This window comes from Arthrobacter silviterrae, from assembly GCF_011045165.1.
GTDB lineage: Bacteria > Actinomycetota > Actinomycetes > Actinomycetales > Micrococcaceae > Specibacter > Specibacter silviterrae.
This window is the reverse complement of sequence record NZ_JAAKZI010000014.1, coordinates 57,672-101,186: the sequence shown is the minus strand read 5'-3', so window position 1 is coordinate 101,186 and position 43,515 is coordinate 57,672. Positions and strand designations below refer to the sequence as shown.

The 43,515-nt window shown below is 68.9% G+C and carries 40 protein-coding genes and 1 pseudogene (1 of these 41 cut by a window edge); 27 read left to right on the top strand and 14 right to left on the bottom strand.

Going from position 1 to position 43,515, the window contains the following annotated elements; genetic code table 11:
- The first annotated feature begins 55 nt into the window (after positions 1–55).
- The 6 genes and pseudogenes from relB to G6N77_RS09910 all read left to right on the top strand — a co-directional run.
- A complete protein-coding gene (relB, locus tag G6N77_RS09935; protein WP_165181996.1) occupies positions 56–274 on the top strand; it encodes a type II toxin-antitoxin system RelB family antitoxin in 219 nt (72 codons plus the stop codon).
- A complete protein-coding gene (locus tag G6N77_RS09930) occupies positions 271–537 on the top strand; it encodes a type II toxin-antitoxin system RelE family toxin (protein ID WP_165181995.1) in 267 nt (88 codons plus the stop codon). The genes relB and G6N77_RS09930 overlap by 4 nt, the downstream gene beginning before the upstream one ends.
- 25 nt (positions 538–562) lie before the next feature.
- Complete coding sequence (locus tag G6N77_RS09925) at positions 563–970, top strand: ribosomal maturation YjgA family protein (RefSeq protein ID WP_165181994.1); 408 nt, start codon at positions 563–565, stop codon at positions 968–970.
- A 49-nt stretch (positions 971–1,019) separates the two neighbouring features.
- On the top strand, positions 1,020–2,111 hold the full coding sequence (locus G6N77_RS09920) for an FAD-dependent oxidoreductase (RefSeq protein ID WP_165181993.1): 1,092 nt from the start codon (positions 1,020–1,022) through the stop codon (positions 2,109–2,111).
- An 88-nt stretch (positions 2,112–2,199) separates the two neighbouring features.
- Positions 2,200–3,177, top strand: a complete 978-nt coding sequence (locus tag G6N77_RS09915; RefSeq protein ID WP_165181992.1) for an LLM class flavin-dependent oxidoreductase — start codon at positions 2,200–2,202, stop codon at positions 3,175–3,177.
- 118 nt (positions 3,178–3,295) lie between these two features.
- Positions 3,296–3,472 (top strand): annotated as a pseudogene (locus tag G6N77_RS09910) (VOC family protein); the annotation flags it as partial.
- A gap of 30 nt (positions 3,473–3,502) precedes the next feature.
- Here the strand turns inward: G6N77_RS09910 and G6N77_RS09905 are convergent.
- Positions 3,503–4,963, bottom strand: a complete 1,461-nt coding sequence (locus tag G6N77_RS09905; RefSeq protein ID WP_165181990.1) for an FUSC family protein — start codon at positions 4,961–4,963, stop codon at positions 3,503–3,505.
- Positions 4,964–5,036: 73 nt separating this feature from the next.
- On the opposite strand from G6N77_RS09905, the gene G6N77_RS09900 reads away from it, so the two are divergent.
- The gene (locus G6N77_RS09900) at positions 5,037–5,540 is read left to right on the top strand and encodes a MarR family winged helix-turn-helix transcriptional regulator (RefSeq protein WP_165181989.1); all 504 of its coding nucleotides are present in this window, start codon (positions 5,037–5,039) and stop codon (positions 5,538–5,540) included.
- Here the strand turns inward: G6N77_RS09900 and G6N77_RS09895 are convergent.
- Positions 5,537–6,466: an NAD-dependent epimerase/dehydratase family protein gene (locus tag G6N77_RS09895; protein ID WP_165181988.1), complete on the bottom strand. Its 930-nt coding sequence runs from the start codon at positions 6,464–6,466 to the stop codon at positions 5,537–5,539. The two genes, G6N77_RS09900 and G6N77_RS09895, sit on opposite strands and share 4 nt — an antisense overlap.
- 142 nt (positions 6,467–6,608) lie before the next feature.
- Between G6N77_RS09895 and G6N77_RS09890 the strand changes: the two genes are divergently transcribed.
- Positions 6,609–7,352, top strand: a complete 744-nt coding sequence (locus tag G6N77_RS09890) for a TetR/AcrR family transcriptional regulator (protein WP_165181987.1) — start codon at positions 6,609–6,611, stop codon at positions 7,350–7,352.
- Positions 7,353–7,369: 17 nt separating this feature from the next.
- On the opposite strand, the gene thiE is transcribed toward G6N77_RS09890, so the two are convergent.
- The gene (gene thiE, locus G6N77_RS09885) at positions 7,370–8,044 is read right to left on the bottom strand and encodes a thiamine phosphate synthase (protein ID WP_165181986.1); all 675 of its coding nucleotides are present in this window, start codon (positions 8,042–8,044) and stop codon (positions 7,370–7,372) included.
- A 165-nt stretch (positions 8,045–8,209) separates the two neighbouring features.
- Here thiE and thiO point away from each other — a divergent pair, with 165 nt between their 5' ends.
- The 4 genes from thiO to G6N77_RS09865 are packed head-to-tail and all read left to right on the top strand — an operon-like array spanning position 8,210 to position 11,219.
- Complete coding sequence (gene thiO / locus G6N77_RS09880) at positions 8,210–9,457, top strand: glycine oxidase ThiO (protein WP_165181985.1); 1,248 nt, start codon at positions 8,210–8,212, stop codon at positions 9,455–9,457.
- Positions 9,454–9,693 carry a sulfur carrier protein ThiS gene (thiS, locus tag G6N77_RS09875; RefSeq protein ID WP_165181984.1) on the top strand — a complete coding sequence of 80 codons (240 nt, stop codon included), beginning with the start codon at positions 9,454–9,456 and terminating at the stop codon, positions 9,691–9,693. The genes thiO and thiS overlap by 4 nt, the downstream gene beginning before the upstream one ends.
- 44 nt (positions 9,694–9,737) lie before the next feature.
- Positions 9,738–10,538: a thiazole synthase gene (locus G6N77_RS09870; protein ID WP_165181983.1), complete on the top strand. Its 801-nt coding sequence runs from the start codon at positions 9,738–9,740 to the stop codon at positions 10,536–10,538.
- A 24-nt stretch (positions 10,539–10,562) separates the two neighbouring features.
- The gene (locus tag G6N77_RS09865; protein ID WP_165181982.1) at positions 10,563–11,219 is read left to right on the top strand and encodes a 4a-hydroxytetrahydrobiopterin dehydratase; all 657 of its coding nucleotides are present in this window, start codon (positions 10,563–10,565) and stop codon (positions 11,217–11,219) included.
- Positions 11,220–11,231: 12 nt separating this feature from the next.
- Here G6N77_RS09865 and G6N77_RS09860 read toward each other — a convergent pair whose 3' ends face one another.
- Genes G6N77_RS09860 through G6N77_RS09850 form a run of 3 tightly spaced genes read right to left on the bottom strand, consistent with a single transcriptional unit; the run spans position 11,232 to position 12,505 of the window.
- Positions 11,232–11,537: a hypothetical protein gene (locus tag G6N77_RS09860; protein ID WP_165181981.1), complete on the bottom strand. Its 306-nt coding sequence runs from the start codon at positions 11,535–11,537 to the stop codon at positions 11,232–11,234.
- Positions 11,538–11,579: 42 nt separating this feature from the next.
- Complete coding sequence (locus tag G6N77_RS09855; RefSeq protein WP_165181980.1) at positions 11,580–11,804, bottom strand: DUF3107 domain-containing protein; 225 nt, start codon at positions 11,802–11,804, stop codon at positions 11,580–11,582.
- Between the two features lie 47 nt (positions 11,805–11,851).
- Positions 11,852–12,505 (bottom strand): TetR/AcrR family transcriptional regulator, encoded by a 654-nt coding sequence (locus tag G6N77_RS09850; protein WP_165181979.1) that lies wholly within the window; start codon positions 12,503–12,505, stop codon positions 11,852–11,854.
- A 111-nt stretch (positions 12,506–12,616) separates the two neighbouring features.
- On the opposite strand from G6N77_RS09850, the gene moeB reads away from it, so the two are divergent.
- Both moeB and G6N77_RS09840 read left to right on the top strand, forming a co-directional pair.
- On the top strand, positions 12,617–13,822 hold the full coding sequence (gene moeB, locus G6N77_RS09845) for a molybdopterin-synthase adenylyltransferase MoeB (protein ID WP_165181978.1): 1,206 nt from the start codon (positions 12,617–12,619) through the stop codon (positions 13,820–13,822).
- A 34-nt stretch (positions 13,823–13,856) separates the two neighbouring features.
- Complete coding sequence (locus G6N77_RS09840; RefSeq protein WP_165181977.1) at positions 13,857–14,843, top strand: SDR family NAD(P)-dependent oxidoreductase; 987 nt, start codon at positions 13,857–13,859, stop codon at positions 14,841–14,843.
- A gap of 1,117 nt (positions 14,844–15,960) precedes the next feature.
- Here G6N77_RS09840 and G6N77_RS09835 read toward each other — a convergent pair.
- Complete coding sequence (locus tag G6N77_RS09835; protein WP_165181976.1) at positions 15,961–17,286, bottom strand: glutamyl-tRNA reductase; 1,326 nt, start codon at positions 17,284–17,286, stop codon at positions 15,961–15,963.
- A 173-nt stretch (positions 17,287–17,459) separates the two neighbouring features.
- On the opposite strand from G6N77_RS09835, the gene hemE reads away from it, so the two are divergent.
- The 8 genes from hemE to hemL all read left to right on the top strand — a co-directional run bounded on the left by hemE (position 17,460) and on the right by hemL (position 26,282).
- Positions 17,460–18,521 (top strand): uroporphyrinogen decarboxylase, encoded by a 1,062-nt coding sequence (hemE, locus tag G6N77_RS09830; protein WP_165181975.1) that lies wholly within the window; start codon positions 17,460–17,462, stop codon positions 18,519–18,521.
- Positions 18,522–18,543: 22 nt separating this feature from the next.
- Complete coding sequence (locus tag G6N77_RS09825) at positions 18,544–20,040, top strand: protoporphyrinogen/coproporphyrinogen oxidase (protein ID WP_165181974.1); 1,497 nt, start codon at positions 18,544–18,546, stop codon at positions 20,038–20,040.
- A gap of 74 nt (positions 20,041–20,114) precedes the next feature.
- Entirely contained in the window at positions 20,115–20,825 is a 711-nt protein-coding gene (hemQ, locus tag G6N77_RS09820; protein ID WP_165181973.1) for a hydrogen peroxide-dependent heme synthase, read from the top strand.
- Complete coding sequence (locus G6N77_RS09815; protein WP_165181972.1) at positions 20,822–22,069, top strand: ferrochelatase; 1,248 nt, start codon at positions 20,822–20,824, stop codon at positions 22,067–22,069. Before hemQ ends, G6N77_RS09815 begins: the two co-directional genes overlap by 4 nt.
- Positions 22,070–22,073: 4 nt before the next feature.
- Positions 22,074–23,057, top strand: coding sequence for a hydroxymethylbilane synthase (gene hemC, locus G6N77_RS09810; protein ID WP_165181970.1), 984 nt, complete (start codon positions 22,074–22,076; stop codon positions 23,055–23,057).
- Positions 23,054–23,959 (top strand): uroporphyrinogen-III synthase, encoded by a 906-nt coding sequence (locus G6N77_RS09805; RefSeq protein WP_165181968.1) that lies wholly within the window; start codon positions 23,054–23,056, stop codon positions 23,957–23,959. Before hemC ends, G6N77_RS09805 begins: the two co-directional genes overlap by 4 nt.
- Complete coding sequence (hemB, locus tag G6N77_RS09800; protein ID WP_165181966.1) at positions 23,956–24,936, top strand: porphobilinogen synthase; 981 nt, start codon at positions 23,956–23,958, stop codon at positions 24,934–24,936. Before G6N77_RS09805 ends, hemB begins: the two co-directional genes overlap by 4 nt.
- A gap of 38 nt (positions 24,937–24,974) precedes the next feature.
- Complete coding sequence (gene hemL, locus G6N77_RS09795; RefSeq protein WP_165181964.1) at positions 24,975–26,282, top strand: glutamate-1-semialdehyde 2,1-aminomutase; 1,308 nt, start codon at positions 24,975–24,977, stop codon at positions 26,280–26,282.
- Positions 26,283–26,354: 72 nt separating this feature from the next.
- On the opposite strand, the gene G6N77_RS09790 is transcribed toward hemL, so the two are convergent.
- The 6 genes from G6N77_RS09790 to G6N77_RS09765 form a co-directional block, all read right to left on the bottom strand.
- Positions 26,355–26,903, bottom strand: a complete 549-nt coding sequence (locus G6N77_RS09790; protein ID WP_165181962.1) for an MOSC domain-containing protein — start codon at positions 26,901–26,903, stop codon at positions 26,355–26,357.
- Between the two features lie 9 nt (positions 26,904–26,912).
- Entirely contained in the window at positions 26,913–28,091 is a 1,179-nt protein-coding gene (locus tag G6N77_RS09785) for a glycoside hydrolase family 3 N-terminal domain-containing protein (protein WP_240901843.1), read from the bottom strand.
- A gap of 160 nt (positions 28,092–28,251) precedes the next feature.
- Complete coding sequence (locus G6N77_RS09780) at positions 28,252–28,989, bottom strand: amino acid ABC transporter ATP-binding protein (RefSeq protein WP_165181960.1); 738 nt, start codon at positions 28,987–28,989, stop codon at positions 28,252–28,254.
- Entirely contained in the window at positions 28,986–29,747 is a 762-nt protein-coding gene (locus G6N77_RS09775) for an amino acid ABC transporter permease (protein WP_165181958.1), read from the bottom strand. Before G6N77_RS09775 ends, G6N77_RS09780 begins: the two co-directional genes overlap by 4 nt.
- A 30-nt stretch (positions 29,748–29,777) precedes the next feature.
- Entirely contained in the window at positions 29,778–30,731 is a 954-nt protein-coding gene (locus G6N77_RS09770; protein WP_165182007.1) for an ABC transporter substrate-binding protein, read from the bottom strand.
- Positions 30,732–31,064: 333 nt separating this feature from the next.
- The gene (locus G6N77_RS09765) at positions 31,065–31,751 is read right to left on the bottom strand and encodes a 3'-5' exonuclease (protein ID WP_165181956.1); all 687 of its coding nucleotides are present in this window, start codon (positions 31,749–31,751) and stop codon (positions 31,065–31,067) included.
- Positions 31,752–31,834: 83 nt separating this feature from the next.
- On the opposite strand from G6N77_RS09765, the gene G6N77_RS09760 reads away from it, so the two are divergent.
- From G6N77_RS09760 to G6N77_RS09750, 3 genes are read left to right on the top strand one after another with little or no spacing between them, the layout of a single operon-like run.
- A complete protein-coding gene (locus G6N77_RS09760; protein WP_165181954.1) occupies positions 31,835–32,272 on the top strand; it encodes an MGMT family protein in 438 nt (145 codons plus the stop codon).
- Positions 32,269–35,586: an ATP-dependent helicase gene (locus tag G6N77_RS09755; protein ID WP_165181952.1), complete on the top strand. Its 3,318-nt coding sequence runs from the start codon at positions 32,269–32,271 to the stop codon at positions 35,584–35,586. Before G6N77_RS09760 ends, G6N77_RS09755 begins: the two co-directional genes overlap by 4 nt.
- Positions 35,583–39,086, top strand: a complete 3,504-nt coding sequence (locus tag G6N77_RS09750) for an ATP-dependent helicase (protein WP_165181950.1) — start codon at positions 35,583–35,585, stop codon at positions 39,084–39,086. The genes G6N77_RS09755 and G6N77_RS09750 overlap by 4 nt, the downstream gene beginning before the upstream one ends.
- Positions 39,087–39,132: 46 nt before the next feature.
- Here G6N77_RS09750 and G6N77_RS09745 read toward each other — a convergent pair whose 3' ends face one another.
- The gene (locus tag G6N77_RS09745; RefSeq protein WP_165181948.1) at positions 39,133–40,413 is read right to left on the bottom strand and encodes a phosphotransferase; all 1,281 of its coding nucleotides are present in this window, start codon (positions 40,411–40,413) and stop codon (positions 39,133–39,135) included.
- A gap of 156 nt (positions 40,414–40,569) precedes the next feature.
- Here G6N77_RS09745 and nudC point away from each other — a divergent pair, with 156 nt between their 5' ends.
- Both nudC and G6N77_RS09735 read left to right on the top strand, forming a co-directional pair.
- Entirely contained in the window at positions 40,570–41,577 is a 1,008-nt protein-coding gene (nudC, locus tag G6N77_RS09740) for an NAD(+) diphosphatase (protein WP_165181946.1), read from the top strand.
- Positions 41,574–43,515, top strand: partial view of an ATP-dependent DNA helicase UvrD2 gene (locus G6N77_RS09735; protein WP_276609789.1) — the 5' portion only. Its footprint extends 206 nt past the window's final position; only the first 1,942 of its 2,148 coding nucleotides appear in the window; it begins with the start codon at positions 41,574–41,576; its stop codon lies off the right edge, out of view. The genes nudC and G6N77_RS09735 overlap by 4 nt, the downstream gene beginning before the upstream one ends.

Genomic DNA, 43,515 nt, shown 5'->3' with positions numbered 1-43,515 from the left:
TGGATTAGGCCGGCCTTCCGCATCTATACTTGTATACATACGGAAGGAGAGCGGCATGTCGCAGCTGAATGTTCGCCTGGACACCGAAACCAAGGCCCGGTTGGAGGCGCTTGCCCGGCGGACCGGCAGGTCGAGGACGTTCTACGCCACCGAAGCGATAGTTCTCTTTTTGGACGAGTATGAGGATTATTTCCTTGCCAAGGACGCCCTCGAGGAATTCACGCAGTCGAACGACGAATCTGTCGACCTTGCGGATGTCGAGTGGCCGGTGTGAGTTATTCGATTCGCCTGACGCCGAAAGCCCAAAAATCCGTCAAGAAGCTGGACCCGGTCGTTGCGCGGAGAATCCGCCGGTTTCTTGAGGAAAGGCTTGCCGTTGCGGATGACCCGCGACAGCTCGGCCGGAAGTTGGTGAGCGAAGAGTTTTGGCGCTACCGGGTTGGCGACTACAGGATATTGGTCACCATCGACGATGAACAGATATTGGTCCTTGTTATCGACATCGCACACCGCCGGGACATCTACTCCGATCTCTGATGACGGCCTTTGTAGACTCGTACCCATGGCCACCGCAAAAGCACCCCTGTCCCGGCGCGCCGCGCTGATTGTTGCCGCCGTCGGCGTTGTCATTCTTGGCCTGGCGCTGCACTACCTCTCCCTGGGCGGGCCGGCCGGCCTGGCCGCCGACGCCCTGTACACCGTGCTGGTCTACCTGGTGCTGGCCGCGATCGCGCCGCGGACCCCGCGGCACTGGCTGGCGCTGGCGGCTTTCGGGTTCAGCGCCGCCGTTGAATTCTCCCAGCTGACGGGCATCCCCGCGCAGCTGGCCGAGAGCTTCCCGCCGTCGCGCCTTGTCTTCGGCACCACCTTTTCCAGCTGGGACCTGGCGGCGTACGCCGTCGGTGCCGTGGCGGTGTGGGCAGCGGACCGGGCCGCGTCCCGGCAGTGGCTTCCCTCACGTTTGGAATAGCCGCCCGGGGCCGCCCGTTCAAGCCATAAAAGGGCAACGGAGGGTGGAAATGCTGGACGTGGTGATCATTGGGGCGGGGCAGGCGGGGCTTTCCGCCGCCTACTACCTGGCCCGGCACGGGCTCGCCGCGGGGCGGGACTTTGTGGTCCTGGACGCCAACCCGGGACCCGGCGGCGCATGGCGCCACCGCTGGCCGTCCCTGACCCTGGGAGCTGCCCACGCCATCCACGACCTCCCCGGCATGAAGCTGGGCCCGGCCGATCCCGCGGAGCCCGCGTCCGCCGTCGTCGAGCGTTACTACGGACGGTACGAGGCGGCCTTTGAGCTGCCCGTCCGGCGGCCGGTCAAGGTCCTGGCCGTCCGGCCGGAGGCCAAGAACGACGGCGGCGTCCCCGCCGACACTTCCGGCCCGCCCCTGGCGGTGGAGACGGACGGCGGCGTGTTCACGGCCAGGCTGGTCATCAACGCCACGGGGACCTGGGACAAGCCGCACTGGCCGCACTATCCGGGAGTGGAATCGTTTGCCGGCCGGCAGCTGCACACCCATGACTTCCGCTCCGTGGCCGAGTTTGCGGGGCAGCGCGTGCTGGTGGTGGGCGCCGGCACCTCGGCAGTGCAGTTCCTGCTCCAGCTGGCGGATGCCGGAGTGGAAACGGCGTGGTCCACGCGCCGCCCGCCGGAATTCACCACCCGCGAATTCAACCCCGACTGGGGGCGTGACGTGGAACGCCGCGTCAATGAGCGCACCGCAGCCGGACTGCCGCCGCTCAGCGTGGTCGGCGTGACGGGACTGCCATTAACACAGCAGTACCAAAACGGCATTGCCGCCGGAACGCTGGTGTCGCGGGGCCCCTTGAGCAGGCTGACGCCCACGGGTGCCGTTTTTTCGGACGGCTCGGTGTTTGAGGCGGATGCAGTTCTCTGGGCCACCGGTTTCCGTGCGGCCCTGGACCACCTGGCGCCGCTCAAATTGCGCGAGCCGGGTGGCGGCATCGTCATGGACGGTGTGAAGGTGGCGCGCGAGCCCCGGCTGCTCCTGGTGGGGTATGGCGCGTCCGCATCAACCCTGGGCGCCACCCGCGCGGGGCGGGCGGCCGCCCTGGCCGCCATCGAGCGGCTGAGCGTTCCGGCTGTCGTTTGAGGATGCGGCGCCCCGGCGTCGGCCCGGCGGAAATATCCCGGCCCGTTCCGGGGTTGGCGCTAAAGAGACCACCTGAAAGGCACCACCCATGACGCTTCCCCTTTCCATCCTTGACCTTGCCCACATTGGCGAGTCCGGCATTGCGGAGAGTTTCCGGGCCTCCGTGGAACTGGCACAAAAGGCCGAAGGGTGGGGGTATAAGCGGATCTGGTTTGCCGAGCACCACAACATGCCCTCGATCGCCTCCTCGGCCACCAGCGTGTTGATCGCCCACGTTGCTGCGAATACGTCCACCATCAGGCTCGGCGCCGGCGGGATCATGCTGCCCAACCACTCGCCGCTGCAGATTGCGGAGCAGTTCGGCACGCTGGAGACCCTGCACCCGGGAGGCATTGACCTGGGGCTGGGACGGGCGCCGGGCAGCGACCAAAATACCATGCGGGCGCTGCGCCGGGACCCGTCCGCCGCAGACACCTTTCCCTCCGACGTGCAGGAACTGCAGGCCTACTTTGACGGCCAGACCCGCATTTCCGGAGTGAATGCCTACCCGGGCAAGGACACCCACGTGCCACTGTACATCCTGGGCTCATCCCTCTTTGGGGCACGGCTGGCGGCGGCCCTGGGGCTGCCGTATTCCTTCGCCTCGCACTTTGCCCCGCAGGCCCTCGAAGACGCGGTGCGCATTTACCGCCGCGATTTCCAGCCTTCGGCGGCCATGGCGGAGCCTTACGTCATTGCCGGCGTCAACGCGATTGTGGCCGACACGCAGGAAGCCGCCGACTCCCTGTTCCTGACGGCCAAGCGCCGCCGGGTGGCCTCGATGGTGGGCCGCGGCCAGACGTTCACCGAGGCGGAGATGGACCTGCTGCTCGATTCCCCGGCCGGCCAACAGGTGTTGAACATGATGCGCTACTCCGCCGTCGGGACCCCCGACGCCGCCCGCGCCTACCTGGAGGACTTCGCCGCCAAGGCTGACGCCGACGAGCTCATCGTGGCCACACAGGTCACCGACCGCACGGCCTGGATCCGCAGCTTTGAACTGCTGGCACAGGCCATGCACCTCTGAGACCCTTCTTTTGGCCCCCACGCTGCGGCCGAACAGGCACATAACGTGGATGTTTGCAGCAAACATCCACGTTATGTGCCCGTTGGGCCGGAAGTGGGGGAGGGGCTTTCACGCGGGCTGGCCGGGGCAGGAATCACTGCGGCAGATGAACCTGGACGTGGTGGTGGACGATCTGGACGCCGGTGGGTCCGCGGTGATTCAACTGGGCGCCACGAAAGCGGCACACCAGCCCGGCGCCACGGTCCGCATCTTTTTGGACCCGGCCGGGCACCCCTTCTGCCTCTGCCCGTCCTGAACGCCCTGCTTGTCCTGAACTGGCGTGGAGTCAGCCTTCGGGCGCAACATGCGCCCTGTCCGTGCGCGAAATGCTCACGGCCGCGACCAGCACGCCAGCCACCACCCCCGCCAGCGTGTCTGCCACGCGGCTGAACGCGGCCTCAGGGCCCAGGTGCGAGCCGAGCCCCGTCATGAGCAACGCCATCGGCGTGACCGCAATGGTCGTCAGCGTGTAATTCTTGAGTACCAGCAGCTCAGCCAGCACCTGGAACGCCACCACCAGCGCCACGGACGGCCAGAACCCCAGCGGCACCGACAGCAGCGCCACGGCCAGGGCCGCGCCGGCCACATTTCCCAGCAGGCGCTGGATGCTGCGCTGGACGGTGGTGCTGTAGTCCAGCCCCTGCAGGGCAGCCACGGCGCCCATCGACGCCCACAGCGGGTGCCCCAGCCCAAGCCCGACGGCGGCCCAGCCGGCCAGTGCTGACGCCGCGGCCATCCGCACGGCCCAGCCGGCGCTGGCCCACGAACCCAGGCCCGCACGGGCCGCGGCTAGAAAGCCCTCAGGGGCGGGCCGTGCGGCTCCAGCTCCCGCCGCCGGCGCCCCCACCGCCGGCCCTCCGGCAGTGGTGCCGGGGGTGGGCGCTGTGCGCCACGTCCTGCGCAGGGCCGATTCGTGCCGGGCCAGGCGCCCTAGAGCGGCCGCGCGGGCCTCTCCGGCCAGCGACAGGGCCGCCTCGGCCTCGTCCAGCAACCCGTGCAGCGAGGCAGCCTCACGCTGCAGCCTGACGGCGCGCAGCTCGCCGGATCGTTGGCGGCCGGCGCTGAGTGCCACCGACTCCCGGGCCCGGCGCAAAGGGGAGGCCGCATCGCCAAGCCGGGTGCCGGCGTCGTCAGTCCCCAGCTGAACCACGGCGGCGATGGCCCGCGCCACGGCCAGCCGGGCCGGGCCCATCGGCTCCACGAGGACGGGGGCCATGGCCACGATCCAGCCGGCTCCGGCGCCGAGGGCGACGGCCGCCAGAACGCGCGGAACGGCGTCCGCGGTGTGCGCGTAACCGGAGCCCGCTGAGGCCGCAAAGACCAGGATGACGGCGCCCGGTCCCGTGACGCCGAAGGCCCCGAACACATGCGCAGCCAGGCCCGCGAGAACGGAAAACACGGCAATCTGGTACCAGGGCGGCACGCCGGCGGCGCCCATGAGCGAGCCCGCGCCCGCGGCAAGAAGGAGGCAGCCGGCGACCAGGACCAGAATGCGCCCCAGCCTCGGATACGGCTGGTAGCGGCCAAAGGCGGACACGAGTGCGCCCAGGGAGGCGATGCCAGCGAGTTGCCCCTGCCCCAGCAGTCCGCCCGAGACGAGGACCAGCGACGCCGCAATGCCTACTTTGATGGCTGGTGCGAAGATGGCGTCTGCCGGGCGCATGGCGAAGGACCTTCGCCAAGCGCCCGGCGATACGGCATGGGCCAGGGCGGCGTGGGAGTCGCGGACACGAGTCAGGGTGGGCATGCTTTCATGTTAGCAAGTAATTTACTAGTAAAATAGATGTGAAGTGTGTGAGGATCCTCTCTAGGATGGGGGAATGGACTTCGAATCGACGGGCGACTTTGTGGACCGCGCCCGGGCCGGCTGGGAAAAGGCGCGACCGGGCCTGGATGTCTCCAGCATTGAAGTGATGGGACGCATTTCCCGGATCGGCGCGCTGGCCTCCCAGCGGGTGGAGCGCGACCTCGCGGCGGCGGCGGTGTCGCGCGCGGAATTTGACGTGCTCTGCACGCTGGCGCGCAGCGACCGGCCCCTGCGGGCCAGCGAGGTCACCGCGGCCACCATGCTGAGCGGCGCTTCCACCACCAAGAACGTTGACCGCCTGGCGCGCCGCGGGTTGGTGGAGCGGCTGCCCTGGGAGCGCGACGGCCGCGTGGTCCTCATGCGCCTAACGCCCTTGGGAACGGAGCTCGTCAACCGCGAGTTTCCGCACTTTCTGGACCGCGAGAGGGAGCTGCTTGCCGGGCTGGCTGCGGGGGAGAAGGCGCAGCTGGCGGCCCTGCTGCGCAAGATTGCCGCACGGGCCGAGCCTGCCAGCTAGGCTTGCCCGCGCCACCACTCCACGGTCTCCTTCGCCGCGGTTTCCAGCGGAGTGGGTGCCAGCCCTAGCAATTCCTGGCTGGCGGCGGAGTCCATGATGAACGGCCGCTGGAACTGGTACAGCGTCTCCGCCAGGTCCCGCACGTCGCTGGAGAACATCCCCGAGGCACGCAGCACCCAGGCCGGGACGGCACCCACCTTCGGCGCCGGCAGCCCCGCGGCGGAGGTGAATGCGGCGGCGAGGGCGCGCTGCGTCAGGGCCGGGTTGGTGGGGGCGTGGAGCACGGAATTCCACAGGCCGGGCATGGCGGCTGCCCTGATCATGGCCGCGGCGAGGTCCGGGACGTAGGTAAACGAGTGCGGCACATCCGCCCGGGCGACCACGGACACTCGCCGTCCCCGAAGCAGCTGCGGGACCATGCGCTCGCCCGCATGGGCGTTGCGGACTTGCGGGCCGAAGAAGTCCGAGGCCACCACGCTGACCGTGGGCGTGGGGGAGGCCGCCCGGGCTGCCAGCAAGAGGGTCCGTACGCCGCGCTTTCCGCCTTCGGCCAGGCGCGGGCTGTCCTCCGCCATGACGGCGCTGGGCTGGCTGTAGGAATAGAGGCTCTCCGGGAAAACGACGACGGCGCCACCCTCGCCCGCCGCCGCCAGCACCACGTGCTCGGCCGCCGGGAGCTCGCGCCGCCATGTTTCGGCGTTGTATTTGGAACCATGAACGCAATGGAAAATGGCGTCGGCGCCGGCCAGTGACGCCCGGAGTGCCCCCGGGTGGCTGACGTCCACGCGCAGCCTTTCAATGCCCGGATGCTCCGGACCCGAACCGGAACGGGTCAGGACCCTGACGTGCTGGCCGGCTTCGGCGAGTTGAGTGGCAACGGTCCAGCCGACGGGCCCGGCGCCGGTGACGACCTTGACGGCGTCCATGGTGGTCTCGATTCTGTGGAGCGGAATTTGTGAATTAGAGAGCGGTGCTCTCTAAAATTAAGTGTCAAACAGGGGACCGCCAATGTCAAGAGCACTGCTCACTAAAGTTGACGACGCTCTCACAATGGTTCAAAATCAGGGCATGGCACAAACACCGCGGGAGCGCGCACGGCTCCAGACCATGGATGAGATCTTGTTGATCGGCCGCCGCCACCTGGCCGTCCACGGAGCGGCGGGACTGTCGCTGCGGGCCGTGGCCCGCGACCTTGGCGTGGTCTCCTCCGCCGTCTACCGCTACGTCAAGAGCCGTGACGAGTTGCTGACCCTGCTGCTGGTGGATGCCTACAATTCACTGGGAGACGCCGTGGATGCGGCCGTGGACAAGGTTCCCGAGGCCGATTATTCGGGGCGGTTCCGGGCGTTGGGACGGGCCGTCCGAACATGGGCCCTGGCTGAACAGGCCCGCTACGGACTTCTTTTTGGCTCACCCGTGCCAGGTTATGACGCCCCCGCGGACCAGACAACGGGACCGGGCACCCGCGTCATCGCCAAGCTGGTGGGCATCCTGGAGGGCGCCTACACTGCGGGCATCAGGGCTGGCGGACCGCCCGCGGGTCCAGCCGAAGAACATGCCGGCACAGAGGCGGAATCCGTTCCCGGCCACCTTCTCGCTGCGGACTTCGAGGCCATCCGCAGCGAATGGGGCATCACGGCGGATGACAACGCCCTGGCCCGCGGAGTCCTGGCCTGGGCGGCGATTTTTGGCGCCGTCAGCTTCGAGGTGTTTGGCCAATACGGGAAGTCAACCTTCCACGACCCGGCAGCCCTCTTCGACGTGCAGCTGGACGTCCTGGCGCGGATGGCGGGGATCGCGGGGCTCGTCTAGGGCAACGGCCGCGGACGCTACCCCAGCGCAGGCAAGCGGGACAGCAGTTCCTGGGCGGCCGCCGTCGGATCTTCAGCGTCGGTGACCGCCCTGACCACCACAATCCGGGAGGCGCCGGCCTCCACCACGGCGTCAACGTTTGAAAGGTCCACCCCGCCGATGGCAAACCACGGCTTGGACGTGCGCAGGGAGGCGGCGTGCTTCACCAGGTCAAGGCCGACGGCGGCCCGGCCAGGCTTGGTGGGCGTGGCCCACAGCGGCCCCACGCAGAAGTAGTCGGCGAAGTGGCTGGACGCGGCGGCGGAGGCCTGGAGGCGGTCGTGGCTGGAGAGACCCACGGACACCGACGGGCCCACCAGGGACCGGGCGGCTGGCAGCGGCAGGTCCTTTTGCCCCACATGGAACACGGGGGCGCCGGACAGGGATGCAATGTCGGCACGGTCGTTGACCGCCCACAGCTTGCCGAATTCCTCCGCAACAGAGCGCAACACAGCCAGCAACTCCAGTTCCTCGGCGGCCTCCAGGAACTTGTCCCGCAGCTGGATGATGTCCACGCCGCCGGCGTACGCCGCCCGGACAAACTCGGCAAAGTCCCCGCGGTCCCGGCGGGCGTCAGTGCAGACATACAGCCTGGCGCCGGCCACAGTGGGCGAGTCCCGGGCCGGCTCGGCGAGGGCGGAGAAAAGGGGCATGGCGTCATGTGTGAGCGAAGGGGTGTGCATATCTCCTAGACTAGTTCAGTACCGCGGGAGCCAGGAAAGCTGGCTGAGAGGGCGCCGACTGCGCCGACCGACAGGCGCCCGCAAGGGCGTGGAACCTGATCCGGATCATGCCGGCGTAGGGAAGGAGACCCAAAAATGGCGCGCACAGTGCCGGAGACCATCACCACCGACGTGGCCGTTGTGGGCGGGGGCATCGTGGGCCTGGGCATCGCCTGGGAAGCCCAGCGGGCCGGCGATGCGGTCACCGTCATCGACCCCTCGCCGGCCACGGGAGCCACCTTTGCCGCGGCCGGCATGCTGGCACCGGTCAGCGAACTCCATTACCAGGAGGAGGGCTTGCTGGCGCTTACGCTTGCCTCCGCGGCCCGCTGGCCGGAGTTTGTGGCGCCGCTGGTGGCCGCCGGGCACGCTGACACCGGATTCCGCACGACGCCGACGCTTGTGTTGGGTGCCGATGCTGCGGACCGAGCCGCGCTGGCTGACTTGCGTGAAGTCCAGCTGGCGCACGGGCTGGACGTTGAACAGCTGTCCATCCGTGAAGCACGGGCCCAGGAACCGCTGGTGGGCCCTCACATTTCCTGCGCCTTCCGGATACCCCAGGACCACCAGGTTGATCCGCGCGGCGTGGCAACGGCCATCCGCGTGCAGCTCAATGTGGTGGCGGCCGAGCGCGGCCGGCTCCGCGAGGAGCAAACCTCCATCCGGCGCAACGCCGTCGAGCTGTTGCATGAGGACCCGGCGGACACCCGCTCCAGGGTGACGGGCGTGCTGCTGGAGGACGGCCGGGAGGTCCATGCCCGGGAGGTGGTGGTGGCCAACGGACTGGCCGCCCCCACGCTGCAGGGCCTGCCGGACGGGCTGGTGCTGCCTCTGCGCCCCGTGTACGGCGACATCCTGCGCCTGCGCGTCCCCGAACACCTGCGCCCGCTCACCACGGCCACCATCCGCGGCCTGGTCCGCGGACTGCCCGTGTACCTGGTGCCGCGCAATGACAACACCGTGGTGCTCGGGGCCACCATGCGAGAGGACGGATCGGCCGGCGTCAGCGCCGGGGGAGTCCACCAGCTGCTGCGAGACGCCCAGGTGCTGGTGCCCGCCGTGGCCGAACTGGAACTCATGGAAACCACGGCCCGCGCCCGCCCCGGCACCCCGGACAACGCACCTCTGCTGGGCCGTGTTCCGGGCCCTCACGGCAGGGACATCCCGGGGCTCATCATCGCCACGGGATTCTTCCGGCACGGCGTCCTTCTGACGGCCATTGCCGCCCACATCACCCGCCAGCTGCTGGGCGGAGTCACGGACCTGGCCTGGGAGCAGTTCCGCCCGGACAGGTTCTCGCCCGCATTGCAGTCAACTCACACCGAACCTGAGGAGACACCATGAGCACCATCCAACTCAACGGCGCGGCCCGTCCGCTGGCCGAAGGAACCACCGTGGCGCACCTGGTCACGGCTGTCACCGGCCGGGCCATCCTGGCCAGCGGCCAGCCTGCCGACGGCGGCCGGCTGGGCGTGGCCGTGGCCCGCAACCAGGACATTGTGCCCCGCAGCCAATGGGCCGGCACCACGCTGGAACCCGGCGACGACGTCGAGGTCGTCACGGCCGTCCAGGGCGGCTAAGCCAGCGCCGCCCGCGCACCAAACCTTGAGGAAAGTGAAGCACCATGACTGAAACCCTGACAGCAACGGACCCGTTCATCGTGGCTGGAGTCCCGCTGGGCTCCCGCCTGATCATGGGCACGGGCGGCGCGCCCAGCCTTGACGGGCTTGGCGCCGCGCTGGTGGCCTCCGGCACCGAACTGACCACCGTGGCCATGCGGCGCTACGCCCCGGGCAGCGGCGGCAGCGGCGGCACGAACCTTTTTGAGCTGCTGGTCGAGAACAACATCCGCGTGCTGCCCAACACCGCCGGCTGCTTCACGGCCCGCGAGGCGGTCATGACGGCCGAACTGGCGCGTGAGGCGCTGGAGACGGACTGGGTGAAACTGGAAGTCATCGCCGATGAGCACACCCTACTGCCGGACGCCGTCGAACTGGTCGAGGCCACCGAACAGCTGGTGAACCGCGGCTTCAAGGTCTTTGCCTACACCAACGACGACCCGGTGGTGGCCCTGCGGCTGGAACAGCTGGGCGCTGCCGCCGTCATGCCGCTGGGCGCCCCCATCGGCACGGGGCTGGGCATCCTGAACCCGCACAATATCGAATTAATTGTCTCCCGCGCCTCCGTCCCCGTGGTGCTTGACGCCGGCATCGGGACCGCCTCCGACGCCGCACTGGCCATGGAACTGGGCTGTGATGCCGTGCTCCTGGCCACGGCCGTGACCCGGGCGCAGGACCCCGTGCGCATGGCCGAGGCCTTCAAACACGCCGTGATCGGTGGCAGACTGGCATCACGGGCCGGGCGCATTCCCAAGCGGGCCCACGCCTTGGCGTCCTCCGCCATGGAGGGCCGCCCGGACCTTTAGACCGGAATCTTGAAGGAGCCTGCCGTGGCCGCGAACGATGCTTTGACCCGCCCCGAGATCGACGCCGAGCTGGCCTCCCTGCCTGACTGGACCCTGGGCCTTGGTGCCTTGCGCACGGCACTGAAGTGCCCGACGTCGGCCGCGGCACTGGAGCTGTTTGCCGCGATCGGGGCGCTGGCGCAGGAAGCCAACCACCACCCCGACGTCGACTGGCGCTACGACACCTTGTTTGTGGCCCTGACCTCCCATGACGCCGGCTCCAAGGTGACCGCCCGGGACGTGGCCCTTGCGCGGGCAATTTCCGCTGCGGCGTCAGAGGCCGGCGCGGCGGCCCGTCCGGAGTTGCTGCACACAGTGGAAATTGCCATTGACACGGATGATGCGGACGCAATTTCAGAGACGTGGCGCGCCGCGTTGGGCTACCGCAAGGCGGAGGACGGTGCGCTGGTGGACCCGTTTGGCCGCGGACCGTCCGTGTGGTTTCAGCAGACGGCCACGCCCAATGTCAACCGCTTCCACCTGGATGTGACCGTGCCGTACGCGCAGAGCCCGGGGGTGCTGTCCGCCGTCGAAGCCGCAGGGGCTTCGCTGGACCACGGGGCTGCGCCGCGCTTCGTCATTGCCACGGATGCGCAGGGGAACCGGCTGTGCGTGTGCACGGAGGCGGGCCGCGGCGCCTAACCCTGGCGGGAATTAGTGCATCGCCAGGATTTCGTTGGTCCGCGCAACGGCCTTCGCGTGCCGGGTGCGCCCCACGTAGCCGGCCACGGCCCACGCCACGGCCCCGCCCACCACCATCGACAGGATCCAGGGGATCCAGGCCGTGGCGGGGGAGGTGTCGAGGCGCAATGCCATGGTGGCCATCCAGACCAGCTCGGCGGCAACCACGGCGGCGCCGGCCGGCAGCAGTGCCCCAAAAGTGGTCCGGTGCTTGTCAACGCCCCAGGCTATGGCACCAAAGGCACCGGCCGTCAACGCAATGATGACCAAGGCAACCATGAGTGGTCCTCTTTCCTGGAAGGAGTATGAAGCCTAAAAGGCCTACAGTGCGCCGAAACCAACCCGGCGGGCCTCTTCGGCGCCCAGTTCAACATAGCCCAGGGCGTTGCCCGGAACAATGACGATGCGGCCCTTCTCATCCTTGAGGCGCAGTTCGGAGCCCTTGGCCAGGGCTTCCGAGACCAGTGCGGCAATGTCTTCTGCCGACTGCTCCGAATCGAGGACAATTTCGCGGGCGATGTTTTGGATGCCGATCTTGATTTCCACAGGTGTCTCCTCGGTGCAAACGTGCAAAATGAAAGTACAAGCAAACTCTATGCCGACGGGAGCTGCGGTTCCTTGGGGAAGCGGCTAATTCCGCGCCAAGCTAAACGGTAGACCAGCTCGCTGGCCACTTCGATGTCCAGGTCGCCGTTGGCTTCGAGCCAGTAGCGGGCGCTGACCTGCGCCATTCCGGCCAGTGCACGGCCCAGCAGCGTGGCTTCAAGGTGGGCCAGCTTGGTGTCCTCGGCAATGACCCCGGCAATGGCGTCGGCGTAGTCCGAATTGAACTTTTCCAGCCGTGCGGCCACATCGGGGTCGTTGACCAGGTCCGATTCAAACACCAGCCGGAAAGCCTGGTCGTCCTTGGCCATGAAATGAAAATACGCCTTCATGGTGGCCTGCACGCGCAGCTTGTTGTCCGAGGTGGAGTTCAGTGCGGCAAGCAGCATGGTGGTCAGGGATGCCAGATGGCTGTCCAGGAGGGCCAGGTAGAGCTCGCGCTTGCTCGGGAAGTGCTGGTACAGCACGGGCTTGCTGACCTTGGCGGCCTCGGCAATTTCATCCATGGCGGCGCCGTGGTAGCCGTTGTGGACGAAAACTTCCAGGGCCGATGCCAACAGCTGCGCCCGGCGCTCGTCACGCGGCAGTCTGGGGAGCGGGGCACGGCGGGTGTTGTGCTCTCCGGGGGAGGCGTCCAAAGTCATCGCGAGAGCCTTTCACTCAATTCCTCCCCATATGACCTTGCGGGAAGGATCCCTGCCATTCTACCTGTGGGTAACAATCCTTTCCGACCAGGCCGGACTATCGTATTAAGCATGGTTTCCCTGATCCAACAGCTCACCCCCACCCGTGCGGCCTCGCTGCCCCCGCTGGTGGAGCCCGGCCCTGCACTGAGCAGGGAGGAAATGGAGCGGTATTCCCGCCACGCCCTCATTCCTGAGATCGGCCTGGAGGGCCAGCAGCGACTGCGGAACGCCCGGGTGCTGGTCATCGGCGCCGGCGGGCTTGGCTCGCCCGCCTTGCTGTACCTGGCCGCCGCCGGGGTGGGCACCCTGGGCGTCATTGACGACGACACCGTGGAACTGAGCAACCTGCAGCGCCAGGTGATCCACGGCGTCTCAGACATTGGCCGCACCAAGCTGGAATCCGCCCGCGACGCCATCCTTGAACTGAACCCTGGCGTGAACGTGGTGCTGCACCCCGTCAGGCTGGATTCCTCCAACGCCCTGGAGCTCTTCAGCAGCTACGACGTCATCCTGGACGGCGCGGACAATTTCTCCACCCGCTACCTTGTCAACGACGCCGCGGCACTGCTGGGCAAGCCCTATGTGTGGGGCTCCATCCTGCGCTTCGACGGACAGGTCAGCGTGTTTTGGGAGAAGCACGGCCCCAACTACCGCGACCTCTACCCCGAGCCCCCGGCGCCCGGCACTGTCCCCTCCTGCGCCGAAGGCGGCGTGTTCGGGATGCTGTGCGCGTCCATCGGCGCCATGATGGTGACCGAGGCCGTCAAGCTCATCACCGGCATCGGCCAGACACTCCTGGGCCGCCTCCTCATCTTTGACGCCCTGACCGCCCGCTGGCGTGAAATCCGCATCGCCAAGGACCCCGCGGCCGCCCCCATCACGGAATTGATTGACTACGACTTCTTCTGCGGGCTCCTGCCCCAGGGCGAGGAAGAGGACCGCAACGAGCTCATCTCCGCGGACCGGCTCGCCGCCCGCCTGGCCAAGAGGGAACGGGGGGAGGACTCCTTCGTGCTGGTGGACGTCCGCGAGCCCGTGGAATTTGCCATCGCCCGCATTCCCGGTTCCGTGCTGGTGCCGGTGGGCGGGATCAAGGACGGCACCGCACTGAAGGACATCCCCCGGGATGTGCCGCTGGTTTTGCACTGCAAGTCCGGGGGGCGCTCAGCGCAGGCCCTGGCGAGCCTGAAGGCCGCCGGATATGCCGACGTCGTGCATCTTGACGGCGGGATCGACGCGTGGTTGGCTGGCGACAAAAGCCGCGCAAGCGAATAGTTTGGCAGAAGCCACCCGCCACAAGGGGAGTCCCATGATCCACCGTTTGCACGAAGACACCCCGCAGCAGCCCATCGGCTCCGGCTGGGGCCACGACACCGAGGCCGCCGAAGTGCTCGACGGCGTGGACCTGGCCGGGTGCGACGCCATTGTCACGGGAGGCTATTCGGGCCTGGGGCTGGAGACAGTGCGCGCACTTGCCGACGCCGGGGCCCGCGTGGTGGTGCCCGCCCGCCGCCCCGCCCATGCCCGCACCGTGCTGGCCGAGGCAGGACTGGGCTCCGTGGAGGTTCGGGCCATGGACCTAGGCGACCAGCAAAGCGTGAAGGCCTTTGCCCGCGGCTATGTTGATTCCGGCCGGAGCCTGGACATCCTGGTCAACAACGCGGCCATCATGGCATGCCCGGAAACCCGGGTGGGGCCCGGCTGGGAGGCACAGTTTGCCACGAACCACCTGGGCCACTTCACGCTCACCAACGGCTTGTGGCCTGCCCTGGCCGACGGCGGCGCACGGGTGGTGTCGCTGTCCTCCACAGGCCACAAGCGCTCCGGCATCCACTTTGACGACCCGCAGTTCACGCACGGCTACGACAAATGGGAGGCCTACGGCCAGGCCAAGACGGCCAACAGCCTTTTTGCCGTGGAGTTGGACAGGCTTGGACGGGACCACGGGGTCAGGGCGTTTGCTGTGAACCCGGGAGGCATCATGACCGGGCTGCAGCGCCACCTGGCCCGTGAGGAGATGGTGGCCGCCGGCTGGATGGATGAATCCGGCACCCTCCGCCAGGGGTTTAAGACGCCCAAGCAAGGCGCGGCAACGTCTGTGTGGGCCGCCACCTCGGCCGAGCTGGACGGCAAGGGCGGGGTGTACTGCGAGGACTGCGACATTGCCCGTCCCACAGACCCGGAATCGCCCCTTGCACGTTTTGTCGGGGTGGACGCGCACGCCGTGGACAGTGAATCCGCGCGAAAGCTGTGGGAGCTTTCAGCGAAACTGACCCGGGTCAACGCCCTGGGCTGACGGGGTGCCGAGGGCCGCCATTTGCGCACTCTCGGGTGATCCGGGGCCCGGATCGAGCCGTCCGGCGTTCGCTGGCGCCGCGAGTCAGCAGGGATGGCGACTTACGGCCGGGCTAAGTCGCCATCGCTGCTGACTGGGCGTGTGGTCGGCGCCGCGCATCGGTGATTCGGCCGTCGACGACTGTCGTGGACAGCCACATCTGTATTTTCTCGGGGTCCGCCCGGGCTGCGGGCGCACCATTGTCGATTCGATGGTGCAGCTCCTGCGTGCTGGTGGTGGTGCAGGGAATTGAAAGTGCAGCTCCTGCGGGTTGGTGGTAGTCGCGGGATTCGGTGGTGCAGCTCCTGCGGGTCGTGTACCGAAGTGGTCGCAGGTGCTGCACCACCGATTGTCGTGGGCCGTGCCGCGGCCGCCCGCGGTTCGAGTCAGCAGGGATGGCGACTTACGGCCGGGCTAAGTCGCCATCGCTGCTGACTGGGCGTGTGGTCGGAGCCGCGCATGGGCGATTCGGCCGTCGACGACTGCCGCGGCCAGCCGCATCTGAATTTTCGGAGTCCGCCCGGGCGGCGGGCACGCCACTGTCGATTCGAAAGTGCAGCTCCTGCGGGTTGGTGCCCGTCCCGGGATTCCATGGTGCAGCTCCTGCGGGTTGTGCACCGAAATGGTCGCAGGTGCTGCACCGTCGATTGTCGTGGACCGTCCCGCGGCCGCCCGCGGTTCGAGTCAGCAGGGATGGTTACTTACGGCCGGGCTATGTCGCCATCGCTGCTGACTGGGCGTGTGGTCGGCGCCGCGCATCGGTGATTCAACCGTCGACGACTGTCGTGGACAGCCACATCTGTATTTTCGGGGTCCGCCCGGGCTGCGGGCGCACCATGGTCGATTCGAATGTGCAGTTCCTGCGGGTTGGTGGTGGCGCCGGGAATCGATGGTGCAGCTCCTGCGGGTCGTGTACCGAAGTGGTCGCAGGAGCTGCACCACCGATCGTCGTGGAAGCCAACGCTGTACTCGCTGCTCGACAAGCCGGGCGGTCTCAACCACCGGGTCTCGACGCGCTCGCAGGGCTCGCTGCTCGACCACCGGCGCTTGCTTCTCGACCACTGCAAGCGAGGCTGCGTCAGGCGCTGGCCGACTCGCCGCCGTCGTGCGTCATGGCGAGCTTTTCCTCCGCGGCAGCCTGGAGTCCGGCCGGCTCGACCTTCAAGCCATAGAGCGCGTCCAGCGCCGACAGGTAGCTTTCGGCGTCCCCTGCCGCCGCCAGCTCCTTCGCCCGCACCGTGGGCACATGGAGGAGCTGCTTGACCATGCGTCGCATGGCGAACTCCACCTCGGCCGTGGCCGCGGTGCAGCCGTGCTGCTGGCGGATCTTGGCAATTTCGTCATCCAGCACGGCCATGGTGTGGCGGCGCAGGGCCACGATGGCGTGGTCCAGGGACCGTGCATTTTGGGCCTGCTCGAAGCTTTCCGCGGCGCTGGCCACCAGGGCGGCGGCCTCGGACAGGGTTTCCTGTTGCTCCGCCGGGGCGGCCTGGCGGACGGTCTCCAGGGTCAGCAGGTCAACGCCCGGCAGGTCCGCCACGTCGGGGGCAAAATCGTGGGAGAGAGCCAGGTCTATCGCGGTCAGCTGGGCCGATCCGCCGGGGCGCAACCCGGCCAGGTCCGCAGCCGCGAGCTGCTGCTCGGAGCCGCTGCAGCCCACCAGCAGGTGCGCCTCGGCCAGCGCGCCCGGCAAGGTCTCCTCGCTCAGCGCCGTGCCGCCGCGTGAGGCGGTGAACGTTTCCGCCCGGCCGGAGATGGAATATACGCGAATGTCAGTGCAGCCCCGCTGGGCCAGCTGGGCCATGGCAGCCCCTGCGTAGGCACCGGTGCCAAAGAGGACCGCAGTCTTGCCGGCCAGCGAGCGGACGTCCTGGAGGTCGGCCGCCAGTTCCAGGGCCACCGAGACAATGGACATGCCGCGGCGACCCAACGCCGTCTGGGCGCCGACTTCCTTCGCGGTCTTCGAGGCGGCCTGGAACAGGCGGACCAGGGCGGGCGTGCTCACCCCGGCGTCCTGGGCCGTGCTGAGGGCCCGGCGCACTTGGCCGGCAATTTCACGCTCTCCCACGACGGCGGAATCCAGGCCGGTGCTCACGGCGAACAGGTGGCGCGGAACGGCGGGGCCCTCCTGGGTGGCGAGCGCTTCGGCAACCTGGTGTTCGGCCAGCCCGGAGTGGGCGCTGACGGCGGCCACGATGCTCTGGCGGGCGTCCTCAACCTCCTCGGCGCTGCGGGCCTGCGCATACAGTTCGTAGCGGTTGCAAGTGGCGAGCGTGACCAGCCCGGCCACGGCATTGTTTCCCGACACCACCTCAGCACTGACCGCCGCAGCACCTGCGCTGAGGCGGGCAACGGTTTCCAAGTCAATGTTGGAGTGCGAGGCTACGAGAGAGAAAAGGACCACAATTCCAATATCGTAGACCCTTTACATGTGAGTTTATGGACAGGATGACCTAATTTGTCACCAAAGGGCTGTGATGCTCCTTACCCGGCTGCGGCCGTTCCGCCCCTGAATGCGGCCCCGGGCGGACAAGTTGTGCACAAACGCCTCCCGGTTTCCCTCTGTATGGTGGTGCCATGACACTGAGCCCAAACCATCCGCTCATGGACGGCCGCACCTCCGATTCGCCCCTGATCACCGCCTACCGCGGCGGCACGCCGAGCCGGCGCCCCGTCTGGTTCATGCGCCAGGCCGGCCGCTCACTGCCCGAATACCGCGAGCTGCGCGTGGGCACCACCATGCTGGAATCATGCCTCAAGCCCGAAATGGCCTCGGAGATCACCCTGCAGCCCGTGCGCCGCCATGACACCGACGCCGCCATTTTCTTCTCCGACATAGTCATCCCGCTCAAGCTGGCCGGCGTGGGCGTGGACATTGTCCCCGGCGTGGGCCCCGTTTTGGACCACCCGGTGCGCACGGCCGCCGACGTGGCCGCCCTGCCGGAACTGACGGACGAATCCCTGGACCCCATCCGCGAGGCCGTGGCCCTGACCGTGGCCGAACTGGGCAGCACCCCGCTCATCGGCTTTGCCGGCGCACCTTTCACCGTTGCCGCGTACATGGTGGAGGGCCGCCCCACCCGCGACCACCTGGGCCCGCGCACCATGATGCACGCCGACCCCGACGTCTGGAAGGGGCTCATGGACTGGGCTGCCGACGCCTCCGGCAAGTTCCTGCGTGCCCAGATCGAGGCCGGTGCCAGCGCGGGCCAGCTCTTCGACTCCTGGGCGGGGTCGCTGGGCCTGGCCGACTACACCAAACATGTGGCCCCGGCGTCGTCCCGGGCACTGGACCATGTCCGCGGGACGGGCGTGCCGCTGATCCACTTCGGCACCGGCACCTCCGAGCTGCTCGGGGCCATGCACGACGTCGGCGTGGACGTCATGGGCGTGGACTACCGGCTGCCGCTGGACGAGGCCAACCGCCGGCTGGGCGGCACCGTGCCGCTGCAGGGCAACATCGACCCGGCCCTGCTCAGCGCCCCGTGGCCGGTGCTGGAGGCCCATGTCCGCGAGGTGGTGGCGGCAGGTTCCGCAGCGCCCGGCCACGTGGTGAACCTGGGCCACGGCGTGCCGCCCGAGACGGACCCGGCCGTGCTGACCCGCGTGGTTGAACTGATTCACTCGATCGAGCCGTAACACGAGCCCGCAAGGAGGCCCCATGCCCGAACACCAGCACACCCCGGCGCTGCATAGCACCGCGCCCCGCCGAGCTGCCGTGGTGGGCGGGGGGATCTCAGGACTCCTGGCGGCCCTGGACCTGCAGGCGGCCGGCTGGCAGGTGGGCGTATACGACGCCGCAGCCTCCTGGGGCGGGTGCGTGGGGGTCCACGAGGTGGCCGGGGTGGAGCTGGACAGCGGGGCTGAATCGTTCGCCACGCGCAGCACAGCCGTGGCCGAGCTGGCCGAAGAGCTGGGGCTGGCCGGGAAGATCGTCACCCCGGACCCCGCCGGCGCCTGGGTGTGGCTGCCGGACGGCCCGGTGCCTCTGCCCCGCACCGGCATCCTGGGCATCCCGTCGGACCTGCATGCACCCGAGGTGCGGGCGGCCCTGGGCGCCTCCGGGATCCTGCGGGCCACCCTTGACGCCAAAATGTCCGCCAGCGTGGGCACCACCGAGGCCGTCTTGAGCGTGGCGGAGCTGGTCCGGGCCCGCATGGGCCGTCGCGTGCTGGAACGCCTGGTGGCGCCCGTGGTGGGCGGCGTGCACTCCGCCGATCCGGAAGTCCTGGACGTGGACATGGTGGCGCCGGGCCTGCGCGCCGGCATCCGCGAGCACGGCTCACTGGCAGCCGCCGTCGCAGCCCTGCGGGCCTCCGGTTCCAAGCCCGGCTCCGCCGTGGGCGGGCTCGACGGCGGCATGCACACCCTGGTGGCCGCCCTGGTGGAAAGGCTCCGGGCCAACGGTGTAGCGCTGCATTCCGGCCACGCCGTGACACGCATCAGCCGGCCTGCCAAGTCCAGGCACGACGCCGGCGCCCCCGTCCCCTGGACCGTGGACTGGGAGGCGGGCCGGGACAGCGGCTCAGAGTCCGTGGACGTGCTGGTGGTGGCCACCGACGGCCCCACGGCCGTCAAGCTGCTCGCCGCCGAGGTGCCGGAACTGCTGCCCTTTGCCCCCGCCCCGGGGCCGGACATCCGCCTGGTCACGCTGGTGGTGGACGTGCCGGAGCTGGACTCCAAGCCCCGCGGCACGGGCATCCTCGTGGCGCCGCAGGTGGAGGGCATCTCCGCCAAGGCGCTGACCCACGCAACGGCCAAATGGGACTGGCTGGCCGATTCCACCGGGCCCGGCACCCACGTGCTGCGGCTCTCCTACGGGCGGTCCGGGGTGGCGGCGGCCGATGCCGTCCGCCTGACCGCGCGGCCCGTGGACGGTGCGGCGCTGACCGCCACGGCGCTCGCAGACGCCAGCACCTTGCTGGGCGTGCCCATCACCGACGCCGACGTCCTGGGCTCCGACATTGTCCGCTGGAGGGGCGCACTGCCGTTTGCCGCCGTCGGGCATCAGGGCCGGGTGGCGCAGATCCATGCGCTGGCGCAGCAGCAGCCAGGGCTGGTGCTGGCGGGCGGCTGGATGTCCGGGAACGGGCTGGCCGCCGTGGTGGCCGGCACGCGCCGGCAGGTCCGGGCCCTGGTGGACGCCGCCACGGAGTGACGTTCGCCACTTTCTACGTCATGTAGAGAAGCTGGGTTTCCTGTTTGCGTCCCCCAGGGTGCACACTGGAACCCATGAGCCACACTTCTGCCGAATCTGTCACCAAAACTTCCGAGCCCGACGCTGCGCAGGCCACGCCGTACACCTTGTGGACCGTGTTCAAGCGCACCGGCACCTACACCGGCGGCGAAGGCGCCGCAGCGGCCTTCGAGGAGCTGGCCTCCACTTTCGCGGCCCGGAACATCACCCTGCGCGGAGCCTACGATGTCTCCGCCATGCGCAGCGACGCCGACATCATGGTGTGGCTGGTGGGCGCCCAGCCCGAAGCCCTGCAAAAGGCCGTGCGCGACATCCGCCGCACGGAACTGTTCTCCGCCACCGAAATCGCCTGGTCCGCCATGGGCGTGCACCGTGAAGCCGAGTTCGCCAAGAGCCACGCCCCCGCGTACATGGGCACCAAGGAGCCCAAGGGCTGGGTGTGCGTGTACCCGTTCGTGCGTTCCTATGACTGGTACATCCTGCCCGCCGAGGACCGCAGCCGGATGCTCCGCGACCACGGCGTCCTGGGCCGCGACTTCCCGCAAGTCCTCTCCAACACGGTGGCCGCGTTTGCGCTGGGGGACTGGGAGTGGCTGCTGGGCCTGGAATCCGACGAGCTGACCGACCTGGTGGACATGATGCGCCACCTGCGCAGCACCGACGCCCGCCTGCACGTGCGCGACGAGATCCCCTTCTACACCGGGCGCCGGATCAGCGCAGCCGAGGTTGCAGAGGTCCTCCGATGACCGCAGCCCCCCACGCCGGGCTGGACGCGGCGCTGCTGCGTGCGGCCCCCGCCGAGTACGACGCGATCCTGCTGGCCTCCTTTGGCGGGCCCGAGGGCCAGGATGACGTAATCCCGTTCCTGCGCAACGTCACGCGCGGGCGCGGCATCCCGGACGAGCGCCTCGAAGAGGTCAGCCACCACTACCGCGCCAACGGCGGCATCAGCCCCATCAACGCCCAGAACCGCGCCCTGAAGGCTGCCCTGGAAGCCGAGCTGGCCGCCCGCTCCATCAAGCTGCCGGTGCTGTGGGGCAACCGCAACTGGGACCCATACATTCCCGCTGTGCTGCAGGAAGCATACGACGCCGGACACCGCCGCCTCCTGATGGTCACCACCAGCGCCTACTCCTGCTATTCCTCCGACCGGCAGTACCGCGAGGACATCGGCATGGCGCTGGCCTCCACCGGCCTGGACGGCAAGCTGGCAGTTGACAAGGTGCGCCAGTACTTTGACCACCCCGGCTTCGTCAGGCCGTTCCTTGAGGGCACCGCCGTCTCGCTGGCGAAGGTCCGTGCCGAACTGGCCGCCGCCGGCACGCCCGAGGCGCCGGTCCACGTGCTGTTCTCCACCCACTCCATCCCCACCCGGGACGCCGAGGCCGCCGGCCGCTCCGACGACGAACCGCGCACCTTTGAGGGCGGTTCCGCCTACGTGGCCCAGCACCTGGCCGTGGCACGGACCGTGATGGCCGCCGTCGAGCCTGCTGCCGTTGAGGGCGCCGACTGGTCCCTGGTGTACCAGTCCCGCTCCGGCGCCCCGCACGTGCCGTGGCTGGAACCGGACATCAACGACGCAATCGCGGACCTGGCGGCTGCCGGCACCAAGGGCATCGTGGTGGTGCCGCTGGGCTTTGTCAGCGACCACATGGAAGTTGTCTGGGACCTGGACACGGAGGCCGCGGAAACGTGCGCTGAACTGGGCCTGGCCTTTGACCGCGCACCGACCCCCGGCACGCACCCGCTGTTTGTCTCCGGCCTGGTGGACCTGGTCTGCGAACGTACCGTGGCGAACCACATCGCCGACCGCCCCGCCATGACGGACCTGGGCCCCTGGTACGACATTGCCCCGGCCGGGGACTCCCGCAACTTCCGCGGTGAGAAGCCCGCCATCGCCGAACACGGCAGCACCGTGGGCCTGGCACCCGGAGTGGCTGCACTATCCGAGGGTGCGCTGGCCCGGGGCGGCTCCGCCACGCATGTCTGAGACAATGGCTACTGTGAAAATTGGAACCCGCGGGAGCAAGCTGGCCCTCAGCCAGACAGGGCAAATAACCGAACAGCTCAAGGCTGTGGGCGGCTTTGAGGCGGAGATTGTCCCGGTCAGGACCGACGGCGACGTCCTGACCGGCCCGCTGTCCCAGATGGGCGGAACCGGCGTTTTTGCCGCCGCCCTCCGCGCCGCCGTGCTGGATGGCGGCGTGGACGTTGCCGTGCATTCCCTCAAGGACCTGCCCACCGCTGCCATGCCGGGCCTGGCGCTGGCCGCCATCCCGGTGCGCGCCGATTCGCGCGATGCCCTGTGCTCGCGCGGCGGCGTCTCGCTGGCGGAGCTGCCCGCGGGTGCGTCCGTCGGCACGGGCTCCCCGCGACGCGCCGCGCAGCTGCTCGCCGCCCGGCCGGACCTGAACATTGTGGACATCCGCGGCAACGTGGACACCCGGCTGGGACGCGTTCACGGCCTGCCCGGCAACGCAACGGCTGAGGTGGTGCCGGGGAAGACGGGCGACCTCGACGCCGTGGTGCTTGCCGCCGCGGGACTGTCCCGCATAGGCCGGCTGGACGCCGTGACAGAGTACCTCGAACCCGACGTCATGCTGCCCGCACCCGGCCAGGGCGCCCTGGCCCTGGAGTGCCGCACGGCCGACACGGACTTGACGGGCGTCCTCGGCCAGGCGCTGGCTGCCGTCGATGACCACGACACCCGCCTGGCTGTCACCGCCGAGCGCGCCCTCCTGGCACGCCTGGAGGCCGGCTGCAGTGCCCCCGTGGGGGCGCTCGCGTGGCGGAAGGGCTCCATGCTGTACTTGGAATCGGTGGTCTGCTCGCTCGACGGCACCCGGTCCCTGCGCCTGAAAAAAGCCACCGACGGCCTCACCACCGTGGGCGCCACCCTCCTGGGCATCGACCTCGCCGAGGAACTCCTCGCCGGCGGCGCCGCGGACCTGGCAGATTTGTCCGGCTCCGGGAAATGACGGGGGAGCTCGCGGGGCTCCGCGTGGCCGTGACGCGCAGCCGGGACCGGGCCGGTGCCCTGGCCGATGCCCTGGCAGCCGCCGGTGCCGAGCCCGTGCTGGTGCCCCTCATTGACTTTGAGGTTGGAGATAACCACCTCCTCGGCGCCTCGCTGAACCGCCTTCGGGCCGGCGAGTACGCCTGGCTGGTCATCAGCTCCATCACCACGGTGCGCGCCCTGAAACAGTGGTGTGAGGCTGAAGGGACGGTGCTGGCGGAGCTGGTTCCCCCCGGTACGCGGGTGGCGACCATCGGGCCCACGTCCGTTGCCGTGTTGGCCGCCGAGGGCATCCACGCCGAACTGGCGCCCGTGGACGTGCAGTCCGCTGCCGGGCTGGTGGCCCTGTGGCCCGGCTTTCCTGCGGACGACGGCGGCCCGGACCGGGGCGGCAACGCCCGGGTGCTGCTGCCACAGTCCAACCTGGCCGAGCCGACGCTCGCTGACGGCCTCGCAGCGAAGGGCTGGACGCCGGAAACAGTCACGGCGTACCGGACCGTTGACTACCCGGCAGACCCGGCGTTTCGGCTGACGGCCGCGCTGGCGCATTCCCGCCCGGAACCCGGTTCCGGCAGCTACCCCCTGCTCACCCCGGCCGAAGCGGCAGGGGAGGTGCGCGCGGGGGCGGTCAACGCCGTCGTGCTTGCCTCGGGAAGCGCTGCGCGCAGGGTTGCAGCAACCCTGTCGCCGCTGCCGGAATCCTGCCTGGTTGTGGCGATCGGGCAGCCCACGCGGGCCGAGGCCGAGAGGCTGGGCCTGCGCATTGCCGCCACGGCCGAACACCCCACGCCCGCAGGAATCGTGGCCGCCCTGGCTGCGGCCGTGCAGCAATCCACCCCCAGCACCACAGGAGAGATGAAATGAGCTTCCCCCAGCACCGCCCGCGCCGGCTGCGCACCACCGCGGCCATGCGCCGGCTGGTCTCCGAATACCAGCTGGCCCCGGCCGATTTGATCCTGCCCGTGTTCATCCGCGAGGACCTGAGCGAACCGCGCGCCATTTCCTCCATGCCGGGCGTGGTGCAGCACACCACCGAATCGTTGCTCGCCGCAGCCCGGGAGGCCGTGGAGCTGGGGCTGGGCGGCATTATGCTCTTCGGCATTCCGGCCGTCCGCGACGCCGCCGGGACCGCCTCGCTGGACCCGGACGGAGTGCTGAACAGGGCCATTCGGGATGTCCGTGCCGCTGTGGGGGACGCCCTGGTGGTCATGAGCGACCTGTGCCTGGACGAATTCACCGACCACGGCCACTGCGGCGTGCTGGCCCCCGACGGCTCGGTGGACAATGACGCCACCCTGGAGATCTACGCCAAGATGGCCGTGGCACAGGCTGCGGCTGGCGCGCACGTGGTGGCGCCGTCGGGCATGATGGACGGGCAGGTGGGCGTGATCCGCGATGCGCTTGATGCCGCCGGATTCACCTCGGTGTCCGTGCTGGCGTACGCGGCGAAGTACGCCTCCGCGTTTTACGGCCCGTTCCGCGAAGCCGTGGATTCCCAGCTGCAGGGCGACCGGCGGACCTACCAGATGGACCCGGGCAACCGCCGCGAGGCCCTGCACGAGGTGGAGCTTGACCTGGCCGAAGGCGCCGACATTGTCATGGTGAAGCCCGCCATGAGCTACCTGGACATCCTCGCCGACGTGGCCGCCATGAGCCCCGTGCCCGTCGCCGCCTACCAAATTTCGGGCGAATACGCCATGATTGAGGCCGCCGCCGCGAACGGCTGGATCAACCGCCGCGCCGCCATTGAGGAATCGGTGCTGAGCATCAAGCGGGCCGGCGCCACCATGATCCTGACATACTGGGCGGCCGAGCTGGCCGGCTGGCTCCGCAACAACTGACCCATCCGATTCCCCACTTTTACGCCAAGGACCTTTTCATGACCAGTTCGCAGGAACTCTTCGACCGCGCCAAGACCCTCATGCCCGGCGGGGTGAACTCGCCCGTGCGCGCCTTCGGCTCCGTGGGCGGCACCCCCCGATTCATGGTTGATGCCAGGGGCCCGTACATCACCGACGCCGACGGCCGCGAATATGTGGACCTGGTCTGCTCGTGGGGGCCGGCGCTGCTGGGGCACTCGCACCCTGACGTGCTGGCCGCCGTTCACGCCGCCGTGGACCACGGCCTGAGCTTTGGCGCCTCCACCCCTGCCGAGAGCGAACTGGCCGCGCTGGTCAAGGACCGCGTGCCCGGCGTGGGGCACCTGCGCATGGTCTCCACCGGCACGGAGGCCACCATGACCGCCGTTCGCCTGGCCCGCGGCTTCACGGGCCGGGAGCTCATCATCAAGTTCGCCGGCTGCTACCACGGCCACCTCGATTCGCTGCTGGCCGCAGCCGGCTCCGGCCTGGCCACCCTCGCCCTGCCCGGTTCCGCCGGCGTCACCGCCGCGACGGCTGCGGAAACGCTGGTGTTGCCGTACAACGACCTCGCCGCCGTCGAGGCCGCCTTCGCCGCGCACGGTGACCGGATCGCCGCCGTCATCACCGAGGCCGCGCCCGCCAACATGGGCGTTGTGACCCCTGCCGAGGGCTTCAATGCCGGGCTGTCCCGCATCACCACGGAGCACGGGGCGCTGCTGATCCTGGACGAGGTCCTGACCGGATTCCGTGTGGGCCCGGCCGGATACTGGGGACTGACGGGTTCCTCCGAGGGCTGGACGCCGGACCTGTTCACCTTCGGCAAGGTCATTGGCGGCGGACTTCCGACGGCGGCCCTGGGCGGCCGCGCCGACGTCATGGACTATCTGGCGCCCCTGGGCCCCGTCTACCAGGCCGGCACCCTGTCCGGGAACCCCGTGGCCATGGCAGCCGGCGTGGCCACGCTTCGGGCGGCCACCTCATCCGTCTATGAGACCGTGGACGCCCGCTCGCTGGAACTGTCCGCCGCCGTGTCCGGTGCCCTGGCGGCGGAGGGCGTGGACCACTCCATCCAGCGCGCCGGGAACTTGTTCTCAGTCGCGTTTGGCACTTCTGCGAACGGCGTGCACAACTACGCCGACGCCCAGGCCCAGGACGCGTTCCGCTACGCGCCTTTCTTCCACTCCATGCTGGATTCCGGGATTTACCTGCCGCCGAGCGTGTTCGAGGCCTGGTTCCTTTCCGCCGCGCACGACGATGCCGCCATGAACCGCATTTTTGCGTCCCTGCCGGCAGCGGCGAAGGCTGCGGCTGCCGCGACGGCATAATTTTCGGTATCCGGGCCGGGGAGAACTGTCCGCAGTGGTGACGATTGCCAACAACGTGGGCCCGGGATCGGCCTAAACGCGGTCCAGCGCCTGCCAAGGCTCTTCGGGAAGCTCGACGGCGATGCAGTCACCTGCGCGGACGGGCCCGCCCTGGAGCACCACGCCCATGATTCCCGCCCGCCGCACGATGCCGCCGTCGTCGTTCCTCCCGACCAGCTCCTTCAGGAGGCCCGGCTGGAAGTCCTCAATCTGGGAACAGGGGTTTCGCAGTCCTGTCACTTCAACCACGGCGCGGCCCCCGATGTGCAGCAGAGTGCCGCGCGGCAGGGTCAGCACGTCAAGCCCGGAGGTGGTGATGTTCTCCCCCAGGGCGCCCGGATCCACCGTGAAGCCCCTGCCTGCCAGCCAGTCGAAAAGTTCCCCGTGCATGAGGTGGACCTGGCGCAGGTTCGGCTGGGCCGGGTCAGCACGCACCCGGGACCGGTGCTGGACGGTCCTGCCGCAGTGGGCATCCCCTGCCACGCCAAGCCCTTCCAGAAGCTCTATGGCGGCAGCCAGCGGCTTGCCAAAACGGTGTTCCCTGTCCCGGTGCACGGCCACTACCCGCGGCGAATCATTCACGCTGCCAGCCTAGCCGCCCGCCTTCACCGTGAGCACTTTCAGCGCCGCGGCATTGATCTCGGCGGCAAAGGCGGGGTTGGCGCGGGCCAGCGCCAGGACCGCGCCGTACATGTAGGGGATGGCGTTGGGGTTGGCGCACAGGAGCATGGTGCCGCCGGCGTTGAAGAAGTTGTTGGCCCGCACGCCCCAGCTCCACGGGGACAGTTGCGCGGCGTTGCACAGGTCGTCGGAAACAATGACTCCCGTAAAGCCGAGCTGCGAGCGGAGCATGGTGCGCATGACAATGGTGGAGAACGGCGCGATCTTGCCGGGCCGGGCATCGATCCTGTCGTAGTAGGCGCTGGAGACCATGATGTAGCGCACGCCCCCGGCAATGGCGGTCCTGAACGGCAGCAGGTCGGGATCGTTGATGGTGGTCTGGGTGTCGTGGACGTTGCCTGTCACGTCCGTATTGCCCGTGACACGCCCCAGCCCCGGGAAGTGCTTGGCCGTTGGCATGACGTACCCGGCCCTGATCCCGGCCAGGAAGGCATTGCCCTTGGCGGAGACGGCCTGCGGCGTGTACCCGTATTCGCGCTGGAAGTATCCGATTGGCGCGTTGTAGGGCGCAAAGGCCTGGGTGACCGTGTCTAAAACAGGGGCGAGGTCAACCTTGACGCCTGCCCACCGCAGTTGGTTTCCCCAGTTTCTGGCATCCGCCGCCAGCGTGGACGCGAAGAGCGTGCCCTGGGACAGCGCCGTCGGAATTCTGGAGAAGCCGGGGCCATTGAGGACCTGGACGTAGCCGCCCTCCTGGTCGGTGGCCACCAGCATGTACTCATTGTCCGTGGTGGCCGCAGACACGGTGCCCGTCATCCGGTGCACCACTGCCGCCGTCGCACTGATCCCGGCATAGCTGCGCCCGGCCAGGTAGACGTTGCCCACATGGTCCCAGCTGAGCACGTTCATGGTGGCCTGGCTGGCCCCGGTGGCATTGGCTGCCACCATGAAAAGCTGGCCCACGCGCTGGCCCATCGTCATCTGGGCAAGGTGCTGGGCTGGAGTCAGCGCCGCCGTGCTGGCAGACAACGGCACGACGCCGGCCAGGCCGGCTTGGGCAGGCGCCGCACCCAGGAGCGGGGTTGCGGCGAGCAGGGCCGCAACGAGCGCCATGGTCTTGAAGGGGGCGTGCCTGGGCTGGTGGTGCATGGCGCACTCGGCTTGGCTAGAAGGAATCTATAGCCGGAAATTCTACTCCGCATCGGGCCCGTCGACATTGGATAGGGCCCGTCGACATTGGAGATAACCACCCAACCCCAACGTCGGCGGAGGTGGTTATCTCCAATGTCGACGGAAGCCCGGGCGGGAATTAGAGGACGTCGGAGAGGAAGCCCTTGAGCCGGTCGGTCCTCGGCTCGGTGAAGAGCTGATCGGGCGGGCCGGTTTCCACCACCACGCCGCCGTCCATGAACGTGACGGTGTCGGAGACGTTGCGGGAGAAGCCCATTTCGTGCGTCACCACCACCATGGTCATGCCGCCCTTGGAGAGGTCCGTCATGAGCGCCAGGACGCCCTTGACCAGTTCCGGGTCCAGGGCGGAGGTGGCCTCGTCAAAGAACATGACCTCCGGCTCCATGGCCAGGGCGCGCGCAATGGCCACGCGCTGCTGCTGCCCGCCGGAGAGGTTGCCCGGGCGCACGTCCGCCTTGTGCTTCAGCCCCACCATGTCCAGCTGCTCCAGGGCCTTGGCGCGGGCCTGGTCCTTGGGGAGCTTGCGGAGCCGGCGGAGCGCGAACGCCACGTTTTCCACCACGGTCTTGTGGGGGAACAGGTTGAACTGCTGGAACACCATGCCGATGCGCCGGCGGAGTTCGTCCGGGCTGTCCTGCAGCACCGACTTGCCGTCCAAAAGGATGTCGCCGGCATCGGGTTCGATCAGCCGGTTCATGACGCGCAGCAGGGTGGACTTGCCCGAACCGGACGGGCCGATCACGGACGCGGTGGTCCCCTGGGGCACATGCAGGTCAATGCCCCGCAGCACGTGGTTGGAACCGAAGGACAGGTGGACGCCCTTGGCGGTCAGGGACCCGGGGTCAAACTTGCTCATGCAGATGCTCCCTTCCCGACGACGGCGGCCGCCGTGTCAGGTTCCTTCGGCTTGTTGCCCGTGCGCAGGCGGTTGTCGATGTAGTTGACCAGGTGGGTCAGCGGGATGGTCAGCGCCAGGTAAAAGATGGCCGCCGCAACGTAGGGGGAGAGGTTGCCGCTGCGGGCCGCCGCATCCTGGCCGATCTGAAAAAGCTCCCGTTCGGAGGAGAGGAGGCCCAGGGTGAACACCAGGGAGGAGTCCTTGATGAGGGAAATGAACTGGTTCATGAGGGCCGGCAGAACCCGCCGGATGCCCTGCGGGACCACGATGGAGCGCATGGAGGCGCCGTAGCCGAAGCCCAGCGCCCGGGCGGCCTCCAGCTGGCCCTTGTCCACGCTCTGGATGCCGGAGCGGAAAATCTCGCCAATGTAGGCCGCCGCCATGAGCGACAGGGCGGCCACGCCCATGGGGTAGGGGCTGTTGCTTCCCGTCAGTTCACGGAAAATCGGGCCAAAGCCCAGGCCGATCACCAGGATGGTCAGGACCGCCGGGAGTCCACGGAACACATCCGTGTACGCCCGGGCGGCCCACCGGGCCACGAGATTACGGGAGATGCCCATGAGTGCCAGGATCAGCCCCAGGACGGTGCCAATGGCACCGGAGGCCAAGGCCAGGACCACCGTGTTGGGCAGGCCTACGGCAAACAGGCTGGGCAGGACCTCGGCGATCTGTTTCCAGTCAAGGAACGTCTCGCCGAGTCGGTTCAAGTAATCCATGTGGACCCGCTACTTCTTTCTGGCCGGTCTCTACTTGGCCGGGATCTTGACGGACTTGCTGCCCGGCTTCCAGCCTTCGGGGGTCTGCTGGGCGGCGGTGGTGCGGTCCGTGTACCACTGTGAGGTCAGCTTGGTCCACGTGCCGTCGGCAATGACGGCGTCCAGGGCCGAGTTCAGTGCGTCCATCAGCGGCTTGTTGTCGGTGGCCACGGCGTACGCGGTGAAGTTCTGGGTGTTGAGCTTCTTTTCCACGATCTTGGTGCCGTCGCCCGGCTTGACCTGGCCCGTGGCCTGCTGGGACGGGGCCACCCAGGCGTCAACCTGGCCGCTCTTCAGGCTGGCAAACACGGTGTTGTAATCAGGGAACGCAACCGGGTCGATGCCCAGGGTGTTCTTGACGTAGTCTTCCTGCACGCTGCCCGAAACCACGCCAATGCGCATCCCGGCCTTCAGCCCGGCGAAGGTCTGGACCTTGGCGTCATCCTTGGTCACCAGCGCCATGTAGCCGAAATCGTAGCCGTTGGTGAAGGCAACAGTCTGGCGCCGGGCGTCCGTGGTGGAGATCGAGGAGGAGCCGACGTCGAACTGCTTGTTCTTGACCTGGCTCAGCAGTGCCTGGAACTTGGTGGAGGCAAACTCAATCTTGAGCCCCAGCTTGCCGGCCATGGCGCGCAGCAGCTCGTTGTCGTAGCCGGTGAACTTGCCGTCCTTGTCGATGAAGATGTTCGGCGGGGCGTCGGAGAGCGTGCCAACCTTCAGGGTGCCGGGGGTGATCAGCCCCAGCTTGCTGGTGTCAATCTTGTCCAGCGCCGTGACCGACTCGGTGGTGTACTTGCTGGTGTGCTGCTGGTCGGCGCCGGCCAGGGCGTCGGTGGACTTGGCCGAGCTGCCGGTGGTTGCGGCGCCGCCGCAGGCCGCCAGGGAAAACGCCAGTGCGACGGCGACCGGCACGGTGGTGAGCCACTTCAGGGCTGAATTCTTCATCAAGCAATCACTTTCATAGACGTGCCCGACCCGTAGATGCGCGGGAGGGTTTCACAGGTGTGGGGAGTGCACGGTGAATCCGGTGAAGCTTCATAGCAGATCTCAACCCACGAAACTAAATTATGTCATCCGGACGCCCAGGATGGCGGGGGCGAACAAGTGCGTCATAAAAGTGCGATTTGCCGAAGCTGTGGGGGATGATGCGGGCGCAGAGTGGACCGAGGTCCGGGCAAAGCGGTCCGAACGCCGCAGGAGCGGCGTGGGTGCGGGGCAGTGGAGGCTGTGAATTGCCTGTGTGATTTAGCTCATGGCGGTGCCGCGGTCCGCATCTTACTAGGGCAGCACGGGCCAATCGCCCTCGATGACGGCTGCAGGGTCCTTCACACGGCGTAAATATTGCTGGAAGTCGGCAGCCTGCTCGCGCGCCCAGCCCACCTGGGCCGTGTGCAGCTCGGCGGCATCAAGCCGCAGGGCGCTGTATTTCGCGGCGAGGGCGTCGGCCAGCCGGAGCGTGGCTTCGGCGTCGGCGGCGGAGGTGTGGGCGTCGTCGAGCGTGATGCCGTATTCCTCGCAGAGGGCCACCAGCGTGCGGCTGCCCTTGCGGAACCTGTCCACGTGCTTGTTGCAGATGAAGGGGTCAATGACGGGTGCCGCAGCAATCTGGGCGAGCCCGTGGCGGCGGGCCTCCTGGGCAAGCACCGTGAAGTCATAGCTGGCGTTGAAGGCGATGACGGGGATGTTGTTCTTGAACAGGGTGTCCAGGACCGCACCCACTTCAGCCGTGACCACATCCCCCGACTGGCCGTGTTCGCGCGCGTGCTCCGTGGTGATGCCGTGGATGGCGGAGGCCTCCTCCGGGATGTCCATTCCCGGGTCGGCCAGCCATTCATACGTCTCCGCGACGGCCCCGGAGTCGTCCACCATGACAATGGACGCCGTGACAATCCTGGCCTCACGGGGGTCCTTGCCCGTGGTTTCCAAGTCAAACGCGGCCCGGGGGTGCATGCTCCAACTAGTCATGCCCTTACGCTACCTGCTGGGGCCGACACAATTGCCGCCGGGGCCGTGACGCGGGCCCCGCTGTGGACAACTACGCTGGAACCATGCGTGCTGAGTATGTTGAAGCGGTCCTGGACGTCGTGGAGCTGATCCCGGCCGGGCAGGTCCTTTCCTACGGGGACATTGCGGCACTGCTGGAAAGCGGCGGGCCGCGGCAGGTCGGTTCGGTCATGTCCCACCACGGTTCGGCGGTGCCCTGGTGGCGGGTCATCCGGGCCGCCGGGCTGCCTCCCGTGTGCCACGACGCCACGGCCCTGGTCCACTACCGCGAGGAGGCAACGGCACTGCGTGGGGAAACGGGCGGGGAGCACCCGTCCTGGCGCGTGGACATGGCACTGGCCCGCTGGAACCCGAACGAGCCGGAATTTGACGCCATCGACGCCATCGCCGCCCGGCTCCATGCCGCCGTCGGGCCTGCCGCGGCGCCTGAAGCGGGGCCTGCGGCAAAAATGTCGGTGCCCCGTGATGGACTGCAGGCATGAGCACGCTACACACCCAGGGCGCCCCGCACGCCCTGCCCCGCCTGACCCTCGTGGCGCCCACGGGGTCCCAGCTTCCCGCGCCCGCCCCCAGCCCCGACCAGCAGGCCGTCATCGGCCTGGCGCCCGGCTCCGGCCCCGTCCTCATCTGGGGTGCGCCCGGCACCGGCAAGTCCACGGTGCTGGTGGAGGCCGCCGTCAAGCGCATGGAGCACGACGGCGTTGATCCGGCAGGTGCCCTCCTGCTGGCCCCGTCGCGGCTGGCAGCTGCCAGGCTCCGCAATGCCTTTAGCGCCCGGCTCACGCGCAGCCTGAGCACCTCGCCGGCCCGCACCTGGTCCTCCTATGCCTTTGACCTGCTGCGCCGGGCCAAGGTGGAGGGGCGGATGCCGTACGTCGACGGCCCGCCGCGGCTCATGAGCGGGCCGGAGCAGGACCTTATCATCAAGGACCTGCTGGCCGGCCACAGGATGGGCCTGGGCAGGCTGCCAGGGTGGCCCCCGGACCTCGCGGGCGCCCTCGACACGCGCGGCTTCCGCCAGGAGGTGCGCCAGCTCTTTGACCGCGTCATCGAGTATGACGTGACCCCGGACCAGCTGGCGGAGCTGGGCCGGGAAAACGCACGCCCGGACTGGGTGGCCGCAGCGTCCCTCTACCAGGAGTACCGGGACGTGGTGGACTGGGGAAAATCGGGCTCCTTCGACCCCGCCGGGATCATCACGGCCGCCGCCACGCTGCTGCGCAACGACGCCGAATTCCTCGAGGCCGAGCGTGCCCGCCTGCAACTGGTGCTGGTGGACGACATCCAGGAAGCCAACCGCTCCGTCCACGAGCTCCTGGCACTGGTGGGCGGCGGCAAGGAAATCCTGGTCACCGCCTCGCCGGACACCGTGGTCCAGGGCTTCCGCGGCGCCCGCCCGGACCTCGTCGGCACGCTGCGGGAGTCCCTGGCCGGGGACGGGGTGCCGGTGGCCGAATTCACCCTGTCCACCTCGCACCGGCTGACCCCGGAACTGGCCAAGGCCTGGACGGGAGTCGTGGACCGCATCTCACAAAGCCGCGGCGGGCACCGGGCGCGCGTGCTGGCCTGGACAGCATCTGCCCCGGAACCCGGCCCCGCCCCGGAACCCCGCCCCGCCCCGGAGCCGGGCGAAGGCACCGCGGCCGGCCCGCCGCCGTCGTGCGTCACTGCCCACCTGGTGGCCTCCGAAGTCCACGAACTGCGGCTGGTGGCTGAACGCATCCTGCACCTGCAGCACCTGGCCGGGCACAGCCTCAGCGAGATCGCCGTGATTGTCCGCACCGGCTCGGCGCTCGCGGAACTGCAGCGCTATCTCAGCGGGCTGGGCATTCCCGTCAAGGTGCCGGTGGCCGAAAACCCCGTCCGCGACGAGCCCGCCGTGCGTCCCCTGCTGGAGGCCTTCCGCGTGGCGCTGGACCCCTCCGTGCTGGATGCGGAGCTGGCCGTGTCGCTGCTGACCTCGCGCCTGGGCCGCTCCACGGCGCTGCACCTGCGCCGCCTGCGCCAGTCGCTGCGCCAGCAGGAGCTGCATTCCGGCGGCGGCCGGGCCAGCGACGAACTGCTGGTTGAGGCGCTTGGCAACCCGGAAAAGCTGGCCCCGCTCGGCTGGGAGGCCCAGAACGCGGGCCGGATCGCCGCCATGCTCGCAGCGGGCCGGAATGCGGTGGCGGAGCCCGGCGCGAATGCTGAAACCGTGCTGTGGGCGCTCTGGGATGCCTCGGACTGTTCGGGGACGTGGGAATCGCAGGCGCTGCGCGGGGGGCCCACGGGCATCCGGGCGGACCGGGACCTGGACGCCGTCATGGCCCTGTTCCAGACGGCGGAGCGCTACGTGGACCAGCTGCCAGGCTCCAGCCCGCAGCAGTTCCTGGACTACCTCCTCAACCAGGAACTGCCCATGGACACGCTGGCTGCCCGCGCCCAGCGGAGCGACGCCGTGGAAATCCTGACCCCTGCCAGTGCCGCCGGCCGCGAATGGCCGGTGGTGATTGTGGCCGGGCTCCAGGAAGGCGTGTGGCCGAACACCCGGCTGCGCGGGGAAATGCTGGGCAGCCAGTTCCTCGTGGACGTACTGGAGCGCGGCCCCGCCGTGGCCGCGCAGGTCGACCCTGCCGCGCGGCTGCGAGAAATCCGCTATGACGAGCTGCGCAGCTTCGCCGCCGCCATCTCCCGTGCCGGGCGCCAGCTGATCCTCACGGCGGCCACGGGGCACGACCTCCAGCCGTCGCAGTTCCTGGACCTTGCGGCCCCGTACCTGCCCGTGACGGACTCCGGCGGCGAATCCCAGTACCCGGTCCGCCCCGTGGAACAGGTGCCGCGGCCCATGACGCTGCGCTCGCTCGTGGCGGAGCTGCGCCAGGAATCGGAAATGCATGCCGAGCCCGAATCCGCCCGGATCCTGGCCATGCTGGCCTCCGAGAACGTTCCCGGGGCCTCGCCGTCGGACTGGTGGGGGCTGCTGCCGCTGAGCTCCCAGGCCCCCATTGTGGCCGACGGCGAACCCGTCACCGTCTCCCCGTCCAAGGTGGAAGCCGTGCTGAAATCCCCGCTGAACTGGTTTGTGAAGGCGGCCGGCGGCGAGGCCACCACCGACTTCGCCCGGAGCCTGGGCACGCTGATCCACTCCATCGCCGAGCACATTCCCGAAGGTGCCGGGCATGAGTACTTGGCGGAGCTGGAAAAGCGCTGGCCGTCCCTGGGCATGGGGGACTCCTGGGAGGCCGACGCCGACTATGGGCGCGCGCAGGAAATGCTGCGCAAGCTGGCCCAATACGTGGTTGATGCCCGCCAGCAGGGCCGGAGGCTCATGGGCGTGGAGGTGGACTTCTCGGTGGACATTCCCGGCGGGGAGAGGGTGGCGCGGCTCCGCGGACAGGTGGACCGGCTGGAAGCGGATGCGGACGGAAACCTGGTGGTCATTGACCTGAAAACAGGCAAAACAAAACCCACCGGGGCGGAAATTGAGCACCACCCGCAGCTGGGCAGCTACCAGGCGGCCGTGCTGGCAGGGGCGTTTGCCGACGTCGCCGCATCGGCCGGCATTGTGTCCACGCATGCAGGTGGCGCCGCCCTGCTGCCCTTGGGCGACGGCACGAAATCCGTCAAGACCCAGGACCAGGCCGCCCTGGCCGCCGGCCCGGATGACTGGGCCACACCCAAGGTCCTGGAGGCGGCCCTGCTCATGGCCCGGGCCACGTTCCCGGCCCGCCACGGGGCGGACTGGACCGAACGCAGCGGCTGCCCCCTGCCGTCCATCTGCCCGCTGTGCCACGAAGGAAAGCAGGTCACCGAATGAGCCAAGCGGCCCCCGAACCCACCGCCGTCCTGGACCGCCTGCTCAGCCCCGCAGAACTCGCCGGGCTCCTGGGCCAGTTCCCGCCCACCGCGGAGCAGGCCGCCATCATCTGCTCGCCCCTGGAGCCGCTGCTGGTCATCGCCGGGGCCGGCTCCGGCAAGACCACCACCATGGCGGACCGGGTGGTGTGGCTGGTGGCCAACGGGCTGGTGCGCCCGGAGGAAATCCTCGGCGTAACCTTCACCCGCAAGGCCGCCGGCGAGCTTGCCTCGCGCATCCGCGGGCAGCTGGCCAAGCTCGGCACCCTGGCCCGCTCCGGCGCCGTCGAGCTTGCCCCGGCCGCGGCCGCCCTGGACGCCCTGGAGCCAAAGGTGTCCACCTACCACTCCTACGCCAGCGGCATTGTCACCGACTACGGGCTGCGCCTGGGCATTGAACGGGACGCCGTGGTGCTCGGTGCCGCCGAAGCCTGGCAGCTGGCCAGCGACGTGGTCGAGGCCCACGACGGCGGCCACACCCACTTCACGGCCGCCAAGTCCACGCTCATCCAGTCCGTCATGGACCTGGCCGGCGAATGCGCCGAGCACCTGCAGGATCCCGCGGACGTGCGCGCGGAACTGGACGCCCGGGTGGCTGAATTTGAGGACCTGCCCTACATTGACGGGACGGCAAAGCCCCGCACCCTTGCCGCCAACAGGCTGCTGGACATCCTGCGCACCCGCGCCACCGTGGTGGACCTGGTGCAGCGCTATGCGGAGGCCAAGCGCCGTCGCAACGCCCTGGACTACGGGGACCTGGTGGCCCTTGCCGCGCGGATTGCCGCCGAAGTGCCGCACGCCGGGGAAACCGAGCGCCAGCGATTCAAGGTGGTGCTGCTGGACGAATTCCAGGACACCTCCCACGCCCAGCTGCAGCTCTTTGCCAAGCTCTTTGGCGGCGGCCACCCCGTCACGGCAGTGGGCGACCCCCACCAGTCCATCTACGGCTTCCGCGGCGCCTCCGCCGGCCAGCTGTTCCGGTTCCCGGAGATTTTCCGCAGGCACGACGGCGGCTGGGCGCCGACAGCCGAGCTCACCATTGCGTGGCGCAACTCCGCGCACATCCTGGCCGCCGCCAATGTCATGTCCGCCGAGCTGGCCGCGGCCCAGGTGCGCAAGGCCAATGCCCGGCTCGCGGCCGGGCTGACGGCGGGGGAGCGTGCCGCAGCCGGCCCGCAGGTGGTGGTCTCGCCCCTGCGGGAAAAGCCCCAGGCACCCGACGGTGAGGTGGTGCTGGCCCGCTTTGACACGGCACTGGCTGAGGCTGAGGCCATTGCCGCGGAGGTGCTTTCGCGGAAGGGTGACTTCACCTCCCGCCGCGGAGCCCAGGGTGCCATGACCGTGGCCGTGCTGTGCCGCCGCCGGGCCCAGTTCGGCACCTTCCAGTCGGTGTTTGACGCCCATGGCATCCCCTACGAGATTGTGGGCCTGGGCGGGCTGATGTCCACCCCTGAAATTGTGGACCTGGTGGCCACCCTGCGCGTCATTGCCGACCCCGGCCGCTCCGACGCCCTGATGCGGCTGCTGACCGGGGCGCGGTGGCGGATTGGCCCGGCGGACCTCATGGCCTTTGCCGACTGGTCCCGGTACCTGGCCCGGCGGCGGGAGTGGGCGGCAAAGGCCGGCGTGGCGTTTGATGCTGAGGCGCTCCAGGCGGAGGGGGTTGGTGGTGCGGACATGGACCGCGAAGCCGTTGCCGGGGACGGCACCGGGCCTGCGGAGGAGCGGGTGGTGACCTCCGACGTCGTCGATGCCGCATCCCTGGTGGAGGCGCTGGACTACCTCAGCCCGGACTTTTGGCCGGAGTCCGCCCGGCCGCTGACGGACACGGCGCGCACCCGCCTGCTGGCGCTGCGCGACGAGCTGCGCGTCCTGCGCACCTTTGTGGGCGACGACCTCAGCAACCTGCTGGGAGTGGTGGAGCGGACCATGCTGCTGGACATTGAACTGGCCTCGAAGCCCGGCTCCAGCATCCACCATGCGCGGCGCAACCTGGACGCCTTTGCCGACGCCGCGGCCAGCTTCATGCAGGCCGCCGAACGGGTGGACTTGGCGGCGTTCCTTGCCTGGCTGGAAACGGCCGAGTCGGAGGAGGGCGGGCTGGAGCTGGCAGCCGTGGAGACGAATCCGGATGCGGTGCAACTTCTGACGGTGCACGCGTCGAAGGGGCTGGAATGGGATGTGGTTTTTGTGCCGGGCATGAACACCGGTGCGTTCCCCAGCGCCAAGGCCGACAGGTGGACCACGGGGGCCAAGTCGCTGCCGTGGCCGCTGCGCGGGGACCGGGACGACCTCCCCGCCTGGGACGTGAACGTGCCGGACGTGAAGACCCTCATGGAGAACGAGAAGCTGTTTGCCGATGACGTGAAGCTGCATGCGGAGGAGGAGGAACGCCGGCTGGCCTATGTGGCGTTCACGCGGGCGCGGGACTTTTTGATGTGCAGCGCCACCGTGTGGGGGATCGGGAAGGCGCCGCTTGAACCCTCACTGTTCCTCGCCGAATTGCTCCCGCTCAGCACCGGCGCCGCCCAAACCGCCCAGGTGGTCCACTGGGAGGAGGATCCGGAGGACGGCGCTGAGAACCCGGTGGCCGCGGGGGAGGAGTCCGCCCAGTGGCCGTACGACCCGCTGAACGGGCCCGTCATTGAGGGCCGTCCCGGGGTTGCCGCCCGGCCGGGCCGGCGCGAGAACGTCGAGGCGTCGGCCGCTGCCGTCCGCGCCGCCCTCGTTGAGGTTGGAGATCACCACCTCCCCTCCGAGCCGGGGGGCGCCGCGTTTCTTTCCGCCAACCCCCGGTGGGGGCGGGAGGCGTCCGTGCTGCTGGCGCAGGAGGGGGCCGAATCGGACCAGCTGCGGGTGGAACTGCCTCCGCACATTTCGGCTTCGCGCCTGGTGGCCTTGGGGGAGGATGCCGAGAAGGTTACCCGGGCCATGCGCCGGCCCGTGCCCGCCAAACCTGGGATGGCGGCCCGCAAGGGCACGGCGTTCCACGCCTGGATCGAGGAATACTTTGGCACCACGGGCCAGCTGGACCTGGACGAGCTCCCGGGGGCCGACTCCTACGTTGACGAGGCCTACGGCCTGGCGGACATGCAGGAGACATTCAGGAACTCTGCCTGGGCCGGCCGGACCCCGGCGGAACTGGAGGTCCCCATCGAAACCCGGGTGGCCGACGTCGTGGTCCGCGGGCGCATTGACGCCGTCTTCCGTGATGACGACGGCGGCTGGGACCTCATCGACTGGAAGACCGGCATGGTGCCGTCCAAGGCGCAGCTGGCGGTGCGCGGGGTGCAGCTGGCCGTCTACCGGCTTGCCTGGTCGCGCTTGAAGGGCGTGCCGCTGGAACAGGTCAGGGCCGCCTTTTACTACGTCGGGCAGGACAAGCTGATCCGGCCTGTGGACTTGGCAGGGCAGGCGGAATTGGAGGCGATCGTCACCAACGCGTACTCGTCCGGCAGTTGAGCTATTTCGTGGAAAACACAGTGACCCAGACCCTTGAGTCGGCGGGCTAGTTGTTGGAGGCCGGCTTGAGGGGAATGACTTTCAGCGCAGTCGTGTCGACGTCCTCGGGGGAACTGGCGGCTGGCATTCCCTCGTCCACCGCGTGGACGTCGTCCCCTGCCGGTTCGGCAGCGCCACTTTCCGATTCGACGGCGGAGGGGCCGCCGTCGTCGTCCGGTTCGGACTCGCTAGGCCCGGCCTCCGGGGCATCGCCGGGACCGGCCGCCGGGGCATCGACAATGGGCATTGCCCCGGTGGGTGCTTCACTGGAGGCGGCGGCAGTGGAACCGGGCACCGCCTCCCCGCCGGATCCGGACTCGGGCACGGGCGTCTCGGGAGTCTCGGGCACGGGCGACGGCTCGGTGCTGATGGGCTGGCCGCCGTGGGCGTTGATGTCTGCCTCCAGGGTTGCCAGCATGGCTTCGGCGTCCGCCACCATGCGGGCCGAATCGGCAGCAAAGCCCTTGACCAGCCACTGGGCCAGGGCAAACTCGGCGCTCAGGGCGGCGCGGCGCAGCAGGTGCGGGTCAGGGGATTCGCGCCGTGCCGCCGAATAGGCCTGCACCACGGTGTCCACGAACTCCGGGTTGTTAATGGCCACCAGCCACGCAAAGTCGTCGGCGGGATCGCCCACGCGGAGGTCGGTCCAGCCCATGACGGCCGTGACCTGCGTGCCCTCGAGCAATATGTTGTCCTCGTGCAGGTCGCCGTGGACCACCGAGGCATTGAAGCGCCACAGGGCCACGTCTTCCATGGCATGTTCCCAGCGGCGCAGCAGGGACGGCGGGATCTTGCCCGTGGTGGCCGCCTGGTCCAGTTCATTGAGCTTGCGCTGGCGGAATTCATTGGCCGTGTAGCTGGGCAGGTCGGCGTTGGTGACCAGCTCCTGCGGCAGGTCGTGGATCGCGGCGATCGCGGCCCCGATTTCCATGGCCAGCGCGGCACCGCCGGAGGCCATCTCCTCCACGGACTCGGCCTTCCCGGCAATGTGCGAGTACACAAAGGTGATCAGTTCGCCCTGGCGCACAGTCCCCGCCACAGTGGGCAGCAGGAACGGCAGCTCGGCCCGGATGCCGGGGGCAAAGGCGCGCAGCACCTGGCGTTCTGTCTCCAGCCGGGCACTGGCCTCTACGTGCTTGGGGGAGCGCACCCGCCAGCGCCGGTTTTCCGAGTCCACCAGCAAGGCGGAGCTGAAATCGGCGGCGTCGTCCGGCTCCGGGGCAAATGCCGTGACGTTAAGGCCGGGCACAGCCGCGCTGGCAACAGCGGCCAATTCGATTGCACTCATTCGTCTCACCCCTCCACCGTAAAGGTCCAAGCTGGCAACTGGCTGCGCTTGCGGCGGCGAGTCGCGATAAGCCGGCGGCGCGGCCTGCGCCACCCGCTGTCCACAGGCAGCCTTCCCGGAATGTAAAAAGTCGGGCAGACTGCGTACGGTAGAACCATGATCCAAGCCTTGCCTTCCCCCGCAGCCGTGCTCGAAAGAAACTGTGAACAACGCAGCGAAAGCCGGTACCTGGAGCAGGTGCAGGGCAGCCCGGACCACCGGATCGTCCTTTTCCGCCGAGGCCGTGCCCTCGTGGTGTCCGGCGGCCTGGCCTTTCTGGAGCCCGCCGGGGTGGCCGGCCGCCTGCCGGCCGGCACAGTGACCGTCTACCTCGGCCAAACCATAGATTCCGGACCGCTGCCGGCCGGAACCCACCTTGTCCTGAAGGTTGTCCCGGACGACGCCGGTGAGTTGCCTTGGGTGCCTGCCGGCACCTTTTTCTCGGGGTACAGGGACGTGGGCGACACGCTGGGTGAAACGGATGCGGCCATTTTCATTCAGGCGCAGGCCGTGGCGAACTGGCACGGCAGCCACCGTTTTTGCCCGCGCTGCGGCGCGCCCACCATCCCGGAACACGCGGGCTGGATGCGCCGTTGCACGGAGGACGGCTCCGAACACTTCCCGCGGACCGATCCTGCGGCCATCGTGGCCGTTGTTGGTGCGGACGGGCGAATCCTCCTGGCCAGCAACTTTGCCTGGGAACCCAACAGGTACTCCACCGTGGCCGGCTTCATCGAAGCAGGTGAAAGCGCCGAACAGGGTGCCGTCCGGGAAATTGCCGAAGAAGTGGGCGTCCACCTGCACACCACCCACTATGCCGGGTCCCAGGCCTGGCCGTTCCCGCGGTCCCTCATGCTCGGCTTTGTTGCCTACACCGACGACACCCTGGCCATCCCGGACGGGACGGAGGTCCGGGAGGCGCGCTGGTTCAGCCGCGACGAACTGCAGGCAGCCGTGCTGAGCGGGGAGGCCATCATCTCCCGGCGCCTCTCCATTGCCCGGGCCCTCATTGAACACTGGTACGGCGGAACCATCCTGGAACCCGGGGAAGGCCCGGACCGGGAAGATGCGGCATCCGTGGAACCCGGGGCCACCGGACACGCCCCCGCAGGCGGGCGGGCATGATGTACGACCCCCGGCAGGCAGGCCTTCCGGTCATGGACGAACGCACGGCGGAAGAACGCATCCTGGCCGGGCTGGACGATGAACAGCGCGCCGTCGCCACCACGCTGGCAGGGCCCCTCTGCGTCCTGGCAGGTGCCGGAACCGGCAAGACCCGCGCCATAACGCACCGCATCGCCTACGGCGTCCACACCGGCGTCTACAACCCCAACAGGCTCCTGGCCGTCACTTTCACGGCCCGGGCGGCAGCGGAAATGCGCACCCGGCTGCGCGACCTTGGCGTGGGAACCGTCCAGGCCCGCACCTTCCACGCCGCCGCCCTGCGGCAGCTGCAGTATTTCTGGCCCCACGCTGTGGGCGGCCAGCTGCCCGGGCTGCTCGAACACAAGGCCCAGGTCATTGCCGAAGCCGCACGGCGCCTGCGCCTGCCCACCGACAGGGCCGCCATCCGTGACCTGGCAGCCGAGGTGGAATGGGCCAAGGTCTCCATGCTGACCCCCGAAACCTACGTGGGCAAGGCGGAGGACCGGGGTGAACCCGGCGGACTGGACAAGCTGGCCATGGGCCGGCTGTTCCAGTCCTATGAGGATGTGAAGGCGGACCGGAACCTCATTGACTTTGAAGATGTCCTGCTCATCACCGTCGGAATCCTGCAGGAGGACCCCCGGGTGGCGGCAACCGTCCGTGAGCAGTACAGGCACTTTGTTGTCGACGAGTACCAGGACGTGTCGCCCCTGCAGCAGCGCATGCTTGACCTGTGGCTGGGCGGGCGCGATGAACTGTGCGTGGTGGGCGACGCCAGCCAGACCATCTACTCCTTTACGGGAGCCACGCCCAGGCACCTGCTGGACTTCCCGGCACGCTATCCCAAGGCCAACGTGGTGAAGCTGGTCCGTGACTACCGCTCTACGCCTCAAGTGGTGGGCCTGGCGAACACGCTGCTCAAGAGCCGGCGCAGCGGCGGACTGGCCGCGGACGCACTCTGGTCCGCGCCGCTGGAACTCAGGGCGCAGCGGGCGTCCGGGCCGTTGCCGGAGTTCCTGGAATGCAGCGACGATGAGGCCGAAGCGGCAGCCGTGGCCGGGCGCATCAAGATCCTCATTGACCACGGCACCCAGGCCAGCGAAATTGCCGTGCTGTTTCGCACCAATGGGCAGTCGGAAGCCTACGAGCGCGCCCTGGCATCCGCCGGCGTCGGCTACCAGCTGCGCGGCGGGGAACGCTTCTTTGCCCGCAAGGAGGTCCGCGACGCCATTTTGCAGTTGCGGGCAGCCTCGCGCTCGGCGGAAGATGAGCCCCTGGGCCAGCTGGTCCGCGACATCCTGGCCAACCTCGGCTGGCAGGCCGAGGCGCCGAAGTCCGGGGGGGCCGTGCGTGAACGCTGGGAGTCCCTCGCGGCGCTGGTGGCCCTCGCCGACGACCTGGTCACTTCACGCAGCACGCCTGAACACGCATTCACCGTGGTGGACCTGGTGGCCGAGCTCCAGGAACGGGCGTCAGCCCAGCACGCCCCCACCGTCCAGGGCGTGACGCTGGCGTCCCTGCACTCCGCGAAGGGCCTGGAATGGGACGCAGTATTTCTGGTGGGGCTGAGCGAGGGCCTCATGCCCATCTCTTTTGCCGACACCGCGGAAACCGTGGATGAAGAGCGGCGCCTGCTCTATGTGGGCATCACCCGGGCCCGCGAGTTTCTGAACTTTTCCTGGTCCACGGCCCGCACGCCGGGCGGGCGGGCCAACCGCCGGCCGTCGCGGTTCCTGGACGGGCTCCGGCCCGGCTCGGCGGCAGGGACGGCAGCCGGGCCACGGATGGCGACCACCCGGAAGGCTCGCAAGACGGCAGCCCCGTCCGTGTGCCGGGTGTGCGGCAAGGTGCTCACCACCGGCGCCGAGCGAAAGATCGGCCGCTGTTCCACCTGCCCCGCCGGCTATGACGAGGCAG

Bases quoted from the DNA above. Each gene is read 5' to 3' on its own strand.
- hemQ (WP_165181973.1), top strand. From the start codon at position 20,115: ATGAGCCACACTTCTGCCGAATCTGTCACCAAAACTTCCGAGCCCGAC.
- hemB (WP_165181966.1), top strand. From the start codon at position 23,956: ATGAGCTTCCCCCAGCACCGCCCGCGCCGGCTGCGCACCACCGCGGCC.
- thiS (WP_165181984.1), top strand. From the start codon at position 9,454: ATGAGCACCATCCAACTCAACGGCGCGGCCCGTCCGCTGGCCGAAGGA.
- hemL (WP_165181964.1), top strand. From the start codon at position 24,975: ATGACCAGTTCGCAGGAACTCTTCGACCGCGCCAAGACCCTCATGCCC.
- G6N77_RS09860 (WP_165181981.1), bottom strand. From the start codon at position 11,537: ATGGTTGCCTTGGTCATCATTGCGTTGACGGCCGGTGCCTTTGGTGCC.
- G6N77_RS09915 (WP_165181992.1), top strand. From the start codon at position 2,200: ATGACGCTTCCCCTTTCCATCCTTGACCTTGCCCACATTGGCGAGTCC.
- G6N77_RS09920 (WP_165181993.1), top strand. From the start codon at position 1,020: ATGCTGGACGTGGTGATCATTGGGGCGGGGCAGGCGGGGCTTTCCGCC.
- G6N77_RS09850 (WP_165181979.1), bottom strand. From the start codon at position 12,505: ATGACTTTGGACGCCTCCCCCGGAGAGCACAACACCCGCCGTGCCCCG.
- G6N77_RS09750 (WP_165181950.1), top strand. From the start codon at position 35,583: ATGAGCCAAGCGGCCCCCGAACCCACCGCCGTCCTGGACCGCCTGCTC.
- G6N77_RS09770 (WP_165182007.1), bottom strand. From the start codon at position 30,731: ATGAAGAATTCAGCCCTGAAGTGGCTCACCACCGTGCCGGTCGCCGTC.
- G6N77_RS09760 (WP_165181954.1), top strand. From the start codon at position 31,835: ATGCGTGCTGAGTATGTTGAAGCGGTCCTGGACGTCGTGGAGCTGATC.
- G6N77_RS09890 (WP_165181987.1), top strand. From the start codon at position 6,609: ATGGCACAAACACCGCGGGAGCGCGCACGGCTCCAGACCATGGATGAG.
- G6N77_RS09840 (WP_165181977.1), top strand. From the start codon at position 13,857: ATGATCCACCGTTTGCACGAAGACACCCCGCAGCAGCCCATCGGCTCC.
- nudC (WP_165181946.1), top strand. From the start codon at position 40,570: ATGATCCAAGCCTTGCCTTCCCCCGCAGCCGTGCTCGAAAGAAACTGT.
- G6N77_RS09825 (WP_165181974.1), top strand. From the start codon at position 18,544: ATGCCCGAACACCAGCACACCCCGGCGCTGCATAGCACCGCGCCCCGC.
- G6N77_RS09745 (WP_165181948.1), bottom strand. From the start codon at position 40,413: ATGAGTGCAATCGAATTGGCCGCTGTTGCCAGCGCGGCTGTGCCCGGC.
- G6N77_RS09895 (WP_165181988.1), bottom strand. From the start codon at position 6,466: ATGGACGCCGTCAAGGTCGTCACCGGCGCCGGGCCCGTCGGCTGGACC.
- hemC (WP_165181970.1), top strand. From the start codon at position 22,074: ATGGCTACTGTGAAAATTGGAACCCGCGGGAGCAAGCTGGCCCTCAGC.
- G6N77_RS09870 (WP_165181983.1), top strand. From the start codon at position 9,738: ATGACTGAAACCCTGACAGCAACGGACCCGTTCATCGTGGCTGGAGTC.
- relB (WP_165181996.1), top strand. From the start codon at position 56: ATGTCGCAGCTGAATGTTCGCCTGGACACCGAAACCAAGGCCCGGTTG.
- G6N77_RS09755 (WP_165181952.1), top strand. From the start codon at position 32,269: ATGAGCACGCTACACACCCAGGGCGCCCCGCACGCCCTGCCCCGCCTG.
- G6N77_RS09775 (WP_165181958.1), bottom strand. From the start codon at position 29,747: ATGGATTACTTGAACCGACTCGGCGAGACGTTCCTTGACTGGAAACAG.
- G6N77_RS09805 (WP_165181968.1), top strand. From the start codon at position 23,054: ATGACGGGGGAGCTCGCGGGGCTCCGCGTGGCCGTGACGCGCAGCCGG.
- G6N77_RS09925 (WP_165181994.1), top strand. From the start codon at position 563: ATGGCCACCGCAAAAGCACCCCTGTCCCGGCGCGCCGCGCTGATTGTT.
- G6N77_RS09765 (WP_165181956.1), bottom strand. From the start codon at position 31,751: ATGACTAGTTGGAGCATGCACCCCCGGGCCGCGTTTGACTTGGAAACC.
- thiO (WP_165181985.1), top strand. From the start codon at position 8,210: ATGGCGCGCACAGTGCCGGAGACCATCACCACCGACGTGGCCGTTGTG.
- G6N77_RS09905 (WP_165181990.1), bottom strand. From the start codon at position 4,963: ATGCCCACCCTGACTCGTGTCCGCGACTCCCACGCCGCCCTGGCCCAT.
- moeB (WP_165181978.1), top strand. From the start codon at position 12,617: ATGGTTTCCCTGATCCAACAGCTCACCCCCACCCGTGCGGCCTCGCTG.
- G6N77_RS09780 (WP_165181960.1), bottom strand. From the start codon at position 28,989: ATGAGCAAGTTTGACCCCGGGTCCCTGACCGCCAAGGGCGTCCACCTG.
- G6N77_RS09815 (WP_165181972.1), top strand. From the start codon at position 20,822: ATGACCGCAGCCCCCCACGCCGGGCTGGACGCGGCGCTGCTGCGTGCG.
- hemE (WP_165181975.1), top strand. From the start codon at position 17,460: ATGACACTGAGCCCAAACCATCCGCTCATGGACGGCCGCACCTCCGAT.
- thiE (WP_165181986.1), bottom strand. From the start codon at position 8,044: ATGCCCCTTTTCTCCGCCCTCGCCGAGCCGGCCCGGGACTCGCCCACT.
- G6N77_RS09900 (WP_165181989.1), top strand. From the start codon at position 5,037: ATGGACTTCGAATCGACGGGCGACTTTGTGGACCGCGCCCGGGCCGGC.
- G6N77_RS09785 (WP_240901843.1), bottom strand. From the start codon at position 28,091: ATGCACCACCAGCCCAGGCACGCCCCCTTCAAGACCATGGCGCTCGTT.